Raw genomic sequence first — 57,374 nt, forward strand, 5'->3', positions numbered from 1 at the left:
AAAAGAACGCGCTTCATCTTCGGCAGCTGGATATAGCGGAACACGGCCCAGCGGGACGCGCCGTCGATCTTCGCTGCCTGATAGAAGGCATCCGGAATGGAAACGAGGCCGGCATAGCAGAGCAAGACGACCAGGCTCGTCCAGTGCCAGACATCCATGATGATGATCGTCACCCAGGCGTCGAGCGGATCCTGCACATAGTTGTAATCGATGCCGATGGCATTGAGGTAATAGCCGAACAAACCAATGTCGTTGCGGCCGAACACCTGCCAGATCGTGCCGACAACGTTCCACGGGACGAGCAGCGGCAGCGCCATCAGAACCAGGCACACCGGCACGCCGATGCCCGATTTCGGCATGTTGAGCGCAATGAAGATACCGAGCGGGATCTCAAGAGCGAGAATGATCAACGAAAAAATCAGGTTTCGCTGCAGGGCGGCCCAGAAACGGTCGGAATGCAGGATCTGGGTGAACCAGTCCGTTCCGTTCCAGAAGAACTGGTTGTTTCCGAACGTGTCCTGAACGGAATAGTTCACAACCGTCATCAAGGGAATGACGGCGGAGAATGCCACCAGCACGAGGACCGGCAGGACCAGAAACCACGCTTTGTTGTTCCAGGTTTTTTCCATGATCAAGCCTCCGGTCCGGCGCGCCAAGAGTCGGCATAGATGCTGATACCCGATGGCTCGAAGGTCACCCGGGGATCGGCCGGAATGTCCCCGTCCTCAGGGACGACGATCGCGATCGGCTGGCCGGCAAATTGCGCGCGGACGATCTTCTGCCGGCCGATATCTTCCACCTTGCTGACCGTCACAGGCATGCCCTCGCGGCCGACCCGGATAAACTCGGGCCGGATTCCCAGCTCTACCTTGGCCGCGGCGGAAGTCTTTGGTGCATAGTCGAGCGTCAGCGCATGCTCGCCGACCCGAACCGTGCGGCCGTCCACCTTGGCCGGCATGAAGTTCATGCCCGGCGAACCGATGAAGTAGCCGACGAAAGTATGGCTCGGACGCTCGAAGAGTTCGGCCGGCGTGCCGATCTGCACGATCTCGCCGTCGTACATCACCACGACCTTGTCGGCGAAGGTCAGCGCCTCCGTCTGGTCATGCGTGACATAGACCATCGTAAAACCGAACTGCTTATGCAGCCGCTTCAGCTGCGATCGCAGCACCCATTTCATATGCGGATCGATAACGGTGAGCGGCTCGTCGAAGAGAATCGCGTTCACATCCGAGCGCACGAGGCCGCGGCCGAGCGAAATCTTCTGCTTCTGGTCCGCCGTCAAACCGCGCGCGCGACGCTTGGCCCAGTCTGCAAGGTCGATCATCTCCAATATTTCGCGGACACGACGATCAACATCGGGCTCCGCGACGCCGCGGTTGCGCAAGGGGAAAGCCAGATTGTCATAGACGGTCATCGTGTCGTAGATGACCGGAAACTGGAAGACCTGGGCAATATTTCGCTGCTGCGTCGGCAGGTTCGTCACATCCTGCCCGTCGAAAAGAATTCGCCCTTCGGACGGCTGAATAAGGCCGGAAATGATATTGAGCAGCGAGGTCTTGCCGCAGCCTGAAGGTCCGAGCAGCGCATAGGCGCCGCCATCGTTCCACTCGTGGTGCACTTCCTTGAGAGCGTAGTCCTTCTCGCTCTTCGGGTTCGGCCCATAGGCATGTCTGATATGATCGAGGGTGATACGTGCCATGATCTTCTCCTAGCCCCTCTGCCCGGCGGTAATCGCCCGGCCGTCCGCACCGAACGCCATCAGGTGGCGCGTATCGATGAAAACGGAGAGGTCCGTGTCCGGCTCGATATTGTGGATGCCGTGCGCAAGCATCACCCAGCGGGTGTCGGCAAATTGCAGATGCACGAAACTTTCCGAGCCGGTGATCTCCGAAATCTGTGTCCGTGCTGTCAGCCGCGCCGAGCTAGCCGTCTGAGCGGTTGGGGCAAGGTGATGCGGGTGAAACGCGATCGTTGCCGGCCCGTCCGGCACGTTCTGAAGATGCGGCGGCACGGCAAAAATCACCGCGCCATCGCGCAGGAAATTGCCTGCCGATTTGACCAGATCAATAAAATTCAGCGGCGGGTCGGCAAAGGTTTTCGCCGTCGTCAGATCGAGCGGATTGCGATAGACCTCGATCGTCGGACCGAACTGCGTGACCCGGCCTTCGTTGAGCGCGGCCGTATTGCCACCCAGCAACAAGGCTTCGGAGGGTTCTGTCGTGGCATAGACGAAGATCGCGCCGGACTGGGCGAAGATGCGCGGCAATTCCTGCCGCAGCTCTTCACGCAGCTTGTAATCGAGATTGGCGAGCGGCTCGTCCATCAGCACCAGGCTGGCATTCTTGACGAGGGCGCGGGCAAGTGCCGTACGCTGCTGCTGACCGCCGGACAGATTGAGCGGCGTGCGGTCGAGATAGGGCGTGAGCTTCAGAAGCTCGGCAGCCTTGCGCACCTCGCGGTCTATCGTCGCGGCATCCTTGCCCGAGATGCGCATCGGCGAGGCGATGTTCTCGTAGACGGTCAGCGCCGGATAGTTGATGAACTGCTGGTAGACCATGGCAACGTTGCGCTTCTGCACCGGCATGCCGGTGACATCGACGCCGTTGAAATGAACGGAGCCGCCTGTGGGACGGTCGAGCCCGGCCATCAGCCGCATCAGCGATGTTTTGCCAGACAGCGTCGGCCCGAGCAGGACGTTCAGCGTGCCGCGCTCGAGGACCAGATCGGTCGGATAGATATGATAGTCCGCGCCCACCATCTTGGCGGCGTTTCGCAGTTCCAGCATTCCGATTCCCCTGCCTCCACGCAGCGGGGACCACACGCCGCCTCTATCCGGCCATCGCCGGTCTGGCAGCCATGTACTCCTCCAGTGACTGAGCCTGCTCCTTGGAAAGGCGCAGACCATCCTTTGTTCTCCTCCACAGCACGTCTTCACCGTGCCGGGCCCATTCATGTTCGACGAGATATTTGACTTCTGCCTCGTAGAGATCGCCGCCGAACAGCCGCCCGAGATCGTCGATCCCGCGGGCATCGCCAAGCAGCACCTCGGCCTTCGTGCCATAGCGGCGCACCAGCCTGCGGGCATGCGGATCCGCCAGGAACGGATAGCGCCGTTTCAGCTTGGCGACCTCGGCCTCATAACCCTTGACCGGAAAATCGCCGCCCGGCAGATGGCTCTTTGCTGTCCACGGCGCACCCTTGACGCCGATCGCAGCGCCGATCTTTTCCAGCGCATGTTCGGAAAGCCGGCGATAAGTGGTGAGCTTACCGCCGAAGACGTTGAGCAGCGGCGCTGCCTCACCTTCACCTTCCAGTTTCAGCACGTAATCGCGCGTTGCCTCCTGCGCCTTCGAGGCGCCGTCGTCAAAAAGCGGCCGGACCGCCGAATAGGTCCAGACGATATCCTCGGGCTTCACCGGCTCCTTGAAATATTCCGACGCCGCATTGCAGAGATAGACGGTCTCCTCCTCGGAGATCCGGACATCCTTGGGATCGGCCTTATAATCGCGGTCGGTGGTCCCGATCAGGGTGAATTCACCCTCATAGGGGATGGCGAAGATGATGCGGTTGTCGGGATTCTGAAAGAAATAGGCTCTAGGATCGTCGAACTTCTTCCTGACGACGATATGGCTGCCCTGCACGAGGCGCACATGGCGAGCCTCGTTCTGGCCGAAAGCGGCGCGGATGACATGGTCGACCCAGGGGCCGGCGGCATTGACCAGCATGCGGGCCTGATGACTGTCATTGCGGCCGGTGACCGTGTCGGTCGTCTCGATATGCCACAGGCCATTCTCGCGCCTTGCCGACACCACTTTGGTGCGCGGCATGATGGTCGCGCCCTTGTCGGCGGCATCGCGGGCATTCAGCACCACCATGCGGGCGTCGTCGACCCAGCCGTCGGAATATTCGAAAGCTTTGGCAAACAACGCCTTCAGCGGTTTGCCGGCCGGATCGCGGCGCATGTCGAGCACCGACGTCGCCGGCAGCAGCTTGCGGCCGCCGAGATGGTCGTAGAGGAAGAGGCCGAGCCGGATCAGCCAGGCCGGGCGGATGCCGCCCTTGTGATAGGGCAGGACGAAACGCAGCGGCCAGATGATGTGCGGCGCCATGGCCCACAGGATCTCGCGCTCCATCAGCGATTCACGCACCAGGCGGAACTCGTAATGCTCGAGATAACGCAGGCCGCCATGGATCAGCTTGGTGGCGCCCGACGACGTACCGGAGGCGAAATCGTTCATCTCTGCCAGAGCCACGGAATAACCGCGCCCAACGGCATCGCGCGCAATGCCGCAGCCGTTGATGCCGCCACCGATGACGAATATGTCGTAGATCTCCCGGCCCAATATCCCCTCCGAGCCCGCTGCCGATTTCGCATCGCACAAAACCTGCGCAATTGCGAAAGTGCCATCAGTTAAAACGAAAGCGATACGAATGTCAAACGAATGTTTTCGCAGGTCCGGCAAGCTCCGAACGGAATGTCAAATATTGACATCGCAACTCGAATACAGAACAATTCATCCAGCAATCTCGATCAGGAGGGCGCGCTTATGACCAGCAGCCTGCATGTTAGCTTACCCGATGAAATGCGCGCTTTCGTCGATATGCGCGCCAACGGGAAGAGCCAGTACGCGACACCGAGCGAATATGTGCGCGCGCTCATTCGCGAAGATATGGCACGCGAAGAAGATCGCCGATATGCCATCCGCTCGCTACTGCGGGCGGAAGAAGAATTCCGGCGCGGAGAAATGCTCCCCCTTTCTGCGCTGGACGCCGTCGATGCGGAACTGGATGAAGAGCTGCGTTAGTGGCTCCTCGCGTTCTCATCCTGCCGACTGCACTCGATAACTATCGTCTGGCAGTCCGCGAAACGGCGCGGAAATGGTCTAGCGAACAGGCAAAGGCATATGGCCGCCTGCTGAGAGCGGGATTTGAAGGCATCCCTGAAGCCCATGCTCGCGTGAAGGCAAGGAAAGATGAGCGCGTCGGGAAGTCACTCTTCCGGCTCCACAAGATCGAGCACCATTATGCCGTCTACATTGTCGTTGACGATGCAACCTTCGTCATTGCCGCGGTCTTGCACGAGCGAATGGACATTCCCGCACAGCTGCAAACAATCGAACAATTGACCGACAGAGAGTACAAGGCGCTGATGGGACATGCCCGGCCGAAGTCCTGATGCAGGTCGCCCCGGAGTACGCAAAACGAAAGACCTGAAGCGTGGGCCAAGCGGCTCTGAAAGTCACGACGCGCTTAGCGCGATCTACCGTTCGTTTCGATCAGTTTCACATTGTTTTCGAGGCAGAGATTGCGGATCGAGGCCACCGGACAGTGGTCGGTGATGAAAGTATGAACCTGCGACAGCTGGCCGATCCTGACCGGGGCGGTGCGTTCGAACTTCGTCGAATCGGCAACGAGAATGACGTGCCTTGCATTGGCGATGATCGCCTGGGCGACCTTCACCTCGCGAAAGTCATAGTCGAGAAGCGCGCCATCCATATCGATCGCCGAGGCGCCGATCACGGCATAGTCGACCTTGAACTGGCGGATGAAATCGACCGCCGCCTCACCGACGATGCCGCCGTCCGAACCGCGCACGACGCCACCGGCGATCACCACCTCGATCGCCGGAAAGGAACGCAACCTGTTGGCGACATTGATATTATTGGTAATCACCATCAACTCGTGATGATTGGCGAGCGCCTCGCCCACCGCCTCGGTCGTCGTTCCGATATTGATGAACAGCGAGGCGCCGCTCGGGATCAGCTCGACCGCGGCCATGCCGATCGCCTGTTTCTCGGACGCGGCGATCTGACGGCGTGCCTCGTATTTGACGTTCTCGGTGCCGCTCGGGAATGTGGCGCCGCCATGGATGCGCGTCAGCACCTGCGCATCGCAGAGATCGTTCAAGTCCTTGCGGATCGTCTGCGGCGTCACCGAAAAGCGGGAAGCGAGTTCCTCGACCAGGACCCTGCCGCTCGATTTCGCTATCGCCACGATTTCAGTTTGCCGGTCGGTCAAGAACATAAGCACGCACCTTTCGATCTGCTTTCGTTTTAAAGAAAGCGAACGCCTGCGCAATGCTTATCTGTTCTCTGATCCCGCCTTCCATTCGGTTTCGGGCTGACCGCTCGAACGAGGAGCGCTAAGCAAACATATTGGGACCGATCTCCTCGCTGACCTCGATGATGACATCGGCGGGGACATTGTTCCTCCGGGCCGCGGCGAGAATGGCTTGCGTATTCGGCGCCTCGTAAAGGCAGTAGGTCTTTTTTCTGTCCGCGCTGAGGAACGAAAAGATCCATTTCACTCCTTCCTGGTCGTTGATCAGGTTGATTTGCTCGACCCCCTCTTTCGATAGATCGAGTTGTTCCGCAAAGTTTCTTTCGATGATGTAGCGTGGCATGAGGAACCCTTCTTCCCACCAAAGCAGCGAATTGTTGGTTCTAATGAATCGTCGATTTCAGTCGCTGTTGCAGCCGGGCCATTCCCAGTTCGGCCGCGGTTGACCGAGCATTCTCGGATAGCGACATTGCTCTCTTTATCGCGGCCGGGCTACCTATTTTCATTAGCAAGTCCGCATAATCTGCCTGCGTGTGTGCGAGCCACGGCCGCGAGCCGATCGCCGCGTTCATCTCGAGCGCGTGCTCAAAGTGCTCCGACGCTCTGTCGAATTCGCCCAAAGCCGCTGCCAACACTCCCAGATAGCGGCTTGCCGCACCGAAGCAAACGGTTGCCATCCCTATCGTGACGGTCATCTCCTTGTAGTCGAGCATAAGCTCATAGAGGGTTCCGGCAGCATCCGCGTCACCGAGACCGGCGGCGACTTCTGTCAGGAACGAGAGGGACGCACTCCGCTTTCCGTCAAGCGGAAGGGCGAAGCGGGTGCGGGCAAGCTCGCTCAATCTCCGCTGGGCCGCATCCCGATAGCCCAAGTCAAAGGCAACCAACGCAAAACCCGGCAGCCAGGTGGTTTCCTCCGGATTTTCCTCGATCAACAGCTTCATCACCGGTGCGACCTCCGAGAGGCGGCTCTGCTCCCGTCGGATCGCGAACATCTGCATGCCGTAAACGCCCTCGGGCGCAGCGCCAAGGGTCCGCATGCCCAGCTTCAGCGCGTCTTCAGCAAGCTCCTCCGCGGCGGCGAACCTTCCATCGAGGATCGCCATCATCGCTCTTGCGATGCGAGCATAGAACTGGACGTTGAGATGCTGCCGCTTGGTACCAAGTTCATCCAGCGCATCAACCGCCCGATCGGCGCGTGCACGATCGCCGAGCTCCGTGGAGACATAGGCTTCAACTGAAAGCGCTCGGCTTTGTACATCGTCGTCATCGATGTCACCCGCGAGGCGTCTTATTTCATCCAGGCGAGCGATGCGGTCGTTTCTCTCCATGACGGACTTGGCCGGTGCCGGCGTGAGGAACGGCAGTGCGGAGAGCTCGACAAGCGCAGTCTTATCGCCAAGCCGCCGGGCCAGTTCGATACCTTCACCATGGCATTTTGCGGCATTCTTGCTGTCGCTCATGTAGGTGTATGCCCGCGCAAGACGGCTGAGAAGCTGGCACCGTGAACTCTGGTCCGCCGGTTCAACCATCTCGAGGGCCTCCTCGAGAAGCGGCACGGTTTCGACAAGCGAATTCGAGGAGACGAATTTGGAGCCGTCAAGACCGATCACCGCGCGAACAAAGGCTTGCGTGTCGGCCGCTTTGCGCGCCAATGGGGCGGCCAGCCTGTATTTCGCCAGCGAATCCGTCATGCGACCCGCAGCAAACAGGGCGTCGCCGAGCTTGAGGATCGCGGTGAGCAGGTCCCTTTGCCGCTCAGGCCCTTCAGACAACTGCTCTGCGATTGCCAAAGCATTCTGGAAATGGTCGACCGCCTCGTAGTTGGCTGATCGTGCAAGGGCGCGTTCTCCGGCCTTCACCCAGTAGGGAAGAGCGAGCTCGATCCGTTGCGCTTTCTCGTAGTGCTGGGCGATGAGCTCGGGCTGCGTGGTGGCGACATCGTCATACTGTTCGACGAGAGCCCTGGCGATCTTCTCGTGGAAATGGCGCCGACGCCGGTTGAGGAGCGATTGGTAGGCCGCATCCTGAATGAGCGCGTGTCGAAAAACGAGAGCATCGTGCAACACGCCGCCTGCGACGACGATCTGGCTCGACTCGAGCTGATGCAGCGCTTTCTCGAGCGCTCGGTCGTCGAGGCCTGCGATCTTCGAAAGAAGGCCGCGATCGAATTCCCTGCCTATGACGGCGGCAATTTGCGCGATCTCCTTGGCCGTCGTCGCTAATCGATCGAGACGTGTCATCAGCGAGCCCTGCAGACTGTCCGGGATTTCTGCGTCGAGCCCCGATGGTTTGCCGCTCTCCACGACCGAGCGGGTCAACTCCTCGGCAAACAGCGGCACCCCGTCGGTTCGCTCTGCAATCCTTTCGGCGAGCTGTTCGGGAATGTCGCAAGCCATGGATTCGATCAGCTCGCGCATCTGCGGCCTGGTCAGGCGCCCGACGGAGAGTGTCGTCGCCTGCGCCAGTCCGCTGGCCCAGTTCGCGCTCCATTCCGGTCGGTGGGTCACAACCACGAGGGCGGCGGCGCCGTGAAGCCGGCTGACGAGTTCTCTCAGCACTTCGCTGGTGGACGGATCCATCCAGTGCGCGTCTTCGAAAACCATGAGCACCGGAGCGATCCTGGCCGCAAGCAGCAAACGGTTCACCAATGTGCGGACGAGAAGCTCCTTGCGCTGGTGAGCGGAGAGATCCGGCGGCCTGAACTCGTCGCCGACGTCGAGCGAAAGCAGCTCGGCATAGATCGCGCCAACTTCGGAGGGATTTTCGCCGTAGCGGCGAACAAGGGTGCGAAACTTTTCGACGCGCGTGTCCCGGTCATCTGCCGGCGAAAACGACGCGACCCGCCTCAGTCGCTCGACGATCGGGTAAAAGGCCGATGTAAGGTGATAGGGTGAACACTGCAATCGGATGAGTTCATGCTGTGACGCTTGCAGATGTTCTTCGAAAGCCTCGATAAGGCGCGATTTCCCGATACCAGCCTCCCCCGACAGGAAGACTGCCTGGCCTTGCCCGGCCTTGGCCAACTCCCACCGTTCGAGCAGCAGGCCGATCTCACTGACGCGGCCGACAAATTTCGAAAGCCCGCTGGCATGCGCAGCTTCGAAACGGCTATCCACCTCTCGCTGACCGCGGACTTCGAACAGCGCAATGGGTGAGGTGAAGCCTTTGAGCTCCTGCGCGCCGAGGCTCTCGATTTCGAACGACTGCCCGGCCAGTCGGCGGGTGCTGTCGGAGATCACGATCTGGCCTGGGGCGGCAGCGGCCTGCAGGCGTGCGGCCAGGTTGGGAGTGTCGCCCGCGATCGACGCACGCTCCTTGGCGCTGGCGTCGGTGTTGCCAACCACCACGCGCCCGGATGCGATGCCGATGCGAGCCTTCAATCGCTGTGCGTCGGGCGACTGCAGGGCGTCGACGGCAGCCATCGCCTCAAGGCCGGCCCGGATTGAACGCTCGGCATGGTCCTCGTAGGCCATCGGCCATCCGAAATAGGCCAGCACGCCATCCCCGAGATATTTGGCGACGTAGCCGCCGAAGCGCGTGACTGCGCCAGCGACGCTATCCTGATAATGGCGGGTCAACTCGTGCATGTCTTCCGGGTCGAGCTGCGCGGACAGCGCTGTCGACCCGACCAGGTCGCAGAAGAGCACGCTGAGCAGTCGCCGGTCAGCCGCAGCTTCCGATCCAGCCTCGGCAGCGGCCGAACCGGGAGGCTGTTCATCCGGACCCCGATGCGCAAGCCCGTTGATAGCAGCGAGAAGAATCTTGCGGTGCCCAAGCGAGACGCCGAGCTCCTGGAGATCGGATTCGGCAAGATGAGGGAGCGCTCTCAGATCGACGTCATTCTCGGCGAAGGCGTCGGCGTACTTGCCGAGACCGAGTTGACCTAGCCAATCCTCAATCGTCTGCATCGACGTTGATCCTGCTCCACCGTTCTCAAAAAATACCACGAACGCCGGCGTCGTACCACGCTGTGGCGCAGGAGCCGTTCGTTTTGGCGAGGATCGAGGAGGTCAATCTATAAACGCGTCTATCGCTTCCGCATCACGTTGACGACGAGTACGCCGAGGATCGCCAGGAGGCCGCCGACCGCACCCAGCACCGTCGGCATCTCGCCGAGCCAGACGAAACCGATCAGCGTTGCGACCGGCGGAACGCCGTAGAGAAAATTCGACGCGCGCGCGGCCGTCAGCCGCTTCAATGCGATCGCCCAGGTCAGATAGCCGATCGCCGTGGGGAAGATGACGAGATAGGCGACACCCCAATTCACGTCGGCCGGTGCGGCGGCCAGTGCCTGGATCGTCGCCGGAATGGCCGGAAACAGCGGCACGGAACCGATCAGCAGGATCCAGGCGGTGACGGCAAGTGCCGGCAGCCGCCCGAGCAGCGGCTTCTGCAGCACGCTGGCGATTGCCGAGCAGAGCGCTGCGCCAAGGATCATGACGGCATTCGGATCGAGCTTGAAGCCGTCATCAGAGGCAACCGCAATCAGCGCCACGCCGCCGAAAGAAACCGCAGTCCCCACCCAGCCCCAGCGGCCGAAACGCTCGCCGAGCGCGAATGTCGCAATGAGGGCGGTGAAGACGGGCATGGTGTTGATGATGAAGCTTGCCGGACCTGCCGGGACGGTCTGTTCGCCGGTGTTCAACAGCACCGCATAGGCGGCGATGAACAGCACGGCGGCGACGGAGAGGCGGAAGACATCACGCTTTTCCGGCATCGGCCGGTAGATGACGAGGTAGACGAGGGCGATGGCGCCGGCTGCCACATAACGTGCCGTCGCCAGTTCGATCGGCGTCAGCGGCCCGAGACAGATGCGGATCACCACGAAGGAAGATGCCCAGAAAAGGATGGTGACGACGATCGCCGCAAAGGCCACCAGATCGAATTTGCCTTGCTCCTTCGCCGAAACCGCTGCGCTTGCCGCCATGCTCATTGCCACCTCCATCTGTGCTTGCGACCATGATTAGGCCCTCGATACGTGCTTGAAAAGCATCGCAATCGATGATCAAATGTGCCTATGGTTCACAGCTCGCCCGTGCTTCCGCCGCTCGACACGCTCGAGACCTTTGCCCGTGCCGCCCGGCTCGGCTCGTTTTCGGCGGCCGCCGAAGAAAGCGGCATTACCCATGGTGCGGTGTCGCGACAGGTCTCGCGCCTGGAGCGCTGGATGGGTGTGCGCCTGTTTGCGCGCGAGGCCCGCGGCGTTCGCCTGACGCCGGAGGGCATCCGGTTTTTCGCGCGGGCGGAGGAAGCGCTTGCCCTGCTCGGCAACACCGGCGAACGCTGGCTGCCCCGGCCAAACAAAGCGGTGGTACGTCTTTCGGTGACGCCGTCCGTCGCCTCCTTGTGGCTGTTTCCGCGCCTGGCGAAACTCGAAGGAAACGAGCTGCATGTCGAACTGACGCTGGAACACCGGCTGGCGGATTTCGGCGAAGGCACCGATCTCGCCATTCGCTGCGGCAAGGGGCCGTGGGCCGGCGTGCGCGCCTTGCCGCTGTGGCGGGAGAAGTCGTTTCCGATCGCCGCCCCGGCCCTGGCGGACCGGCTCGGGCAGCGCTCCGACGCCCTTTCGCTGCTCGACCTGCCGATCCTCCACGATTCGAATATCGAAGGCTGGCGCCGCTGGCTTTCCCGCGAGGGCGTCGATTATACGCCGCGCGGCCAGGACCGGCGCTTCGAGGACTATAATCTGGTAATCGATGCCTGTGCGCAGGGGCTCGGCATTGCGCTCGCCCGCCCGCCGCTCTCGGATGCCGCATTGGCAGCCGGGCGCGTCGTCGCCGTGTCGGAGCGGACGCTCGACTATCATGTGGCCTTTCACCTGATCCGGCCGGACGACGCGCTCAGAAGCCCGGCCATCGAATTTGCCGGCCGCTTTCTGCGCGAGGCCGGCCATGACGAGGCGACGATTGCCGCCTTCACCGCGCCCGGCCGGGCGAAAGCCTAGAGCGCCGTGCGTCCTTAGACGCGGTTCAGGTTTTCACGGAAGCGCCAAACCGCTCTAACGTCTTGTTTGGGCGATGCCGCGCCGGCGGAAGGGATGAGCTGACGCCCCCGCCGCGGCGCGGCAGGGCGCGTCGAACGACATGTCAATTGTCTGCCGTCAGTGTCATCGATGCGCTGCCAGCGGCAACGTTGAGGCCGAGCTGGCCGGTCAGGCTGACCGTCTGCAAATGGATCGAGCCCGAGGTGCCGCCGACGAGGAGATTGGCGCCGACGCCGGCACCCACTGTCGCTTCGGCGGTGGCGCCGACATAGAGGCCGGCGAGCGACCCGCGATGATAACCCGCCGTCGGCGCGAACACGGCCCAGATCAGTCGGCTGCGCGTGGTGAAGCCGAGGTCGATGCCGAGCTTCCTCACTTCGCCTGTATAGCGATCCGAAAGCTCATTGCCGACCGTCGACTGGAAGATGCAATCGGCCTCCTTGGACGAACCGAGCACATAACCCGTGCCGCCGCCGATATCGCAGGTGAGGTAACCGATCTTCACGCCGTTGCGCAGGTCCGGCTCTTCATAGGTCCTGGTGACCGGGTCGGCGGCATTGACCGCCCCCGCGCCGATGAGGCTCAACGAAACCGCGGCAAACGCCGTTGCAAAAGTCTTTTTCATAAGTGTCTCCTTCTCAAATCGTGACGGGAGCAAATACCCGGCTACTCGCCACCAGATTCGGCTACAGATGACGGATGGAACCCAAAACGATCCCGAACCGGCATCCTTTTCGCATCGCCTGTCGAAGCGCATAGGAAGGCACAAGCGACAAACATGCCTACGGTTCAGCCGCATTGGGACATTTCGAAGGCACTAATTCGCGTCATCCGGTTATTTCATAATCTTGTCAGGAATGGTTGCCAGAAAGGCACGGTCGCGATTGCCGTCGGCTTTCCCGACAAACGCTGGCGCCTTTCCTGCATACGCGATCGATGACCGTGCAGGTTGCCATGCTGTCTCTATAGCTGTACTATTTGGCAATAATTCCCCTCGCAAGACTGTAACGGAGGGGGAACGGCATGACTGCTTTGCATTGCCACAGAATTTCCGGGCGTTTTCCGGAATTCTCCTTCTGTTCGAACAGAAATAAAGTCTGAACTCGAGAAATATAATCAGGCGATATTTTCGCAAGCGCCGAGCAATCGTACGCCTACCGATCTCTATTGGAGATGGCTGGCCATTATCGGGAGGGAAAAATGCCATTACGCACGACAAACATCACACTGGCGGCATGCCTTGCCGTCTCCGCTTGCCAGTCCGGGCCGACATCGCAGAGCGTCTCGGATCACAATTCCGAATTCGGCTGCATTGCGGGAACCGTCGGCGGCGCGATTGTCGGCGGCCTGATCGGCAGCACGATCGGGGCTGGAACCGGACAAGTGCTTGCTGTCGCCGCCGGCATCGGCGGCGGCGGTTTCGTAGGCAATCGCTTGACTTGCCGATAATTGGAAGGAGATCGAGCGATGAAAATCCTGGCTTTAACGACGACACTTATCCTGTGCCAATGCTTTGGGGCAGCGGCGCAACAACAGCAGCCCGCATCGATGTATCAGGGCCAGATGGACCGGCTCGACGGCAATGGCAGCAAGACGGTCGATCGCTCCGAATACGAAACCTTCATGGGCACGGCCTTCGGAGGTCTCGACAAGAACAAGGACGGCAGCCTGCAGTCCGACGAGACGGTTCAGATTCTGACCGTCGAGCAATTCACGTTGACCGACGCCGACCACAACGGCCGCATCAGCCGAAGCGAATTCATGCAGCGGGTGATGGCGGATTTCGCGACCGCCGACCATGACCGCAACGGAAATCTTCAGTGATGGAGGGGATGCGGCCGTAAAGAAAACCCGGCGATATCTTGAACTGCCCCCGAAAATTGACGTCCAACGTTCGGAAGCCGGTTCGATGCCGCCGGGTTTATACTTGATCTCCGCGCACTATACTCTTCGCATCAGGCGCATGACGATCGATACCACGAAGAGCACCAGGAAAATGAAGAACAGAACCTGGGCGATGGAAGCTGAAGCCCCTGCTATACCGCCAAATCCGAGGACGCCGGCAATCAAGGCCACAACGAGAAACACCAGAGCGTAATAAAGCATCGCAATCTCCTTTTACGTTGCTGCGGAGATAACGGAAGCCGCCCGATTTGGTTCCCTGCCTGCCTCACGGCCGGCACATGCAGCGTCGCATCGGCTCAGCCGAAATGAAAGGCGCCGCTATAGGTTCGGTCACCTTCATTCGGCTCGGGAGGCTCGGCCGCATCGAGATAGGCCTTGAGCGGCCCGGTCAACACGAACCAGATGCTTGCCCCCAGCATGAAACAAGCCCCCACCGGGTCGTCGATGCGCGCGATGAAGGGAAGACAGGCGGAGGAAAACAGGACGATGATCCGCACCGACCACTCCGCCTCGCGTTTGGCGATGGCGCGTGCTCTCAGCGACTTGTATTCGCGGGCGCCGTAACCGCCGCCCGCCGCCCTCATCGCCGAAAGCAGTTTTCGCGCCGATGGCAGCGCCAGCATGATCAGCGCGGCAATACTCAGCGCCAAGGGTCGCCCGGCCATGACCTGCCCGCTGGCGATCAGGAGAACCGAGAGAACAACGAGATTCCATGTCGGCTCCAGCAGCTCCGGCGGCTGTCGCGTGCGGATGTGCCAGCCCCGCAGCAAGCCCGCCGCGCCGTGCAGCAGCGGCTGATCGATATAGCGATTGATCCAGTCCATGCCGATATGCGCGTCCCCGATTGCATGAAGAGGGCTCCGAACACCACGGAATTTGGTCATCATCGTGGCGACGAGCGCCGAATCCGTGCTTCGGATCGTCCGAAAAATATCGGTCAGCTCCGCAGGCCGGGCGCTTCCTGGCCGGTGCGCGCCACATATTCGGTATAGCCGCCGCCATATTGGTGAACACCTTCGGGCGTCAGTTCCAGCACGCGGTTGGAAAGTGCCGCCAGGAAATGCCGGTCGTGCGAGACGAACAGCATGGTGCCCTCATATTGCGAGAGCGCCTTGATCAGCATTTCCTTGGTGTCGAGGTCGAGATGGTTCGTCGGCTCGTCGAGGACCAGCAGGTTCGGTGGGTCGAACAGCATCATCGCCATGACCAGGCGCGCCTTCTCGCCGCCCGAAAGCACGCGGCACCGCTTTTCGACATCGTCGCCGGAAAAGCCGAAACATCCGGCGAGCGCCCGCAACGGCCCCTGCCCCGCCTGGGGAAACCGGTCTTCCAGCGATTGGAAGACGGTGTGCTCACCGTCCAGAATGTCCATGGCGTGCTGGGCGAAATAACCCATCTTGACGCTGGCGCCGAGCGCGACGCTGCCCTCGTCAGGTTCGGCGGTGCCGGTCACCAGCTTCAGCAGCGTCGACTTGCCGGCGCCGTTGATGCCCATGATGCACCAGCGCTCCCGGCGCCGGACCATGAAGTCCAGCCCTTCATAGATGCTTCGGCTGCCGTATTTCTTGTGCACATTCTTCAGGCTGACCACGTCCTCGCCGGAGCGCGGCGCCGGCTGGAATTCGAAGGCGACCGACTGCCGGCGCTTGGGCGGTTCCACCCGGTCGATCTTCTCCAGTTTCTTCACGCGGCTCTGCACCTGCGAGGCATGCGAGGCGCGCGCCTTGAACCGCTCGATGAACTTGATTTCCTTGGCAAGCATCGCCTGCTGGCGTTCGAACTGGGCCTGCTGCTGCTTGTCGTTCTGCGCCCGCTGCTGCTCGTAAAATTCATAGTCACCGGAATAGGCCGTCAGCGTGCCGGCGTCGATCTCGATGATCTTGTTGACGATGCGGTTCATGAATTCGCGGTCGTGCGAAGTCATCAGCAGCGCGCCTTCATAGCCCTTCAGGAAGTCCTCCAGCCAGATCAGGCTTTCGAGATCCAGATGGTTGCTCGGTTCGTCGAGCAGCATGACGTCGGGCCGCGCCAGCAGAATGCGGGCAAGCGCCACACGCATCTTCCAGCCGCCCGACAGCGCGCCGACATCGCCGTCCATCATCTCCTGGCTGAAGCTCAATCCGGCCAGCACTTCGCGGGCACGGCCTTCGAGCGCATAGCCGTCCAGCTCCTCGTAGCGCGCCTGCACCTCGCCGTAGCGCTCGATGATCTCCTCCATGTCGTCGGCCCTTTCGGGGTCGGCCATGGCGGCTTCGAGCTCCCGCAACTCAGCGGCAACGATGCTGACCGGGCCGGCGCCGTTCATCACCTCGGCAACGGCGCTGTGGCCCGCCATCTCGCCGACGTCCTGGTTGAAGTAGCCGATGGTGACGCCCTTTTCGCAGGAGACCTGGCCTTCATCGGGCTGTTCCTCGCCATTGATCATCCGGAAGATCGTCGTTTTGCCGGCGCCGTTCGGGCCGACGAGACCGATCTTCTCGCCTCGGTTCAGGGCCGCCGATGCCTCGATGAAGAGGATCCGGTGGCTGAGCTGTTTGCTGATATTCTCGATACGAATCATGATGTGCGCTGGGCCTGGAAAGAAATTTTGGCGCCCTTATGCCACGCGGGGCAACGGCAGGATAGCCCGTTCCCGACCCTGAAAATCATGATCGGTTTTCCGATGAGATCATGTTCGACTTCCTTGATTTTGATCCGGGTTGAATAATATCGTCGCTTACGCCACAGGGAATCCGTGCCAATGAGCGTTCGCCCGCCGCAGTCTTTCAGACAGTCCCAGCAGGATAGAAGCGGCTTCAACGTCCTCGAATACGAATTGATGTCGGAACGCGCCGATGCGCTCGGGCGTCATGGATTGAAGGTGGAGGCCGCCCTCGCCGCCTTGAAGGCCTGGTCTGCCGACCGCCAGAGCGCCGAAGAGCGCGAGAAGCTCCTCTACAATGCCTCCGACGCCGTCTGGGCATTCTTCATCCAGCGGGAGATCTGCGGATTGCGTAACAACCGCGACGCCATCCAGCGTTACGACATCCCGAACGAAGTGATCGCAAGGCTGGGCGCGGTGAGGAAATGACGGCCGGCATGCGTCTGCGTTCCTCCGTCCATCGATAGAAATCGCGGTGCGGGCGGGTATGCTCGCGCCGAACCAACGCGAAAGGGAATTGTGATGCCAGTCTCCATGCGGATCGGAAATCCGGATCTCACCGTCGACGTCTCCTCCCTCGGCGCCGAGATGCAGGCGCTTACATCAGGCGATGGACGCTCCTGGCTGTGGTCGGGCGATGCGGCCTTCTGGAGCGGGCGCTCGCCGATCCTGTTTCCGATCGTCGGCAAGGCGCCTGACGACAAGGTCGCGATCGACGGCACGGTCTATCCGATGGCCCAGCATGGTTTTGCCCGCCGCAGCGAATTTGTGCTTGCGGCATCCAGCACGACGATGTGCCGATACGAGCTGGCTGCCTCGGAAGCCACCCGGGCGGTCTACCCGTTCGATTTCCTGCTGGTGGTGGAGCACGCGGTCGAAGGCCGCGCGCTGACAGTCAGCGCAGAGGTGACCAATCGCGATCAAAAGACGATGCCCTTCGGGCTCGGATTCCACTCGGCTTTCGTCTGGCCGCTGCCCGGCGCTTCCGGGCGCGCTCATACCATCACGCTCGACAATCAGGGCGAACCGGAACTCGTGCGGCTGGCGGGTGGTCTCATCAATCCGACACCGTTACCCTCGCCGTTTCAGGCCGGGCGACTGGTGCTGGATCACACAATGTTCGAGCAGGACGCGATGATCTTTCCTCAGGGTGCTGGCGAAGGGCTGCGTTATAGCGCCGAAGGCGGTCCGACTCTCCAGTTTCGCTTCGAAAATCTGCCCAATCTCGCTCTGTGGACCAAGCCAGGCGCGCCCTTCCTCTGCGTCGAGCCATGGCACGGAACGGCTGCGCAAGCCGGGGCCTCGAGCGAGCTGTCGGAGCGGCCCTCGACCACCCTGCTGGCGCCAGGTGCCACGGTGCGCTTCGCTTTCACGGTCGAGATCGGGCAATAGCTTTCACAGTGAAACCCTCCTTCGCATGACGTGCAAAGGAGGGTTTTGTTGCGAGGATATTCCTGGGGCGTGCGCCGGCGTTCAATGGGCGCCGGCACCACCGCCGATCTGCGGCTTTTTGGTGAAAAGCAGGGCAATCGCCGCCAGTGCCAACACCACGCCGATGACGGCAAAGGTGTCGCTGAAGCCCAGGATCAATGCCTGACGCTTGACGATCTGACCAATCGCGACGATTGCCTTGTGCGATGCGACAGCCGGATCGGTGACCCCGTGCTGGATGAAGTAGCCGGTAAGCTTGCTCAGGCGATCACGAACTTCATCGCGGGTCAGCGTGACCGACTGGCCGATGATGTTGGAGTGGAACTGCTCGCGTTTGGTCAGCACCGTGCCGAGCGTCGCCGTGCCGACCGCACCGCCGAGATTGCGCAGCATGTTGGTCAGGCCCGAGGCGGCGGCCGCATCCGAAGGCGCGATGCCGGCTGTGGTGATGGCGGTGATCGGCGTCAGCACCAGCGCCTGGCCGATGGCGCGCACGATATTCGGGATCCAGAACTGGTCGCCGGCATTGTCGGCTGAAAGCATGATGTTCATGAAGCAGCTGATCGCAAAGATCGAGATGCCGAGGAAACCGATATAGCGGGCATCGAAGCGCTTCATCAAAACCGGGACGAGCGGGATGAGCAGCAGCTGCGGCAGGCCGGTCCAGGCCAGCACGTTTCCGATCTGCTCGGCATTGTAGCGCTGCACCTGGCCGAGATATTGCGGCAGGATATAGACCGTGCCGAAGAGTGCGACGCCGACCAGCACGTTGACCAGCACGCCGATGCCGAAATTGCGCTGCGTCAGCAGGCGAAGCTTGACCAATGGCTTCTTGACCGTCAGCTCGATCCAGATGAAGGCAGCGAGAAAGACGAAGGCAAGGATGCTGAGCTTGATGATGAAGGGCGAAGAGAACCAGTCGTCCTTGTTGCCTTCTTCCAGCACGGTCTGCAGTGCCGAGAGGCCGATCGCCATGGTAAAGATGCCGGCCCAGTCGCCTTCCTTCAGAAGGTGAAGCTGCATCGGCTGCTTCTCCAGCGTCAGCGCGAGAGCCGCCGCCATGATGAGGCTCGGGATCGTGTTGATGAAGAAGATCGTCTGCCAGCCGTAATTCTCGGTCAGGTAGCCGCCGATCGTCGGGCCGATGGCCGGAGCGAAGGTGACCGACAGCGCAAAGATGGCAAGACCAAGCGGCTGCTGGTTTTTCGGCAGCTTGGTCAGCACCATGGTGAAGGCCATGGGGATCAGCACGCCGCCGGCAAAGCCCTGCAGGCCGCGCAGCAGGATCATCGTGCCGAGATCATGGGCAAAGGCACAGGCCATCGAAAACAGCGGGAACAGGATGGAATTGACGAGGATATAGCGGCGGAACGAGAAGACGTTGCTGAAATAAGCGGTCAAGGGAATGACGACGATCTCGCCGATGAGATAGGAGGTGGAGATCCAGGCGCCGTTGTCGACGCCTGTGCCGATGCCGCCCTCGATGTCGAGAAGCGAGGCATTGGTGATCTGGATGTTGAGGATCGCCATGAAGGCGCCGATCATGCCGGCGAGAACGGCGATCCAGTCCCTGGTGCTGGCCCCGGCTCTTGGCTGCGGAACGGCGATGGCAGTTGCTGCTATGGTGGACATGACACGAACTCCTCGTCCCCGGCCTAGCTGCGATCGTTCTTGGTATCGATGCTCGGCTGGACGGACATGCCCGGGCGCAGGTCACCCTCTGCGGCGCCGTCACCGTCGAGCACGATCCTGACCGGAATGCGCTGGACGACCTTGGTGAAATTGCCGGTGGCATTGTCAGGCGGCAGCAGCGCGAATTCCTGGCCGCTCGCCGGCGCAAGGCTGTCGACATGGCCGTGATAAATGCGGCCGGGGAACATATCGACCTCGATATCGACCGGCTGGCCGGCTCGGACATCGGTCAGCTGCGTTTCCTTGTAGTTGGCGATGACATAGGCAGCCGTCGTCGGGACGACCGACATCAGCTGGGTGCCGGCCTGGACATATTGGCCGACGCGCAGCGTCCGGTTGCCGACGGTGCCATCGACAGGGGCCGATATCGTCGCATAGGAGAGGTTCAGCTCGGCTTGATGCCGAACGGCCTGGCTGCGGGCAAGCGCCGCCTTTGCCTGAGCAAGCTCGGCGTTCAGGAGATCGACCTGCTTGACGGCGGCGTCGAGCGCAGCGTTGTCGCGGACGATCGTGGCCTGGGCGGCAGCAATCTGCGAAGCGGCCTGCTGTGCCGTCTGGACCGGGGCATAGCCGCTGGTGGCGAGGTTCGAATAACGCTTGTTGTTCTGCTCGGCGAAAGTCTCGTTGGCGCGGTCGACGTCGACCGTCGCGCGGGCAGCGGCGATCGTCGATTGCTGGATATCGAGCGAAGCCTGCTTGGCATTGAGCGTCGCCTCTGCCGCAGCGACATCGGCCGTGGCCTGGTCGAACGCGGCCTTGAAGTCACGGTCGTCGATGCGAGCAAGCGGCTGACCAGCCTTGACGGTCTCATTGTCCATGACGAGGACCTCGGCGAGATAGCCGGAGACCTTCGGGGCTATCGTGCTGTTATCGGCTTTCACATAGGCATCGTCAGTCGAGATGTGGAAGCGTCCGACCGTCCAGTAGTCATGGCCGTAGTAGGCGCCAGCGGCGATCAGCGCGAGTGCTGTGGCGCCGAGAAGCAGGGAGCGCCCGCCACGCTTGCGGGCAGCAGGCTCCGATACGACGGCAGCCTCGGTGATGCGCGGCGTGTTGCCGGCGTCAAGGGTTGCGGGTGCGGCTTCCGCCGTGGTTTCCGAGGCAGGTGCGTTGTTGTTCAGAGCCTGCAGCGTTTTGATGGACATTGTCTCTCTCCTGGGAGTGGTCGCTGTCGCTATCGGCCGCGGCCTTTGAATTCAGGTGGAATGCACTTTAGGAAACTTGATGTTTTCCAAAATATGTATTAGAAAATGGATGTCAATCAGAATTTGGAAAATTGTTATGGTCCAAAATCACGAAATCGAGAAGAGGCCGCGAGGCCGACCGCAGGTCCGTTGCGATGACGATACGAAAAGCGTGATTATCGAGGCGGCCAACCGGCAATTTCACGAGAATGGCTACGCGGCGGCAAGCATTGCTGCAATCGCACAAGACGCAGGGGTTTCGACCAAGACGCTCTACCGGCTGTTTCCGACGAAGGCGGATCTCTTTTCCGAAATGATCACGGAGCGGACGGGACGCTTCCTCACAGCGCTCGACCCCGGCACACTTGCGGTGGCGGATCTGAGGCAAGGATTGGAACGCATGCTAACGGCCTATGGCATGCTGACGCTCTCGCTGGATACGATCACCGTCACCCGGCTCGTCATCAGCGAGTCGGACCGTTTTCCCGAAATCGCCAATAGCTTCTATGAGAAAGCCATCGTCAGAACCAACACCTTGATGGAAAACTGGCTTCGCAAGCAGATCGACCGCGGGCTGATAACCCTTGCGGATCCGCATGCCGCCTGCGGCATGCTGCGCGGCATGATGATTTTGGAGCCCCAGCGCGCCGCGATGCTGCGTCAGCAACAGCCGCCTGGGATTGAAGAGATCGCCGCAAGGGCGAAGATGTGCACGGATCTATTCTTGAAGGGTTGCGCGCTCTGAAGCACCGCTTGGGCTTCAGAGCGCAGCGCGACGATTTCCGCTGGCGCGGCGCGGCGATCCGGGCGCCCTCAGTTCGGCGGGGCGCCCAGCGCATGCAGGATGCCGCGCAGTTCGGCAAGGCCGCGCATGCGGCCGATCGCCGGGTAACCGGGCGTGACTGTCTTGTCGAGATCGTCGAGCATGCGATGGCCGTGGTCCGAGCGGAAGACGATCGTGTCCTGCGCGCTGCGGCGGCGGTCTTCCGCCACCAGTTCCCGGAGCACCGCGACCATATCGACGTCGCCTTCCAGGTGCGCGCTTTCGTGGAATGTCCGGCCGTCGCCCTCGCGCGTCGTGGCGCGCAGATGGGCAAAGTGGATGCGCGAGGCGAAGCGCCGGGCGATCGCCGGCAGGTCGTTGTCGGCGCGCACGCCGAGGCTGCCGGTGCAATAACACATGCCGTTCGCCGCCGACGGCACCGCATCGAAAAGAGCGGCATAATCATCGGCCGTCGAGGCGATGCGCGGCAGGCCGAACAGCGAACGCGGCGGATCGTCGGGATGCAGCGTCAGCTTGACGCCGCGCGCTTCGGCGGCCGGCGTTACCGCCTCCAGGAATTCGATCAGGTGGCGGCGCAACCTTGCAGCATCGATACCGCTATAGGCGACCAGCTTTTCCCGGAAGGCCGGAATGGTCAGAGGCTCGGTGGTCGAGCCGGGCAGAGCCGAGGTGATGATCCGGGTGATGTCGGCGATCTCGTCGTCCGACATGGCTTCGAAAACGATACGCGCCCGTTCGCGGTCTTGCGCGGAATAGTGCTGTGCCGCATCCGGCCGTTCCAGAATGAACAGGTCGAAGGCTGCGAAACGCTCATGATCGAAGCGCATGGCGGTCGCGCCTGTCGGCGTCACGAAATCGAGTTCGGTACGGGTCCAGTCCACCACCGGCATGAAATTATAGCAGACGATCGGGATGCCGCAGGCGGCGACCGCTTCGAGGCTGGCAATCCACGCCTCGATTTCGGCCTTCGCATCCCCACCCTTGCGCTTGACGGCATCGGGAATCGGAATGCTCTCGACCACCGACCAGACGAGGGCCGAACGGTCGCCGGGCGTCGTCTCGATCAGCGACTGGCGCTCGCGCACCTCCTTCTCGGTCCAGGCCCTGCCGATCGGCACCTGGTGCAGGGAAGAGACGATATTGGTCGCGCCCGTCTGACGGACATCATCCAGCGTCACCGGCGCTTCCGGCCCGAACCATCTCCAACCTTGCCGCATTCCTCTTCCTTCTCTTGCCTTTTCGTTTCGTGTCCGGTCCTGCCGTCAGCAGAAATAATCGGGATAGCGCGAGCGCAGTTCGTCGACATCGGGAATGACGGCGCTCAGGTGATGGATCATCGCGTTGCGGGCCGCCGTCGCATCATGGGCGGCGAGCGCATCGCGGATGATCGTATGTTCGTGCACCACATTGTCCATCCGCGCCAGCACCGGCAGCGTCAGCCGCCTCGCCCGGTCGATCTGCACCTTGACCGTTTTCAGAATCGTCCAGATGCCGGGATAACCCGATATTTGTGCGATCGCCTCGTGAAAGGTCTCGTCTTCCTCATGGAAGCTCGAGGTATTGCCGGTCGCCGCATGCGACCGCTGGCGGGCGATGATGGCGTCGAGACGGGCGATGTCCGCAGCGGTGGCAATCAGAGCCGCTGTCTCGACGGTCGTGCCTTCGAGCGCCTTGCGCACGACGACCGCCTCGGGAATGGCGGACACCGGCACGCGCGACACGACGGTACCCGACTGCGGGTAGATATCGACCAGTCCGCCTTCGGAAAGCCTGAGCAGCGCCTCGCGCACCGGCGTGCGGCTGACGCCGAAATCGTCGGCGATGCGTTTTTCCTGCAGCAACATGCCAGGCGGCATCCGCAGCGACACGATATCGGCATGCAGACGTTGATAGATGGCGCCGGCCGTGGTGATGCGACGCAGCCTGCCGGTTTCCGGCGACGACGGGACGGCCAAAACTTCGATTTCTGACGGCTGCCGCATGGAATACCGGGACGAGGAGATTTTCTGGCATACTAATATACCAGCTATCTCGTCTTGCCAACATATTCGCAGGGTCAATTCTCCCTCAAACACCTCAAAATGCCGGTGGTGCAAACCGGGGTTCTGGCCCGCCGCCGGATCCTCGAGCCAGCGGCGGGTCGGCGTCGCCGCTTCGTCGTGAATGTTTAAAAATTAGGCAATTGCTGCAGAGTGTACACAGTGTCAATCCGCCGAGGAGCCGAAGCTCGATAAATCAATGACTTATAACGTGGCACAGCTCTTGCTTCGAATTTCCCGAGTTGGTGGCTAGGGTTCCGGCGCTTTCCAGAAGCGCGGCTGGTCCGAGAGCCACCACCGGCGGGGGAGAAATCCCGCCGGGTGCACGGCGGGACAAAAGCCCGGGAGACCTCGTAAGCCAAGGGATTGGCGGCACGATGGTCTTTGCCGATCCCTTTTGAAGAAAAGCAGAAGGGGAATTTCAATGCAGACTTTTTCGAAGATTGTTTCCACCACAGCGCTGGCGGTATCGCTGATGCTCGGGCTTGCTTCCGTCGCAGAGGCCGAACAGAAGAGCGATTTCAAGGTCGCCTGGTCGATCTATGTCGGCTGGATGCCCTGGGGCTATGCGGCCGATCACGGCATCGTCAAGAAATGGGCCGACAAATACGGCATCAAGATCGAGGTCACCCAGTTCAACGACTATGTCGAGTCGATGAACCAGTACACGGCCGGCGCCTTCGATGCGGTGACGCTGACCAATATGGACGGGTTGTCGATCCCGGCCGCCGGCGGTGTCGATACGACTGCGGTGATCGTCGGTGACTTCTCGAACGGCAATGATGCCGTCATCCTGAAAGACAAGGCGAGCCTTGCCGATCTCAAGGGCCAGAACGTCAATCTCGTCGAGTTCTCCGTCTCGCACTATCTGCTCGCCCGTGCGCTCGAAAGCATCAAGCTGACGGAGCGCGACGTGAAGGTGGTCAACACGTCCGATGCCGACATGGTCGCAGCCTACAAGACGCCCGACGTCACCGCCGTCGTCACCTGGAACCCGCTGGTTTCCACCATCCTCGAAGATCCCTCCGCCAAGAAGGTTTTCGACAGCTCGCAGGTGCCGGGCGAGATCATCGACCTGATGGTCGCCAATAGCGGCGTGCTGAAGGACAATCCGAACTTCGGCAAGGCGCTTGCCGGCATCTGGTACGAGACCGCCGCCCTGCTGCGGGCCGATACCGCCGAGGGCAAGGCTGCCCGCGAGGCGATGGGTTCGGCTTCGGGCACCGATCTTGCCGGCTTCGAAGCCCAGCTTGCCGCCACCAAACTCTTCGACAAGCCGGCTGACGCCGTTGCCTTCACCGCTTCGTCAAGCCTGCAGAAGACCATGGATCTGGTGCGCAACTTCCTCTTCGAGAAGGGACTGCTCGGCAATGGCGCGCCGTCCGCCGACGTCATCGGCATCGAAATGCCGGATGGCAAGGTCCTGGGCGACACCGGCAATGTAAAGCTGCGCTTCACCGAGGCCTATATGAAGGCAGCCGCCGACGGTTCGCTCTGATCGCAACGGAGGCGCGGTTCATCCGAGCCTCCTCCCCTTCATCAGCGGAGCATTTCCCATGCGTTGGATCAACACGAGGCCGAGCCGGGGCGCGCAGTTCGCCTTGATGCTGCTGCCCTTCGTGCTGCTCGCCCTTGCCTATGCCGTCGGCTCGGCGGCGCGACTGGCTGAGAACGCCAATGACAAGCTTCTGCCGAGCCTTGCCGGCTTTGCCGATGCGATCAACCGCCTGGCCTTCGTCGCCGATCAGCGCACCGGCGAATTCCTGCTCTGGTCGGATACCGGCGCGAGCCTGGTCCGCCTGCTTTCCGGCCTCGGCATCTCGACGGCGATCGCGCTTGTTATCGGCATGCTGATCGGCATGCTGCCCTATCTCAGGGCGCTGCTCGCCCCCTTCATTGCCGTCATTTCCATGGTGCCGCCGCTGGCGCTGCTGCCGATCCTGTTCATTGTCATGGGGCTTGGCGAAACCTCGAAGATCGCCCTCATCGTCATCGGTGTGGCGCCGACGATGATCCGCGATCTGGCGCTGAAAGCGCTGGAATTGCCGCGTGAGCAGATCGTCAAGGCCGAGACGCTGGGCGGCTCCTCCTGGCAGATCGGCCTGCGGGTCGTGCTGCCGCAAATCCTGCCGCGGCTGATCACCTGCCTCAGGCTGCAGCTCGGCCCCGCCTGGCTGTTCCTGATCGCCGCCGAGGCGATCTCCTCGGACTCCGGCCTCGGCTACCGCATCTTCCTCGTCCGCCGCTATCTCTCGATGGATATCATCTTTCCCTATGTCGTCTGGATCACCTTGCTCGCGGTGGTCATGAACGCCCTGCTCGATCGCCTGCGCATCGCCGTCTTCCCCTGGTCGGAACTGGAGAAGCAGGCATGAGCGAGCTGAAGATCGAAAGGGTCTGGAAGGAATATGGCGACCAGATCGTGCTCGAAAACGTGTCCTTGACCGTCGCCTCGCGCGCCTTCGTCGCCCTTGTCGGCCCGTCGGGCTGCGGCAAGACCACCTTCCTGCGCATGCTGCTCGGCCAGGAACAGCCGACGAAGGGCAGGATCCTGCTCGACGGCGAGCCTCTGCCGCCGGAGCCGGGGCCGGACCGCGGCGTCGTCTTCCAGCGTTATTCCGTCTTTCCGCACCTGACGGTGCTTGGCAATGTGCTGCTCGGCAGGGAATTTTCCGCTGCGCGCTACAAGGCCAAGCTTTTCGGCGCCGCGCGCCGCAACGCCATCGAGGAGGCACGGCAGCTGATCGCCGAGGTCGGGCTCGGTGGGTCCGAGGGCAAATATCCGGCCCAGCTTTCCGGCGGCATGCAGCAGCGCCTGGCGCTTGCCCAGGCGCTGATCATGAAGCCGAAGGTGCTGCTGCTCGATGAACCGTTCGGCGCGCTCGATCCCGGCATTCGCGCCGAGATCCACACGCTGATGAAGCGGCTCTGGCACGAAACGCAGATGACCGTGGTCATGGTCACCCATGACATGCGCGAAGCCTTCACGCTGGCCAACCGCGTCGTCGCCTTCGAACGCCGCCGCGATCGGCCGGAGGAGAAGGAGCGCTACGGCGCCACCATCACCAAGGATATTTCCATCTGGCCGCCGCGCCTGGCCGGCCAGTCATCGATCTTCAGCCCCGACCGGGACGGCCCGGTCGCTTCCCTGGGGCATGGCCGGGACGACCTGGCATCGTCAGGAGAAATGCCATGATGCATGTGAGACGCGCCCCCGAAGAGATCGCCGCCAATCGCGCGCGCTATGAGGAGCACCAGAAAAAGGGCCTGGAATTCGCGCCCAAGGCCCTGCCCGGCCCAAGCCCGCTGCCGGCGCCGGCGATCAATGCCGCCGCGATCATCCACCAGGAAACCGTCCCGGGCGGCTGGTATTGGTCGACGAAGCTTCTGCGCGGCGAAGCAATCCGCATCGATCAGGTCGAGGGAAATTCCACCGTGGCGCTCGTCGCCTGGAATGCCGAGGATACGAGCGAGCGGATCAATCTCGTCGATACCGCCAAGGTTCAGTGGACGACGGCGCTCGGCAAGGGGCGCGTGATCTTTTCCGATATGGGCCGCGTCATGTTCTCGATGATCGAGGATAGTTCCGGCGCCCATGACTGCCTGATGGGCGGCTCGACGGCTGGCTCGAACGCCGCGAAATACCCCGGCGAAAAGACGCGCAACACGCGCGACAATCTGATCCTCGTCGCCGTCAAGCTCGGCCTCGACAGGCGCGATATTCCCGGCATCCTCAATCTCTTCGCGCCGGTGCGCCTGGGCGAGGCCGGCGGTTTCGGCTGGCAGGGCAAGCGCTCCAACAGCGGCGATTACGTCGAGCTGCGTGCCGAGATGGACATGCTGGTCGGGTTTTCCAACTGCCCGCATCCGCTCGATCCGGACCCCACTTACCAGCCGAAGCCTGTCGTCATCACCCGCTACAAGGCGGCAATCCCGGCGACCGATGATCTTTGCCGCACGGCGACGGCCGAAGCCGCGCGCGGTTTCGAAAACAACGCTCTGATGCAGGCCTGAGGAGAAAACGATGTCCGATTTCATCCAGACCTCTCCTGCCCGTAGCCTGCAGAATGCCGCGCAGGATCATTTCATCGCGGCCGAAGCCCCGTGGTCCGGCATCGTGCGCAAGGGCCAGACGATCCGCATCGAGGACAGTTTCGGCCAACAGGCGATCGACACGCTCTTCTATCGTGCCGACGATTTCTCCGAGCGCTATTCCAATCAGGATACGATGCGCCTGCAGGGTGCCGCCTATATCGGCATCGGCACCAACATCATGTCGAACGAAGGCAATGTCATGCTGACCATGACGGCCGACAGCTGCGGCCGTCATGATACCTCGGCCGGCGCCTGCTCCTGCGAGAGCAATACGGTGCGCTTCGGCCACGGCACGAAATACCTGCACGCCTGCCGCGACAACTTCGTGCTCGAAGTTTCGAAACACGGCATGGGCAAGCGCGACATCGTGCCGAACATCAATTTCTTCATGAACGTGCCGATCAAGCCGAATGGCGAGATGACCATCGTCGACGGCATTTCCGCGCCCGGCGACTATGTCGAGCTCATCGCGGAGATGGACGTGCTCTGCGTCATCTCCAATTGCCCGCAGATCAACAATCCCTGCAACGGCTTCGATCCGACGCCGATCCGGGTGCTGATCTGGGATGGCGAGGATTGAGCATGTTCAAGAAAGTCCTGATTGCCAACCGGGGCGAAATCGCTATCCGGGTCATCAAGACCCTGCGGCGGATGGGCATCGCCTCGGTCGCCGTCTGTTCCGATGCCGACCGTTTCGCGAGACCCGCCATGATGGCTGATGAAGCGGTGCGTCTCGGCCCGGCGCCAGCCAGCGAAAGCTATCTCAACGTCGATGCGGTCATCGCCGCCTGCAAGGCGACAGGCGCCGAGGCGGTGCATCCCGGCTACGGCTTCCTGTCGGAAAATATCGGCTTCGCCGAGCGCCTTGCCGCCGAAGGCATCGCCTTCATCGGCCCGCGGCCCGAGCATCTCTCGGCCTTCGGCCTCAAGCATACGGCGCGCGAACTTGCCAAGGCGAGCGGCGTGCCGCTTTTGCCCGGCACCGGCCTGCTTTCGAGCGCCGATGAAGCGCTGGTAGTGGCCGAAACAATCGGCTATCCCGTCATGCTGAAGAGCACGGCCGGCGGCGGCGGCATCGGCATGCAGCTCTGCGCCGATGCCGTAACCTTGAAAGCTTCCTTCGAAAGCGTGCAGCGCACCGCGCGGGCAAGTTTCGGCGATGCGCGCGTCTATATCGAGCGTTTCGTGGCCGAGGCGCGCCATGTCGAAGTGCAGATCTTCGGGGATGGCAAAGGCAAGGTCATCGCGCTCGGTGAGCGCGACTGCTCGCTGCAGCGACGGAACCAGAAGGTGGTCGAGGAGACCCCCGCCCCCGGCCTTTCCGCCGCAACCCGCGCCCGCCTGCACAAGGCGGCCGTCGACCTCGGCTCGGCCGTCTCCTATGAATCCGCCGGCACCGTCGAATTCATCTATGATCCCCAGCGCGAGGAATTCTATTTCCTCGAGGTCAACACCCGCCTGCAGGTCGAGCATCCCGTCACCGAAGCCGTCTTCGGCATCGACCTCGTCGAATGGATGATCCGCCAGGCGGCCGGCGAGGATGTGCTCTCGGGTGCTGAGGCCCTGCAGCCGAAGGGGGCGGCGGTCGAAGTGCGCGTCTATGCCGAGATGCCGCACGCCGATTTCCGCCCGAGCGCCGGCCTGCTGACCGAGGTCGCTTTCCCCGAGGACGCGCGTATCGACGGCTGGATCGAGACCGGCACGGAGGTGACGCCCTTCTACGACCCGATGCTCGCCAAGGTGATCGTGTCAGCCGAGGACCGGCCGGCGGCGATCGAAAAGCTGAAGGCGGCCCTTGCCGGCACATCGATATCGGGCATCGAGACCAATCTCGACTATCTCAGGGCCATCGCAAGCTCCGAGCTTCTGGCGAGCGGCAAAGTGGCGACGACCGCGCTGCGCGATTTTTCCTTCGTGCCCGACGTCATCGAGGTGATTATGCCGGGCGCGCAATCGAGCATTCAGGAACTGCCGGGACGACTTGGCCTCTGGCATGTCGGCGTGCCGCCGAGCGGCCCGATGGACGAGCGCTCCTTCCGCCACGCCAACCGTCTCGTCGGCAATGGCGACACGGTCGCAGCACTCGAGCTGACGGTCTCCGGTCCGGTGCTGAAATTCCATACCGATACCGTGGTGGCGCTTGCCGGCGCCAGGATGGCGATGAGTGTCGACGGGGAGAAACTGCCGCATGACGTGACCGTGACGATCCGCGCCGGACAGCTTCTCTCGATCGGCAGCATCGATGGACCGGGGCAGCGCGCCTATCTCGCCGTGGCGGGCGGTTTTGCCGCCCCCGTCGTGCTCGGCTCGCGCGCCACCTTCGGCCTCGGCCAGTTCGGCGGCAATGCCACCGGCACGCTGAAAACAGGTCATGTGCTGCATCTTGCCCGTCATGCCGCCGCCGAACCGGCGAAGCCGGCGAGCGAGCCGGCGGAACTGACCCGCGAATGGGAGGTGGGCGTCGTCTACGGTCCGCATGGCGCGCCCGATTTCTTCCAGGAAAGCGATATCGAGACGCTGCTTTCGACGAGCTACGAGGTGCATTTCAACAGTGCCCGCACCGGCGTGCGCCTGATCGGCCCGGCGCCGAAATGGGCGCGCAGCGATGGCGGCGAGGCTGGGCTTCATCCTTCCAACCTGCATGACAACGCCTATGCGATCGGCGCGATCGATTTCACCGGCGATATGCCGATCATCCTCGGACCCGACGGGCCAAGCCTCGGCGGCTTTGTCTGCCCGGCGGTCATCGCCCGCGACGAACAGTGGAAGATGGGCCAGTTCAAGCCCGGCGACCGCATCCGTTTTCACGCCGTGGCACGACCGGACGATCCGATTGCCGGCCCGGTCGTGCACAGGGCGAAGGAAGAGACGGGCTCGCCTGTTATCGGCAAGCGCGGCGACGGGCCTGTCTCTGTCGTCTACCGCCGACAAGGAGATGACAATCTGCTGGTCGAATATGGACCGATGACACTGGATATCGCCTTGCGGCTTCGAGTGCATCTTTTGATGCAGGCCGTCTCGCAGGCGCGCCTGCCCGGCATCGTCGATCTCACCCCCGGCATCCGATCGCTGCAGATTCACTATGACGGCACCGCCTTGACCCGCAACCGTCTGCTCGGCCTGCTGGCCGAGATCGAGGCGAGCCTGCCGGCAGCCCAGGACGTCAAGGTGCCGAGCCGCATCGTGCACCTGCCGCTTTCCTGGAATGACCCGGATGCGGAACTCGCCATGCGCAAGTATCAGGACCTCGTGCGGCCGAATGCGCCCTGGTGCCCTGACAACATCGAGTTCATCCGCCGCATCAATGGGCTGGCGGACGAACAGGCGGTGCGCGACGTCGTCTTCAATGCCAACTACCTCGTGCTCGGCCTCGGCGACGTCTATCTCGGCGCGCCGGTCGCGACCCCGGTCGATCCGCGCCATCGGCTGGTGACGACGAAGTACAATCCGGCCCGCACCTGGACGCCAGAAAATGCCGTCGGCATCGGCGGGGCCTATATGTGCATCTATGGCATGGAAGGCCCCGGCGGCTACCAGCTCTTCGGCCGGACCATCCAGATGTGGAACACCTGGCGGCAGACGCCGGTCTTCGCCAAGGACAAACCGTGGCTGCTCGATTTCTTCGACCAGATCCGTTTCTTCCCGGTCGACCATCAGGAATTGGCGGAAGCCCGCAGTGCCTTCCCACATGGCGGCTATCCCGTCAGGATCGAGGAGACGGAATTCTCCTATGCCGCCTATGAGCGGGAATTGCAGGCCAATGCCGCCTCGATCGGAAGCTTCAAGGCGCGCCAGCAGACGGCCTTCGAGGCCGAACGTCAACGCTGGAAGGAGGCGGGGCTCGACAGCTTCGTCACCGACGAAGGCACAGGCGAAAGTCCGGATGGGGACATCCCGGAAGGCTGCTTCGGCGTTGCCAGCGCCGTGCCCGGCAATATCTGGAAACTGCTGGTCGAGCCGGGCGCACCGGTTGCGGCCGGCGACACGCTTGCCATTATCGAATCCATGAAGATGGAAATCAACGTCACCGCACATGCGCCCGGCCGCGTCCGCGACCTGCGCGCCGGGCCCGGACGAAACGTCAAAGCGGGCGATATCATCGTTGTTCTGGAGGAATGCTGAACCATGCTGCCGACCATCCTCGACCTGACCAGCCTTCGCGCAGCCTATGAGGCCGGCAAAAGCCCACTCGACGTCGTCGAGACCGTCATTGCCCGCCGCGCCGCCTCCAAGGATCCCGCGATCTTCATCACGCCGACGCCGGATGAAGCGCTGCGGGCCGAAGCGCGCGCGCTGATGGAGCGCGCGCCGGAGCCGAACAGCCTGCCGCTCTGGGGCATTCCTTTCGCGGTGAAGGACAATATCGACGTGGCTGGCCTGCCGACAACGGCCGCCTGCCCCGCTTTCGCCTATGATCCCGAGAAGGACGCAACCGTCGTTGCAAGACTGAGGGCTGCCGGCGCGATCGTCATCGGCAAGACCAATCTCGACCAGTTTGCGACCGGGCTGAACGGCACGCGCTCGCCCTATGGGGCGCCACGCTCGGTCTTCGACGAGAACTATGTGTCGGGCGGCTCGAGTTCCGGCTCGGCGGTTGCCGTCGCCTCGGGCCTGGCGAGTTTCGCGCTCGGCACGGACACGGCGGGTTCCGGCCGCGTGCCGGCGGCCTTCAACAATCTCGTCGGCATCAAGCCGACTCCGGGACTGGTGCCGAATGTCGGCGTCGTGCCGGCCTGCCGCAGCGTCGATGTCGTCACCGTCTTTGCGCCAACGGTCGGCGATGGCGTCGCGATCCGCAAGGTGATGGACGGCTACGATGCCGCCGATCCGTTTTCGCGCAAGGCCATTCCATCCAGCCTCCCCGCCTCCGGTCTGCGGGTTGGCGTGCTCGACGGAGCCGAGCGGGAGTTCTTCGGCAACAGGCAGGTCGAGGCTCTTTATGACGCCGCAATCGAGAGAGCGCGCGCACTCGGCGCCATCATCGTTCCCTTCGACTACGCACCATTCCGCCAGGCAGCCGAACTGCTCTACAACGGCCCCTGGGTCGCCGAACGACTGGCGGCGGTGAAGGGTTTTCTTGCCACCAATGCCGCCGACTTCGATCCCACGGTTCGCACCATCATCGAGGGCGCAAAAGCCTATGACGCGGTCGCCGCTTTCGACGGCAGATACAAGCTCGAAGCGCTGCGTCAAAAGACCCGGAAGGAATGGGAAAAGGCCGATATACTGATGCTGCCGACCTCGCCGACCACCTATACGGTCGAAGAGATGATGGCCGATCCCATCGTGAAAAACGGCCATTTCGGCCGGTACACCAACTTCGCCAACCTACTCGATTGCGCGGCGATCGCCGTCCCAGCCGGCTTCGACGCCGACGGGCATCTTCCGGCTGGCGTGACGCTGATCGGCCCCGCCTTTACCGATGACGCCCTCGCTCCCTTCGCCGACGCCATGCACCGGACCTTGAATGCAGGAATGGGCAAGGATTGCATGGCCTCGATCCCGAAGGCAAGCCTTGTGCCTCAGGCCGAGGACGGCCTGGTGCCGATCGTCGTCGTCGGGGCCCATCTTGCCGGCATGCCTCTCAACCACGAACTCACCCGACCGGGCGGCAAACGCATCAAGTGCTGCCGCACTGCAGCCGATTACCGCCTCTTCATTCTGCCCGGTACCGTTCCACCGAAGCCAGGGCTGATCCGCGAACCCGGTTTTGACGGCAAAGGCCTCGAGGTCGAGGTCTGGAAAGTCACGCCGGAAGCTTTCGGGCGTTTTGTCCAGAACATCCCGGCCCCGCTTGGCATCGGTAAGGTCACGCTCGATGACGGTTCCCAGATTTCAGGGTTTCTCTGTGAGGCGCATGCAATCGAAGGCGCGCGCGAAATCACGGAACTGGGAGGCTGGCGCGCCTACATCGCAGATCAGATGAAAAGAGCGTGAAGCATCGTCTCAAAAAAATCCTGCTGGCGATACTTGCGGGCCTCGAGGCGCGAGCTGCCTCGAGGCGGTTCGACCGGTCGTCGATCGCGGGCCTGTCCTTTCGCCCGCGGTACAAAGGACTACCGCGGCTTCCGCCTTGTCGCAGATGACCGCGCATGACCTCAGCTGTTTCGCGCGCCTGGCTCGCCGGTTGTTGCAAACACGGCGCTCGCATCGCTGACGATCTCGACGTGGGAATAGGCTGCCTGTGCGGCAGCGCTGCCGTCCGCCCGCATGATCGCGATCACGATCCGGCCGTGTTCCTCGTAGGACTTTGCCAAGCGGCCGGGCAGCCGAAATTGCGCCCGTCGAAATGGAGCCAGCCGCGCCCGCGTCTGCGTCACCATCTCGAAGATATGATCATTATGCGCGCCGCGATAAAGACGGGTGTGAAATTCGGTATTGTGCGCCGCATATTCCTCTTCCGCGCCGGCATGCACGAGTCTCATCGATGCTTTATGCTCCAGCTCCATCGTGCGCCGCTCATCGACGGTCATGCGCTCGGCCGAGAGCCTGGCGCAGATCGCTTCGAGTTCCGCCATCGCTTCGAACATCGAATGCAGATAGGTCTCGCTCACATTGGTGACAATGGCGCTGCGGTTCGGCTCGCGCTCGACGAGACCCATCGCGCCGAGTTCACGCAGCGCCTCGCGCACCGGTGTCCGCGATACATCGAAGCGGGCGGCCAACGAGACTTCATCAAGCTTCTCGCCCGGCAGCATCTGTCCGGTCACGATCATATCGGCGATCGCCCGCACCATCTGCTCGACGGTCGTCCCTGCCCTGATGATTTCTCTGCGCCTGATCTGCTTCAAGGAATGATTCTGCATTGCTACGGTTGCATACACATGCCCGCTCGAGCGGGCAAAGTCAAACGTCAGTATATGTCATTGATCTTGTTATAGAAGATGTCTCATGCTGGATCGGTATTCATAACATTCTTAGTCCAAGACGCTGGCTTCCGATAAATTTATAGGCGATGCATAATTTTTCATCGGAATTCGAGGTGAAATTGCATGCACTTTTCGGAACCCAACTAGTGTCATGCAGATTTCTTCTATGAAAACAGCATAATAAAATCTGGCATGACCATTGCATACACTTTCCTGTAACCAATTCAAAACGGCAAAACCGCCGTCAGGGGAGCATTCCGATGACCAGACTCCTTTCCATGAAACGACGCCATTTTCTTCAGGCTTCCGCAGCCGTCACTCTCGTCGGCGCGGCGCCTGGTCTCCTCTCCTCACGCGCGCTTGCGCAGACGGCGCTGACCGTCGGCTTCATCTATGTCGGTCCCAAGGACGACTATGGCTACAACCAGGCGCACGCCGAGGGGGCCGCTGTCATCAAGGCGATGCCTGGGATCACCGTCGTCGAAGAGGAGAACGTGCCTGAAACGGTCGACGTGCAGAAGACGATGGAATCGATGATCAATCTCGACGGCGCCACGCTGCTCTTCCCGACCTCCTTCGGCTATTTCGATCCGCATATGCTGGCCATGGCCGCCAAGCATCCGGACATTCAATTCCGTCACTGCGGCGGCATGTGGCAGGAGGGCAAGCATCCGGCCAATACCGGCTCCTATTTCGGCTATATTTTCCAGGGCCAATATCTGAACGGCATCGCCGCCGGCCATGCGACGAAGAGCAAGAAGATCGGCTTCGTCGCCGCCAAGCCGATCCCGCAGGTGCTGCAGAACATCAACGCCTTCCTGCTCGGTGCGCGCAGCGTCGATCCTGCTATCACCTGCCAGGTGATCTTCACCGGCGAATGGTCGCTTGCCGTCAAGGAAGCCGAAGCCACCAACGCGCTGGTCGACCAGGGCGCCGACGTCATCACCTGCCATGTCGACAGCCCGAAGGTGGTCGTCGAAACCGCCGCCGGCCGCGGCGCCTTCGTCTGCGGCTACCACGCCAATCAGAGCCCGCTTGCGCCGGAGAAATACCTCACCGGCGCCGAATGGGCCTGGGGCAATGTCTATAGCGACTTCGCCAAGAAGGCCCAGGCCGGAGAAAAGCTCGGCAACTTCGTGCGCGGCGGCCTCAAGGACGGTTTCGTCAAGATGAGCGCGCTCGGCCCCGGCGTACCCGAGGCGGGCCACAAGGCATTCGAAGCCACACATGCCGAGATGATGAAGGGCGGCTTCTCGGTCTTCAAGGGGCCGCTGAAGGATAACAAGGGCAACACCGTCGTCACTGCCGACAAGAGCTATGCCGAAGATGCGATCGAGCTCGAAAGCATGAACTACCTGGTCGAGGGTGTCGTCGGGTCCACGGCCTAACCGCAACAGGGAGAAGCGCCATGAGCGTTCAGGCCGATGATCCCGCAATATCAGTCGCTTCCGGCAAATCAGCCTCGCTGCGTCCCCTGCTCGAATGGATGGCGCGCAAGGCCGAACCGATCATTATCGGCCTTGTGGCCATCCTGATCGGGCTCGGGCTCTTCTCCCTCTTCATCCTGGCGATCGGCAAATCGCCGGTCGTGCTCTTCCAACTCATGTACACCGGCGGCTTCGGCAGCTGGTTTTCGGTGCAAAACAGCTTAAGCCGCGCCGCACCCCTTCTCCTGACGGCGCTCTGCGTCGCCCTGCCCGCCCGCCTCGGCCTCGTCATCATCGGCGGGGAAGGAGCGGTCGTGCTGGGCGGCGTTGCTGCAGCAGCCATGGCCATGCCGCTCGTCGGCGCCGCGCCTGTTTCCCTCACCCTCATTCTCATGGGCATTGCTGCCATGGTGGTCGGCGGCGCCTGGATCGGCCTTGCCGGTTTCCTGCGCCACTACCGCGGCGTCAACGAGACCATTTCTTCGCTGCTGCTGTCCTATATCGCCATTGCGCTGATGAACCAGTTCGTCGAGGGGCCGTTGCGCGATCCCGCCAGTCTCAACAAACCCTCGACCAAACCGCTGCCAGCAGACTATATGCTCGGCAACATCCCCGGCATGGATGTGCATTGGGGCCTGGTGATCGGCATCCTCGCCTGCATCCTTTCCTTTATCCTGATCGAAGTGACGAGCTATGGTTTTGCGGCGCGGATCGCCGGCGGCAATGTGCGCGCCGCCCAGATCCAAGGTCTGCCGGTCGGCAGGCTGATCGCCGGCTTTACCGCGATCGCCGGCAGCTTTGCCGGGCTCGCCGGCATGATCGAGGTCGTCGCCGTCCAGGGCAGCGCCAATGCCTCGCTCGCCGCGGGTTATGGCTATACCGGCATTCTTGTCGCCTTCCTGGCCCGCCACAATCCGCTGGCGATCATCCCGGTCGCGATCCTGCTCGGGGGCATCGATGCTTCCGGTGGCCTCATCCAGCGCCGCATGGGCATGCCCGACGCTACGGTGCTGGTGCTGCAGGGCACGCTCTTCATCGTCATCCTCTTCTGCGAAACCTTCTACGGCCGCTTCAAGATCTTCAATCCCGACCTCTGGAAAAGGAGCCTCTGATGGTAGAGACGGGCATCGGCATCTGGGGCGTGCCGCTCGCGATCCTGGCGGGCGCCATCCGCGTTTCCACCCCCTTCATCTTCGTCAGTCTGGGCGAGACGATCACCGAGCGCTCCGGCCGCATCAATCTCGGCCTGGAAGGTACGCTCGTCTTCGGCGCGATGACGGCCTACGCCGTCGCCGTCATGACCAACTCGCCCTGGCTCGGCGTGCTTGCCGCCATGGCGACCGGCGCCATCTTCGGTCTCGTTCACGGCTGGATCTGCAAATGGCCGAAGGTGAACGATATCGCGATCGGCATTGCGATGATGCAGTTCGGCCTGGGCCTCGCCTTCTTCCTCGGCAAGTCCTTCATTCAGCCGGCCGCGCCGCATCTGCCGGCGATCCCCTTCGGTTTCTGGTCGAGCCTGCCGCAGCTCCAGGCGGCGCTGAACATCAACGTGCTCTTCATCCTCGGCGCCCTGCTGGCCTTCGCCCTGCGGTGGGCCTTCGGCAATACGCGCCTGGGTCTCATCCTGCGCGTCGTCGGCGACAGCACGGATGCGGCGCGCGCCATGGGCATCGATCCGGATCGGGTGCGCCTGCTTGCGACGGCCGCCGGCGGGTCGTTGGCGGCGATCGGCGGCGCCTATCTCTCGCTTTATTATCCCGGATCGTGGAACGAGGGCATATCTTCAGGCCAGGGCTTGATGGCCGTCGCACTCGTCATCTTCGCCCGCTGGAACCCGGTCGGCTGCTTCCTCGCCGCCCTGCTCTTCGGCGGGGCCGGCGCGCTGGGGCCGGCGCTGCAATCGGTCGGCGTGACCCAGGGCTACTATCTCTTCTATGCGGCCCCTTATGTGCTCACCCTCATCATCATGATCGCGACCTCGTCGCCGACACGCTCGCTCGCCGGCGCGCCGGGCGCGCTGTCGCTGACGAAATGAGGAGGCGGCAGCCGATTTCCAGCCTCGCACTGAAGCGCTCGAACCGACGGAACAATATTCAAACCCGCGGGTGAATAGGAGAAGAAGACGATGGACGCCGTGGTCGAAACCAAAGGACATTATATCGACGCCGACCCCTATGCCTGGCCTTACAACGGCGCCCTGCGGCCGGACAATACCGCTCTGATCATCATCGACATGCAGACGGATTTCTGCGGCAAGGGCGGCTATGTCGACCACATGGGATACGACCTGTCGCTGGTCCAGGCGCCTATCGAGCCGATCAAGAAGGTGTTGGCCGCCATGCGCGCCAAGGGTTATCACATCATCCACACGCGCGAGGGTCATCGGCCCGATCTTGCCGACCTGCCGGCCAACAAGCGCTGGCGTTCGCAGCGCATCGGCGCAGGCATCGGCGATCCCGGCCCCTGCGGGCGCATCCTCACACGCGGCGAACCCGGCTGGGACATCATCCCGGAACTCTATCCGATCGAGGGCGAGACCATCATCGACAAGCCCGGCAAGGGCTCGTTCTGCGCCACCGATCTGGAACTGATCCTCAACCAGAAGCGGATCGAAAACATCATCCTCACAGGCATCACGACTGATGTCTGCGTGTCCACCACGATGCGCGAGGCCAACGATCGCGGCTTCGAATGCCTGCTTCTGGAAGACTGCTGCGGCGCGACCGATTACGGCAACCATCTCGCTGCCATCAAGATGGTGAAAATGCAGGGCGGCGTCTTCGGTTCCGTTTCCAATTCCACAACGCTCGTGAGCCAGCTGCCATGAGCACGATCCGCGACACTCCGCTCCCGCAACCCGGCAAGGCCGTCGGCATCGACACGATCGACATGACGATGCGTTTCGGCAGTTTCACCGCCCTCGACCATGTCTCGATCAAGGTGCCCTCAGGCAGCTTCCACGCCCTGCTCGGCGAGAACGGCGCCGGCAAGTCGACGCTCGTCAAATGCATCATGGGCTTCTATCACGCGACGGCAGGTTCTCTTTCCGTCGATGGCCGCGAGGTGGCGATTGCCTCGCCCAAGGATGCGGCGAGCTACGGCCTCGGCATGGTCTATCAGCACTTCACGCTGGTCCCTTCGCTGACCGGTGCCGAAAACCTCGTCATCAGCCGGGCGGAAGTCCCCGCCATCATCAACTGGGCGAAAGAGCGGAAGGATCTTTCCGCCTTCATGGAGCGGATGCCCTTCAAGATCCCGCTCGACCGGCCGGTGAGCGAACTGGCCGCCGGCGAGAAACAGAAGCTTGAAATCGTCAAGCAGCTCTATCTCGGCCGCTCCTTTCTCGTCCTCGACGAACCAACCTCCGTGCTGACGCCGGCGGAAGCCGACGAGATGCTCGGCCTTGTGCGTGGGATGACCGAGCGCGGCGAACTGACCGTGCTGATGATCTCTCACAAGTTCCACGAGGTGACGAAATTCGCCGATGCCGTCTCGATCCTGCGGCGCGGCAAGCTGGTCGGTACGGGCAAGGTCGGCGAGCTCTCCACCGCAGATATGGCGGCGATGATGATCGGGGACGTCAAGCTCGCCGAGCTTGATACCCGTGTTCCGGTCTCCGAGAGCGCCGGCCCGGTGCTTGAGGTCGAACAGGTGACGGCGCCGGATCGTTCCGGTCTCAAGACCATCGAGATCGACAATCTCATGGTCCGTTCCGGCGAGATCGTCGGCATTGCCGGCATCTCCGGCAATGGCCAGAAGGAACTGACGGAAATCCTTGCCGGCCAGCGGCCGACCAATGCCGGCCGTGTCAGTGTCAAAGGCGAGGCCTACGGCGCGACACGCCGCGAGACGCGCAAGAACAATGTCCGCTTCATCCCCGAGGAGCCGCTGCAGAATGCCTGTGCCCCGCGCATGACGGTCAGCGAAAATCTCGCCTTCCGCACCTTCGATCTCAAGGCGGACGGCAAGGACGCGGTCTGGCTGAACAAGGGCAAGATGAGAAAGCGCGCCACGGCGCTGATTTCCGACTTCAAGGTGAAGACGGCCTCGTCTTCCTCGCCGATTGCCGCGCTTTCCGGCGGCAATGTGCAGCGCGCCGTGCTTGCCCGCGAACTCACAGGCAAGGTGGATCTGCTGATCGTCTCGAACCCGTGTTTCGGCCTCGATTTCTCCGCCGTTGCCGAGATCCGAGCCCGTATCATGAAGGCGCGCAATTCCGGCACTGCGGTTTTGCTGCTCTCCGAGGACCTCGACGAACTGCTTGAGATGTCCGATCGCATCATGGTCATTTCCGAAGGCAGGCTGGTCTACGAGACGCCGGCGCGCGCAGCCGATATCGGCGTGATCGGCGCCCATATGGCGGGGCATCACTGATGGCGGAGATCAAGGCAGAACCTTTCGCCTTTCCGGTGAAGCACGACCAGCTTGCCCTCATCGTCATCGACATGCAGCGGGATTTCGCCGAGCCCGGCGGCTTCGGCGCCAGCCTCGGCAATGATGTCAGCCGCATCACCAGAATCGTGCCCGATGTCAAACGCCTCATCCAGGGCTTCCGTTACGCCGGGCTGCCGGTCATCCACACGATGGAATGCCACAGGCCCGATCTTTCCGATCTGCCGCCGGCCAAACGCGACCGCGGCAATCCCTCGCTCCGGATCGGCGACGAAGGCCCGATGGGCCGCATTCTCATCTCCGGCGAACCCGGCACGGCGATCCTGCCGGAACTTGCGCCGCTTAAGGGCGAAGTGATTATCGAAAAACCCGGCAAGGGCGCCTTCTATGCGACCGAACTCGGCGACGTGCTGCAGCAAAAGGGCATCAAACAGCTGGTTTTCGCAGGTGTCACGACCGAAGTCTGCGTCCAGACCACCATGCGCGAGGCAAACGACCGCGGCTATGAGTGCCTGCTCGCCGAGGAGGCGACGGAAAGCTATTTTCCGGAGTTCAAGGCCGCCGCCATCGCGATGATCCGTGCCCAAGGCGCGATCGTCGGCTGGACGGCGCATGTCGACGACATATTGGAAAGCCTCGCCCATGCCTGAAACAACCCGCGAATTGCTGACCTCAGGCGGCTGGAAGGATCTGGAATTCGGGCCCTTCCGCGACGGAGTGACGATCCACTGGATCCGGCCCTTCGAGGGCGACCAGCCAGGCGTGGCGCTCCTGAAATACGAAGCCGGCGCCGGCGTTCCCCGCCATCGCCATGAGGGGCTGGAAACCATTCTCGTGCTCGACGGCGTGCAATCCGACGAGGCAGGCGACTACGGCCGCGGCAGCTATATCGTCAACGCAGCCGGCAGCGAGCATTCGGTCTGGAGCGATACCGGCTGCGTCGTGCTCATCCAGTGGGACCGGCCCGTGACGATGCTGGAGGAGAAATAACGTTAGCCGAGGCATATCGTCCTTCGATATGCCTCGTTGTGATCATGCCACGTCACGGCGTCAAATCAGGAACCGGCGCCACAGTTTCTCTCCACCCTCGTTTTCCGCGCTCACGCGCCGATAAATCCTGTTGCAGGAATACCACGACCAATAAAGCCATAGATTGCATCCAATCCCCGGTCGCTTGACAGCCGTGATCACGATCCTTAGCGAGACGGCATGGGCATGGTCAGGATCGGCAAGTGAGATACCTCAGACAACTGAAGATAGCAGTGCTCTATCCCGATAATGGGGCGGGAAGCGCACTCGATCGAAACAACCGCATAGCGGTCTTTCTCTTTGCAATCCTGCCCGGACTTTCGCCGAACTTTAACTCCTTCATCCTTCTGGCGTCGATGGTGTGGGGCATCTACTGTCTGGCGACGGGTCGGCTGGCCTTGAACCTCTCGAGATCGGACCGGCTGGTTGCCATTGGCATGTCGGTCTACCCGCTGGTGATGATCGCCAGCATATTCATCAATCCGCCCTACTCCGAAGAACTGAACTGGATATTCCGGCTGCTGCCTTTCTTTTCGGTCTGGCTGATATTGCCGCGGATGCGCCAGTCTCCCGATGGCAGCCTCTTGCCGCTGTTTATCCTCGGCGCCGGTATCGGTATGATCGTGACCTTTCTCTTCAGTCTGCTGCAGATCATGTTCCTGATGGAGAGGGCAGAGGCCGGCACTTCGAACGCTGCACTGCTCGGCGTGATCGGCGTTCTTTTCGGCGGTATTTCGCTTCTGAACGTTCAATCACCCAAGAGTGTCGAGCAAAGAATTGCCATACTGGGATATGCCGCCGGTCTGGGCTGCGTCCTGCTTTCCGGAACGCGCTCGGCCTGGCTGGTGATCCCCATCCATATCGTCATCTTTCTCTGGTATTTTCGCAAACACAGCTTCCATCTGAGTTTACGCAGCCTCGCCATCACCGGCTCTTTGCTGTTTGCGGGACTGATTGCTCTGGGCAGCGGCCAGATCCTCCATCGAATCGAGGCGCTGCAGGACAATATGGCATCGCTCGAACGCAGCGACGGCGAAGTCACGTCGCTGAGTGCACGGTTCGCTCTGTACAAGGGGGCAGTGTCAGCGATCAGCAAGGACCCGTTGACAGGTTACGGCCCGCAAAACCGGATGGCTTCGGTGCTGGCGGAACTGCCCGAGACGATAAGGCCGCAACTGACCTATTCGCATGTCCATAATGGTTTTCTCACCGCGGGGATCGACGCCGGCATTTTCGGCATTGCAGCGCTTTCGCTGATGCTCGCGACACCCGTGATCGGCGCGTGGCGAAAGGAATCCGGGCCGGGCCGGGACTTGGCTATTGCGCTCGCTCTTCTGCTCGTCAGCAGCTACGTCATAACCGGCAGCTTTGGCATCATGTTCAATCAGAAGGCCTTGGACCCGATCTTCGCCTATCTGGTCGCCCTGATTTGCGTGGATCGCGGCAGCACAGGTTTTGCGCCCGTCGTCCGCGACTGACGCCGATGGACTAAAGCACGTCGCGTCAATTTTGATTCATTCGACGTGCTTTAGGTTTTTGTTTTTACGCATGTCGTTGTCGCAAAACCGCCGCACACTTTTGCGCGACCTGCTCTAAGAGCAGGATGCTCGATTCTCAGGCGGCCGTCGTGGTTTCGGCGCCGGTGAACGCCAGATCCGAAACCTCACCCGTTGACGAATAGCCGGAAACAAGCTCCGCCAAGGTCGCCCGTGCGGCGATCATATCGTTGCGATCCAATGCCGCATTGAGGGCGTTGAGCTTTTTCAAAAGCTCCGGCCAGAACAGGAAATCCTCACGCGCTTTCATGATCCGCGGATGTTCGGTTGTTTCCGGATTGTCCCCGATCAGCAGCTCTTCATAGAGCTTCTCGCCGGGTCTGAGACCGGTAACGGAAAGCTCGATATCACCTTCGGGATTGTTCTCGTCGCGGACGGCCAACCCGGAAAGCTCCACCATCTTGCGGGCAAGATCTGCAATGCGAACCGGCTCTCCCATATCGAGCAGGAACACATCGCCGCCGTCAGCCATCGCGCCGGCCTGTATGACGAGCTGCGAGGCTTCCGAAATCGTCATGAAATAGCGGGTTATCTTGGGATGTGTCAGCGTAACGGGGCCGCCATCCTTGATCTGCTGCCGGAACAGCGGCACGACGGATCCGGAAGAGCCGAGGACGTTTCCAAAGCGGACCATGGAAAAATTCGTTCGCATTCTGTCGGTCGTCAGTTCTGCTGCGAGCGCCTGCAGAACCATCTCCGCCAGCCTCTTGCTGGCGCCCATCACATTGGTCGGCCGCACGGCCTTATCCGTGCTGATCAGCACGAAATTCGAGACGCCGCATTTATGCGCCGCGCGCGCGGTGACCAGCGTACCCATGACGTTGTTCTTGATGCCTTCCACGGCATTGTGTTCGACAAGCGGTACATGCTTGTAGGCGGCGGCATGGTAAAGCGTCTGCGGTCGCCAGCTCTGCATGATATGCTCCATGCGATCCTGATCGCGGACGGAACAGAGGATCGGGACGATCTGCAGATTTTCATGTTCGTACAGTTCGGCCAGCTTCAGCAACTCGGCATGGATGTTATAAAGCGCAAACTCGTTCTGATCGAGGAGGATCAGACTGGAAGGCTTGTTGCGCAGAATCTGGCGGCATAACTCGCCGCCGATCGAGCCGCCGGCGCCCGTGACCATCACCACCTTGTTGCGCATTGCCTTGTCGAGCAGCTCCTGGCGCGGCGCGACCGCTTCTCTGCCCAGCAGATCTTCGATCTCCAGCTCACGAATGTCGGAGACGGCGACGCGTCCCTGAGCGAGCGCCGTGAGGTCCGGCAATGTGCGCACATTCACCCTGGCTTTGCGGATATGCTCCAGGATTTCGTTGCGCCGCTGCCGTGATGCCGATGGAAGAGCAAGAAGCACATTGTGCACGCCAAGAGCTTCGGCAAGCACCGGAAGATCCGAAGGGTCGTAGATCGGCAAGCCCCCCATGACGCCGCCCTTGAGGCGCGGATCATCATCCAGATAGCCGACGACATTGAGTTCGGCGCTGTTCGTCAAGGCAGCGGCCAGTTGCCGGCCGGCCTTCCCTGCCCCATAGATCAGCACCTTCGCGAGGGTATTTTTGTGAAGGATCCGCTGGTAGGCATCCCCGAGCCAATAGCGGATACCTATTCTCGACAGACCGATCCCGATCAGCAGCAGGAAAGGTTGGAGAATACCGACGGTTCTCGGAACACCCGGGACGCTGAGCGCCGTAAATATCGTCATGAAGGCGAAGCCGTAGATCGCAATCGCCTTCAGAACAGTAATGAAAGCAGCCAGATTGGCATAACGGAAGATCGCCCGATACATGCCCATGACGATGAAGATCGGAAGGGCCATGCATAGCGACACGAGGACCGGCAGCCACTGCACGCCGGTCAGCACCGTCCATTCGTTCAGCCGGAAGCAATAGGCGAGCCAGATCGTCAGAACACAAAAGCTGGAATCCACCAGCAAAGCCAGCGCGCGTTTGGCAACCCGCGGCATCGCCAGCAAGGGGGCGACGAGCGCTTGCATCGGCACTAAGAACCATCTTGAGCGCGGTGTCTCAGAGGGAGAATGTTCGGACATTGCTTACCAGCGTCTCGCAGATCAACAGACAACCACCTTCTTGTCGCTTTCTGCAATGAGCGCAACTGAAATAATCGGAAATCAAGCCCTTCCGTCCCGCTTATCTATCAGAAGTAGGTAGGTTAATGCCTGATTCCCTTACGGCGTATGACCTTCTCTGCGGTCAGAAACAGGATGCGCATGTCGAAGCCGAATGAACGCCGCGCGAGATATTCGACGTCGAATTTCACCTTCTCCGGAATCGGCAACTCGTCACGGCCGTTGATCTGCGCCCACCCGGTCAATCCGGGCAGGAGCTTGTCGACGCCAAGGGCCGTCCGCAGCTCTATCAGGTCATCCTGATTGTAGAGCGCCGGCCGGGGGCCGACGAAACTCATTTTTCCCTCGAGGATGCACCACAGTTGCGGCAGTTCGTCGAGGCTGGATTTGCGCAGGAACGAGCCGATGGGGGTTAAAAACCGATCCGGATTTTCGAGCAGATGTGTGGCAACCGTTGGTGTGTCGACGCGCATGCTGCGGAATTTCGGCATCAGGAAGATCTGATTGAAACGGCCGACGCGTTTCGACCAATAGAGGATCGGTCCCGGCGAGGTAAGGCGAACACAAAGAGCGACGATAAGGATCGGAACGAGCAGGATCACCGATGCCGCCAAAGCCAGGAAAAAATCCACCGCCCGTTTCAAACCCATGCTCCGTAGCTCCCCGCCCCCAAGCGGCTCCGCCAATTGCGCTATCGCTTTGCCGTATCGTCAAAAACCATTTCGCGTCAACTGCAGGACATCGTGATTTCCCGATGGGCCGGCCTGGTCGATGATAGACTCGTTTTTCCTCGCCATTGAGTTTCTGGTTGGCGGACCTTCGCCAAGGACGTTCGGCTCGATCGATCTGGCCGACGTGCATTCATGGCATTCTGCCTTCTGCTGTCTTCCCCTCGACGATGGCAGCCAGGATTTCCTTCACCATGATATCCTTGCCCACGTTGCGGGAGAGAACCGTCAGATCCGCTTCCTCATAGATCGGATAACGCGCATTCATCAGGTTCTCGAGGGTCTGCTTCGGATTCTCGGTCTTGAGCAGCGGTCGTTCGTCATGTTTGTTGACGCGGTTCCACAGCACGTCAAGGTCGGCCTTCAGCCAGACGGAGAGGCTGCCGCTCTTGATGTGCTGGCGCGTGCTCGCGTTGATGAAGGCGCCGCCCCCCGTCGAGACCACACGTGGGGCACCCTCAAGAAGACGTTTGAGGACACGCGTTTCCAGCGCCCGGAACTCCAGCTCACCATAGGCGGCAAAGAGTTCGGTGATCGTCATGCGCGAAACACGCTCGATCTCGACATCGGTATCGACAAAGGGAATGCCGAGCTCCTGTGCAAGAGGCCGGCCAATCGAGGACTTCCCGACCCCCATGAGTCCGACCAGGACAAGATTGCGCTGACCCAGCGTAGCGCGCGCCCGGTCTCTAAGGCTTTCGGCAAGGCTCAAGACTTGTTCACTCATCGGCCCATTCACAACGTCTTAAAACAGATCATCAAATCGGTCCATAACATCAAGGCGCCGGCAGAGAATACGCAAGAAAAGCAATCGAATCTGCTCCAGTTGCCTTTTTCCCTCCGGTTTCATGGACCTGCGCAACCTCTAACTCCATGATCTTAAAGCGAGAAGCCTCCAATCAGAAGTTATATTCGCCTTCATTTCCGTCACATTTCATTAACCATAACAGTTACCCACAAGCCCGAAGCGAATCTTCATCCCACCTTCCCCCTCACCGGCGAATTCGTGCGGGCAAGGGCCATCAACATTGGACCGATGGCAAATTCCCCTCTCTCGGCGCGGCGTGTCAGATCGCGCAGGTAACCGCCGGCGGAGTTGATATGCCCTGCCCTCTCGAGGACGCAGGCCATGACGGTGGCGGCATTTTCCGCGCCCATGATTTCGCAGGCCTGCTCATAGGCCGACGGGCTGACGCCGAGCATCGAACGAACGACCACAGCGGCCGCCATCAGATCGCGCCAAGTGCCGACCGAGCCCCGGGGTCCATAGGCCGCAATTTCAGGGCAGGCCTGCAGCACCAGCCCCAGCGGGAAGGATTTGAGCGTACCGTGAGCAGCGGAGGCAGCGCGTGCGCCCGAGACATGCTCGTTTTTTCCCTCGACTGGCTGTATTTCAGCTATCGGTTCGGCCTGACCTGTCGATCGATCATCCGCCGTTGCGCCCTGCTTCGGTTCGAAGCTTGGTTCAAGTTCAGTAGTGGATTGTGGGTTTGAATTCTGTATGTGCCGCTCAGAATGTTGGGCATTGCCGCTTTGATTTTGAGTTTTAACCTGCATTTCCAACTGATTGCTGATCTCTTCGCGCAGCAGCTCCAATTCGTCGAGCGCGGCTGCGATCTGTTCGGCGGATGGCGACCGTGGCAGCTGTTCGACGACATCGCGAAAATGCAAATGAACGGCGCTCCAATCGCCGGCAGCCCCCTCCTCCAACGCCATCTCGATAAGCTTGGCGACGTCGCGTCGGCAGAGCGTCAGGCGCTCTCTGAGTCGGTGCAGGTGCAATCGATCCGCAACCACCTCCGCCGCCAGCCGCTCGATCTCCTCAGCGCGCGCAAGCAGCGGCGCCAGTGAGAAACCGAAAGCCTCGCGCAGTTCCCCGCCCTGCTCCTTGCGGGCATAACGCTTGCCGTTCGGGCTATCCTTGCGGATCAGCAATCCGGCCTCGATCAAGGCCGCCAGATGCCGACGGATCGTCTGCTCCGCCATTCCATGCGCACGCAGGGAGAGCTGTGCATTGGAAGGAAACACGACAAGCCCGTTGTCTTCGGAGAGCTCCCCCTTCGGATAAAAGCTCAGCAAGGCGTTCAAGATGGCGAGCGCCCGATCGGTGACGCCGAGCAGCGGCCTGGCTTCGCATAGGGCACGATAGAGCTTCCACTTATCAATCGATTGGCCGGGCTCGATTTTTCGAGCCGCCGCCTGGCTTGCCAACATGCCAAACGTCATCGGCCGCCGCCCGAAGGGCGTCGTCACACTTCCGCTTTCCATTTTCTTCGCCTTCTTCAAGGCAAAAGATCACGGCTCACCAAATTCGGTGCCAAAGACTCTTGACTATGATTCGCGGAAATGTGATTCTCTGGGTGTCTAGATCAGAGAGGGCTTCCGCGACGGCAACGTTCGGGGGCCTTTTCTTTTGCTTATTGATCTCCGTTCTTCGTCAAATCCTGTGTCTTCTCGAACGCCTCGTAGAGACGATCCAGATTGCTGGCGATATAGGCTCCAAAGGCAGACGCCTTTTCCGCCTTCAGCGCGATGGTGAACTGTTTCCCGTCATCCCTAATCTTTGCCTTGACCGCGCCGTCCTTGCGCTGCCAGGCGCGTGCCGTGGGCTGAAGCGCCGGGATGGACGGGGCCGCTTCCTGCCTCCTGCCGATGAAGGCAACAAGCATATCGAAGCGGGCATTCGGTTCCGCCGCCCTGAATTCCGCCGAGCTGCTGAACTCGATCGCCCGAGCGGAGATGTTTTCGGTTTCGAATTTGACCGACAGATCGTGCCAGCGGTCACGGCCGGTGGTCTTCGCCGCACCGATCGCGGTCAGCACTTCGGCTGGGATCCGCTTGGTGACGGACAGCATCTTGGAAACCGTCGTCTTGTCGGCGCTCAGCGCCGACATGATCGTTTCCCTGTCGAAACCAAGCGTGTCGAGCTTGTCGGCGAACATCGTCCTCTCGATGAAAGAGAGATCGGCACGCGCCGAATTCTCCTGCCCCTGCGCAATCACGTGATCGCGATCGTCAAGCTTCTTGACCACGGCGCGGACAGGTCTGCCGAGTTCCTTAGCGGCCCGGGCGCGACGGTGGCCGAAGGCGATCTGATACCGGCCGTCCTTTTCAGGATGCGGGCGAACGAGAATCGGCGAGTCCTGGCCACGCAGGCGGATCGCTTCGACCAATTCGCGAAACTGTTCGTCGGCGTGGGCCAGACGGTCCGTCACGAAGGAATCTTCGATGAGGGCAGGGTCGAGATCGATCACCGTCTCGCCGGTCGCCAGCTTCTCCTCGATCGCTTTGGCCGCATCGGCCTTGGCAGCCAGCGCATCGATACTGCGCGTGACGGCGCCGAGAGCGCCAATCCCCTTATAGGTGATCTGCTGTTTCTCGTCCCGATGGAGGGCTTCGTCCTCATTGTTTACCGCAGTAAACTTCTTGGAATCGTCCATCAGTCCGGAAAGGAGATTCTTACGCGCCATCCGCCCGCTCCTCGCCTCGGTTTACCGCAGTAAACTTCTCGGTCATTTCCGCCCCCAAGCCTTGTGAATGAGATCGCCGATCTCATTGTTGACGGCATCCATCGCCTCCATGGCGCGGTCATAGGTCGCCCGGGTAAACTGGCTCCGCTCGACCTCATATAGCGTCTGATTGGTCATCGCCGCATCGGAGATCGCGACGCTGCGCAACATCGGATTGGTCAGCACATGGTTCTTGAACATCGAACGCATGAAGGCGACCATCTGCGTTTGCGGCCCATCCTGCGGGTCGTAACGGGTAACGAGGTAACGCAGCCAATCGAGGTTCATGTCGCCGCCGGCGCCTTTCAGCGTATTCAGCACCTCGCCGAGCATCTGCAGGAATTGGCACATCGACATGACATCGAGCATTTGAGGATGGACGGTGATCAGAACCGCCGTTGCGCCGCAGATGGCGCTCATCGTCAAAAAGCCGAGCTGGGGAGGGCAGTCGATGATGACGACATCGTAGTCGTCGGCGACCGAGGACAGCGCCTCGTCCAGCCGGGCGAAGAAGACGCGCCCATAATCGCCCGCCTTGCCCTGAGCAAGCACGCGCGGCGTATCGTGCTCGAATTCCATCAGCTCGAGGTTACCCGGCACCAGATGCAGGTTCGGGAAATTCGTCGGCCGGATAATCTCCCGGAGCGGCCGCCGCTGATCGTCATAGCGGATGGCGGCGTAGAGCGTCTCATTCTCGTTGACGTCGAACTCAGGCTGAAAGCCGTGGATGGCCGAGAGCGATGCCTGCGGGTCGAGGTCGACGGCCAGGACACGGTGACCGGTCAGGGCAAGGTGCTGGGCAAGATGTGCTGCACTCGTCGTCTTGCCGCTGCCCCCCTTGAAATTGACGACGGCGACGACCTGCAGATGTTCGTTGCCGCGGCGACGAGGCACATAATGGGTTCCGGCGCGCGCGTTGTGCTCCAGGAAGGTGCGCATCTCTCCCATCTGCTCCGCCGTATAGGATCTGCGGCCTGACGGCGTGACCTGCGGAAGGGCACCCTTGCCTTCCAGGGACAGATTTCGAAGATAGCCGCTGGTCACGCCGAGAAAACGCGCCACTTCGGCAAGCTGAAATTCCCTAAGACCCTTCAGCGCGCGCGGCGGAAACATTTCGAGCCGATGCTGCTTCAGCTTGTCGGATAGTTCCTGCGCCTGACCAATGATCAGCTGGTCGACATCGGAAATTGCTTTGTCTATCTGCGGTGCCATATTCATGGAAATCTCGAAAATGCGATTTAAAAGCTCTGCTCGCTTTGAAACCGCATTTAGCGCCGATTCTGAAAGAGTGGCAAGGCAAATAGGGTTAACCAGACCCTACCGCTGGGTTGTCCAATCTTTTTCAAAGGCTTGGACATGCCGCCCGGTGGCACTGTCGCCACGACAACCGGGTATCGACGGGCCGAATCGGCGACACCGGGACCGCATCGGCATCATAGCCGATCGGAAAAAGTGGGAATCAAAATATCGGCGCGTGCGGCTCTGCGAGGCGAGGCCGGCAACGGCGAGGCGTCGACCGTAACGGCCGTTCAGTGCCGCGTGCCGAGCAGATAAGCGTCTTGGCCGCTTTCGTGGGAAAAGGACACGCCGCTTCTGTCGAGGTCCTGCAGCAGGGCGCCGAGCGCAAGGTCGAGACAATAGGCAGAGAATTCGGCGTTCAGGTCTCTGGCGTTTTCTCGGGCATAGGCAACGAGCCTGGCGAGCGATACCAGTTCCTTGAGCTCTTCTTCACTTTTCGGGGTGGGCGTTGCTTCGGCTGCGTCGTGCATCTGAGAATTCTCCTTCCCCTGCCAGGCGCATGCCGACAGAGCAAAGGCAGCTTAATCCTCTTGAACGAAAGACGCGCGTGACACAGGCGTGACAGGATTTGTCGGCTGAGACTTTTCGGTGTCAGACTTCAGAAACCGGCCCGGCGCAGAGCCTCGCGATACTGTTCCTTCTGCCATTGCTCCTTGAACGGAACGACGGACAGCCATTTGTCGACATCGAAATCCGGATAGATCTCGCGGACCTTGCGCATATAGATGCGCGCGTTTTTCATATCGCCGAGCATGGCCCAGCAAGCAGCCGAAAGGCGGTCGGCCGGCGTCCGGTCGTCCATCAGGGCGATCTGCTCGAGCGCCTCGGCATAATGGCCGAGGGCGAAATTCGCGCCGGCTGCCGTCCATAGATAGTCGGTCGGGCTCAGCGGGTTGAGCGAGATGGCCCGCTCGATCTTGGCCAATGCGTCGGCAGGGCGCGACGCATGAACGAGCGTATCGGCATAACTCGCAATGCCATCGGCATAATGCGGGCTCAGTTCCTCCGCGATCTTCAACGCCAGGACGCTTTCATCAAGGTCGCCGAGATAAAGTTTGGCAACGCCGAGCTCACGAAAGCCGGCGGCAAACGAAGGATCGGCGACGATCGCCCGGTTGGCATAATCCTCCGCAAGTCCGAGCAGCTCGCTGTCGCCGCGTGCCGTCAGCAGCCACTCGACGAGGAACGTCCGCGACAATCCGCTGAGCGCCGGGGCAAAATCTGCGCTGTGTTGAAGCGCCTCGCGGAAAGCCTTTCGGGAGCGACGCACGTCGGGAAGGGCGAGCCGCTTCACATCCCGCAGGCCGAGAAGGTAGCTGTGATAAGCGGCCGAATTACCCTCGAAGGAATCGCGCATGGTTTCATGCCGGCGGACCTGCCCGGCGAGCTCTCTGGCGATCTGCCGGGCAATGTCGCGCCGGTGGCTTATCAATTCGTATTTCGCGAGGCTGAAACGCTCGGCCCAGATGACCTCATCGCTGCCGGCGTGAATCAGCTGGACAAACAGCGCGCGCACGCCCGCATGATCGGTCAGCCGCGTGTCGAGAACATAAGAAATCGAATGACGCAAGATCAGCTCAGCCTTGTCGGCATTGCGTGCGATCCGATCGGCCGTATGAGGCGCCACCACCGAAACCGTATTCAGCGCGCAAAGGCCGATGGTCACGTCCTCGATCAGTGCCGCAGAGAGCATCGGCGGGGCACCGGCCGCTTCCGTACCTCCCGGCGGCAGCAGCACCAGACGGGGCAGGGGACCGGCAACGCGAACGCCGCCGTCGTTCAGCGGCACCGCAGGGCTTTGCGGTGGTTGGCCGCCGGCAAAGATTTTGCGAATCTCTCCCAAAGCCTGGACGTCGAGGCCGATATCGAATGCGCTTTCCAGCCCGTGCTTGTTCGTCTCGAAAAGCCGACGCGCTTTCTCCAGCTGTCCTTCGGATTCGTAGGCTCCGAGAAGGATACGACGAATGTTCTCGTCATCCGGTGCCTCGCGGAAAATCCTGAGCGCCGCCTCCTTGATCAGGCTGACATCTTCCCGCGACCTGGCCATCGGCAGCGCCGTCTTCAGCGCATCCACCAGAACTGCCATGTGCCTGTCACGCTGACCGGCGATCCATTGCCGCGTGCTGACGCTTTGGTCGGCGAGCCCGGCCAGGAAATCCTGGCGAAGGATCGCAACTAGCCGCCGCAGCTTGCCAACTGCGCCTTCGCCGCCGGGGTTGGCGAGTTCGGAGAGATCGTCGACCAATGCATCCGGCTTGACCCGAACACCGGTCGCCGTGAAGACCAGAAGTTCGGTGCCGAGCTCGGCCTGACGCGCCTGGATGCGCGATATGGTTTTGCGCAGATTGGCCATGATGTCGGAATTGTCATGGCTGTCCCACAAGAACCGCGCCAGCGCCGAGCGCGGATATTCGCTTCCCGCCCCATCTCGCAAATCACGGTCCAGCAAATAACAAATCGACAGCAGGCCCTTTTCCGGGAACGCCGCCGGCCGCCCGGCCGGGTCGATCAACCGCAACTCACCAAATGACTCGAGCCTGAGCTTCATGCGGATATTGCCTGCCGACTGCCTGACTATTCTCCGAGCGGAAGGGTGATATCCGCAACCGAGGCACCCAATATTACACCGCGGCTTTCCGCCTGCGCCATCGCATTCACCAGTGCGATGATCGTTTCACGGACATTCCGGTCGGCGATCTTCAGAAAGGCGCGATTGAGCACCAATCCCTCTTTCGTACGCAGGAATTCGGCGACCGGATCGGTATTTGCGGGCAGATCCAGCCCTTGCAACGTCAGCGGCTCGGAATTTTCCTGCTCGAAGAAGAAGCTCGGCGACGTGTGAAGCACCTCGGCGATTCGCTGCAGACGGCTTGCGCCGATGCGGTTGATGCCCTTTTCGTATTTCTGAACCTGCTGAAAGGTGACGCCGATTTGTTCGGCAAGCCGTTCCTGGCTCATTCCGAGCAACTGCCGGCGCATTCTTATGCGCGCTCCGACATAGCCGTCTATTGCATTCGGTGTCTTGACATTCATCGCGTGTTTTCAGCCTCGATCGCATTTCATTCAGCGCAGCTGTAGTATCCCCCGCCCCGGTTTTCCATGGTTGTTTTCAGATGTCATACTCTATGGGTAACGATCGCGGCTGACTGTGGTATGAAAGCCCGCGTTCGCGAAGCCGTCAAGCCAGGCAGGAATCGGCGGAAAAAGAGCAAATCGAACAAAAGCCGTACCGATCCGGATGAAACTGGGCTGTGATCGCCCTCCGGCTTAGGCTAAATGCATCTCAGCGACCGTCGCTATCATCTTCCCCAGCCCCGATCGCCCGAAATCCATCGAACAAAAGCGATGCGGCACGGCAACCAACCGGGCCGTCCAGGAGGAATGTCCATGGCAACCGTTGCCGAGCGCGCGCCCCGTTTCGAAAAAACAACGATGTCTATCCTGGTGGCGGTCAGCTTCTGCCACATGCTGAACGACATCATGCAGTCGCTGCTCGCCTCGCTCTATCCGCTGTTCAAGGCCAATTACGATCTTACTTTCGTGCAGATCGGCCTTCTCACCATGACGTTCCAGGTCACCGCCTCGCTGCTGCAGCCGCTGGTCGGCATTGTCACCGACCGCTGGCCGATGCCCTATTCACTGCCGGTCGGCATGGCGAGCACCTTCTGCGGCCTGATCCTGCTCGGCAATGCCGGCAGCTTCGAACTGCTGCTCTTTGCCGCCAGCCTGATCGGCTTCGGTTCGGCCGTCTTCCATCCGGAGTCCTCGCGCGTCGCCCGCCTTGCCTCCGGCGGCCGCCACGGGTTCGCCCAGTCGTTCTTCCAGGTGGGCGGCAATGCCGGCCAGGCGATCGGTCCGTTGCTCGCCGCCTTCATCGTGCTGCCGCTCGGCCAGCACAGCGTCTCCTGGTTCGCCGCCATCGCCATGGTCGGCATGGTCGTGCTGAGCTGGGTGGGCAACTGGTACATGAGCCACAGGCGGGAGAATGCCAGCAAGCCGGCAGTGAGCCGGGCTCTGCCGCTGCCACAGAACAGGGTCGTCTGGGCGCTCGCCATCCTCGTGCTGCTGACAGCGACGAAGAACGTCTACATGGCGAGCGTATCGAGCTACTTCACCTTCTATGTCATCGACAAGTTCGCGCTCGGCGTGCAGCAGGCGCAGCTGATGCTCTTCCTCTTTCTCGGTTCGGTCGCCGTCGGCACTTTCCTCGGCGGACCGATCGGCGATCGCTTCGGCGCCCGTTTCGTCATCTGGTTCTCGATCCTCGGCGTCATTCCTTTCGCGCTGCTGCTGCCCTATGCCAATCTTTTCTGGACGGGCGTGCTCAGCGTCGTCATCGGCCTGATCTTCGCTTCAGCCTTCTCGGCGATCGTCGTCTTCGCACAGGAACTGGTGCCCGGGCGCGTCGGGCTGATTGCCGGCGTCTTTTTCGGCTTTGCGTTCGGGGCAGGGGGGCTGGGTGCCGCGCTGCTCGGTGATTTCGCCGATACCCACGGCATCGATTTCGTCTATCGCATCTGCTCCTACCTGCCGCTGCTCGGCCTGCTGACGATCTTCCTGCCGCGTATCCCCAAGCCGAAATCGATCTAAATCGGTTGCCTGCAGATGATGCGTCGAGCCCGGAATATCCCTCGATAGTCCGGCGCGACGCATCATGCGGTTTCTCACGTCGCTATCGCGACAGGCCCGAACGTATTTTTCTCCCCATATGCGGAAGAGGGATCCCCATTCCTTTAATCCACTATTTTTATAGATAATATTCATTGGAGAATGGCATCGGTTTCGGCACGATTTTGGAAGGAAATGGCATGTCTGCTCAAAAACTGGTCGGCCTTGCGGGTAGCTTCAACCGCCCCTCGAAGACCTTCGCGCTCGTCGAAAACGTCGCCGGTCTCGCCGGCGAGAGATACGGCTTCGACAACACCATCTACGACCTGACCGATGTCGGCCCCTCGCTCGGCCAGGCGCTGCGCCGTGACGACCTCGACAGCCGCGCCAAGGCAGTCATCGACGACATCGTCAATGCCGATCTACTGGTCATCGGCGCGCCGACCTACAAGGGCAGCTATCCCGGCCTCTTCAAGCATCTGATCGACCTGATCGACCCGCATGAGCTGCGCGCCAAGCCGATCATCATCACCGCAACCGGCGGCGGTGATCGGCACGCGCTGATGGTCGAGCATCAGCTGCGTCCGCTCTTCGGCTTCTTCATGTCTCACACGCTGCCGACGGCCGTTTATGCTTCCGACCGCGACTTCACCGATTACCGCGTCTCGTCCGAACCGCTTTCGAAGCGGATCGGCGAGGTTATCGGTGAACTCTCAGCCTTCTTTCCTATCCGCCACCAAGTGCTTGTCGCTGCCGAATGAAGAGTGTCCAAGCGGCTTGGAACCGGCGCCCCAGAGGCGCCGTTTTCGCTTTTTAGAACATCCTCACGAGCCGTCATTAATCCATAAATTTGATGGAAATTTATCCTGCCGATATCAATGGCAGAGCAAGAGTTTTTCCGCCCCCTCCCGTACATCGGACGTTCGTACTTCGCTCCCGATACCGACGTTTGCCATGATCAGCCTGCTCGGGGCGCTTGGCCTCACTCAGTCAGACGGGATAACAAAATGACCAAGAACAGAAATCTTCACGGCTTCCACCTTTCGCGCCGCGCCGCTCTTGCCGCGGTCGCCGTTTCCGCTGCGACACTCTTTGCCTTCGCAGCACCTGCTCCTTCTTTTGCCGAGGACAAGTCGATCAAGGTCGGCATCATGGCCGGCGAGGAAGAGGACATCTGGCGCGTGGTCGCCAGCGAGGCGGCCAAAAAGGGTCTGAAGATCGAGACCGTTATTTTCAACGATTATACGCAGCCGAATGAAGCGTTGGAGCGCGGCGAGGTTGACGCCAATGCCTTCCAGCATCAGCCCTATCTCGACAATCAGATCAAGCAGCACGGCTACCATATCACCCGCGTCGGCTATACCGGCGTCTGGCCGATCGGCCTCTATACCAAGAAGTACAAGTCGGTCGCCGAGATACCGGACGGCGCTGTCATCGGCGTGCCCAACGATCCCTCGAATGAAGGGCGGGCGCTGCGTGTTCTGCAGAACGAAGGCTTGATCAAACTGAAGGACGGCACCGGCATTCTCGCAACCGTCGCCGACGTTACCGACAATCCGAAGAAGATCGAAATCAAGGAGCTCGATGCCGGCATCGTCGGCCGGTCGATCGACGATCTGGATGCCGGCGTCGTCAATACCGACTGGGCGCTGAAGAGCGGTCTTTCGCCGGCCGAGCGCATTGCGCAGGAGCCGATCGCCGACAATCCGTACCGCAACTTCATCGCCGTAAAGGACGACAACAAGGACGCCGACTGGGTCAAGACGCTGGTGTCTTCCTATCAGAACGACATCGTCAAGGCCGAGTTCGACAAGGTCTACAAGGGCACCGGTCTCAGCGCCTATTGATCCGAACAGGCTGGGGTTAGAGCCTCTCCGGGTTAGATTGCAGCATTCTGCCGGAGCAGGTTTTCGTCAGGGCAAAGGCGATTGGCGAAGGGCATACCCCAAGGTACGTCCGAGACGATCGCCTTTGATCCTGGCGGAAAGATGCCCGGCCCTTCGGGTTGGCTGAAACGGGCCGGCTGATCGACCGGCCGG

General features: G+C 61.4%; 52 protein-coding genes and 1 riboswitch (1 of these 53 only partly in view). Of the genes, 26 read left to right on the plus strand and 26 right to left on the minus strand.

Annotated features, from left to right (window positions below; all coding sequences use genetic code 11):
* The 4 genes in view from CO666_RS23890 to glpD are tightly spaced (at most 43 nt apart) and all read right to left on the minus strand, a layout consistent with a single transcriptional unit that may run on beyond the window.
* Positions 1-629 carry the 5' portion of a carbohydrate ABC transporter permease gene (locus CO666_RS23890; protein WP_008536407.1) on the minus strand. Its footprint begins 238 nt before the window's first position, so 629 of the gene's 867 nt are visible here — the first part of the coding sequence; its start codon is at positions 627-629; the stop codon falls past the left edge of the window.
* Between the two features lie 2 nt (positions 630-631).
* Complete coding sequence (locus CO666_RS23895; protein ID WP_097614633.1) at positions 632-1,702, minus strand: ABC transporter ATP-binding protein; 1,071 nt, start codon at positions 1,700-1,702, stop codon at positions 632-634.
* A gap of 9 nt (positions 1,703-1,711) precedes the next feature.
* A complete protein-coding gene (locus CO666_RS23900; protein ID WP_097614634.1) occupies positions 1,712-2,788 on the minus strand; it encodes an ABC transporter ATP-binding protein in 1,077 nt (358 codons plus the stop codon).
* A 43-nt stretch (positions 2,789-2,831) separates the two neighbouring features.
* A complete protein-coding gene (glpD, locus tag CO666_RS23905) occupies positions 2,832-4,346 on the minus strand; it encodes a glycerol-3-phosphate dehydrogenase (RefSeq protein ID WP_097614635.1) in 1,515 nt (504 codons plus the stop codon).
* A 204-nt stretch (positions 4,347-4,550) separates the two neighbouring features.
* On the opposite strand from glpD, the gene CO666_RS23910 reads away from it, so the two are divergent.
* A complete protein-coding gene (locus tag CO666_RS23910) occupies positions 4,551-4,808 on the plus strand; it encodes a ribbon-helix-helix domain-containing protein (RefSeq protein WP_097614684.1) in 258 nt (85 codons plus the stop codon).
* Entirely contained in the window at positions 4,808-5,179 is a 372-nt protein-coding gene (locus tag CO666_RS23915; RefSeq protein WP_097614636.1) for a type II toxin-antitoxin system RelE/ParE family toxin, read from the plus strand. The genes CO666_RS23910 and CO666_RS23915 overlap by 1 nt, the downstream gene beginning before the upstream one ends.
* A gap of 74 nt (positions 5,180-5,253) precedes the next feature.
* Here CO666_RS23915 and CO666_RS23920 read toward each other — a convergent pair whose 3' ends face one another.
* From CO666_RS23920 to CO666_RS23935, 4 genes are all read right to left on the minus strand, one after another.
* Positions 5,254-6,027 (minus strand): DeoR/GlpR family DNA-binding transcription regulator, encoded by a 774-nt coding sequence (locus CO666_RS23920; RefSeq protein ID WP_097614637.1) that lies wholly within the window; start codon positions 6,025-6,027, stop codon positions 5,254-5,256.
* Positions 6,028-6,145: 118 nt separating this feature from the next.
* A complete protein-coding gene (locus CO666_RS23925) occupies positions 6,146-6,406 on the minus strand; it encodes a DUF4242 domain-containing protein (RefSeq protein ID WP_097614638.1) in 261 nt (86 codons plus the stop codon).
* Positions 6,407-6,446: 40 nt separating this feature from the next.
* Complete coding sequence (locus CO666_RS23930; protein WP_097614639.1) at positions 6,447-9,974, minus strand: ATP-binding protein; 3,528 nt, start codon at positions 9,972-9,974, stop codon at positions 6,447-6,449.
* A 119-nt stretch (positions 9,975-10,093) separates the two neighbouring features.
* Positions 10,094-11,011: a DMT family transporter gene (locus CO666_RS23935; protein WP_097614640.1), complete on the minus strand. Its 918-nt coding sequence runs from the start codon at positions 11,009-11,011 to the stop codon at positions 10,094-10,096.
* Positions 11,012-11,083: 72 nt separating this feature from the next.
* Between CO666_RS23935 and CO666_RS23940 the strand changes: the two genes are divergently transcribed.
* Positions 11,084-12,013 carry a LysR substrate-binding domain-containing protein gene (locus tag CO666_RS23940; RefSeq protein WP_097614641.1) on the plus strand — a complete coding sequence of 310 codons (930 nt, stop codon included), beginning with the start codon at positions 11,084-11,086 and terminating at the stop codon, positions 12,011-12,013.
* A 142-nt stretch (positions 12,014-12,155) separates the two neighbouring features.
* On the opposite strand, the gene CO666_RS23945 is transcribed toward CO666_RS23940, so the two are convergent.
* Entirely contained in the window at positions 12,156-12,677 is a 522-nt protein-coding gene (locus CO666_RS23945) for a DUF992 domain-containing protein (RefSeq protein ID WP_097614642.1), read from the minus strand.
* Between the two features lie 575 nt (positions 12,678-13,252).
* Between CO666_RS23945 and CO666_RS23950 the strand changes: the two genes are divergently transcribed.
* Positions 13,253-13,501 (plus strand): glycine zipper 2TM domain-containing protein, encoded by a 249-nt coding sequence (locus CO666_RS23950; RefSeq protein ID WP_097614643.1) that lies wholly within the window; start codon positions 13,253-13,255, stop codon positions 13,499-13,501.
* Between the two features lie 18 nt (positions 13,502-13,519).
* Complete coding sequence (locus CO666_RS23955; RefSeq protein ID WP_097614644.1) at positions 13,520-13,876, plus strand: EF-hand domain-containing protein; 357 nt, start codon at positions 13,520-13,522, stop codon at positions 13,874-13,876.
* 117 nt (positions 13,877-13,993) lie between these two features.
* Here the strand turns inward: CO666_RS23955 and CO666_RS23960 are convergent, their stop codons facing one another.
* The 3 genes from CO666_RS23960 to CO666_RS23970 form a co-directional block, all read right to left on the minus strand.
* Positions 13,994-14,158, minus strand: a complete 165-nt coding sequence (locus CO666_RS23960; protein ID WP_085739096.1) for a DUF1328 domain-containing protein — start codon at positions 14,156-14,158, stop codon at positions 13,994-13,996.
* A 95-nt stretch (positions 14,159-14,253) separates the two neighbouring features.
* Positions 14,254-14,844: a hypothetical protein gene (locus CO666_RS23965; protein ID WP_097614645.1), complete on the minus strand. Its 591-nt coding sequence runs from the start codon at positions 14,842-14,844 to the stop codon at positions 14,254-14,256.
* Between the two features lie 50 nt (positions 14,845-14,894).
* Positions 14,895-16,517, minus strand: a complete 1,623-nt coding sequence (locus CO666_RS23970; protein WP_097614646.1) for an ABC-F family ATP-binding cassette domain-containing protein — start codon at positions 16,515-16,517, stop codon at positions 14,895-14,897.
* A 180-nt stretch (positions 16,518-16,697) separates the two neighbouring features.
* Between CO666_RS23970 and CO666_RS23975 the strand changes: the two genes are divergently transcribed.
* Positions 16,698-17,027, plus strand: a complete 330-nt coding sequence (locus CO666_RS23975; RefSeq protein WP_097614647.1) for a DUF6665 family protein — start codon at positions 16,698-16,700, stop codon at positions 17,025-17,027.
* Between the two features lie 93 nt (positions 17,028-17,120).
* On the plus strand, positions 17,121-17,990 hold the full coding sequence (locus CO666_RS23980) for an aldose 1-epimerase family protein (protein ID WP_097614648.1): 870 nt from the start codon (positions 17,121-17,123) through the stop codon (positions 17,988-17,990).
* 81 nt (positions 17,991-18,071) lie between these two features.
* On the opposite strand, the gene CO666_RS23985 is transcribed toward CO666_RS23980, so the two are convergent.
* Positions 18,072-19,661 carry a DHA2 family efflux MFS transporter permease subunit gene (locus CO666_RS23985; RefSeq protein WP_097614649.1) on the minus strand — a complete coding sequence of 530 codons (1,590 nt, stop codon included), beginning with the start codon at positions 19,659-19,661 and terminating at the stop codon, positions 18,072-18,074.
* A 23-nt stretch (positions 19,662-19,684) separates the two neighbouring features.
* Entirely contained in the window at positions 19,685-20,866 is a 1,182-nt protein-coding gene (locus tag CO666_RS23990; RefSeq protein ID WP_097614650.1) for an HlyD family secretion protein, read from the minus strand.
* Between the two features lie 136 nt (positions 20,867-21,002).
* Between CO666_RS23990 and CO666_RS23995 the strand changes: the two genes are divergently transcribed.
* Positions 21,003-21,650, plus strand: coding sequence for a TetR/AcrR family transcriptional regulator (locus tag CO666_RS23995; RefSeq protein WP_097614651.1), 648 nt, complete (start codon positions 21,003-21,005; stop codon positions 21,648-21,650).
* A gap of 68 nt (positions 21,651-21,718) precedes the next feature.
* On the opposite strand, the gene uxuA is transcribed toward CO666_RS23995, so the two are convergent.
* Positions 21,719-22,906, minus strand: coding sequence for a mannonate dehydratase (uxuA, locus tag CO666_RS24000; RefSeq protein ID WP_097614652.1), 1,188 nt, complete (start codon positions 22,904-22,906; stop codon positions 21,719-21,721).
* 45 nt (positions 22,907-22,951) lie between these two features.
* Positions 22,952-23,671 (minus strand): GntR family transcriptional regulator, encoded by a 720-nt coding sequence (locus CO666_RS24005; protein WP_097614653.1) that lies wholly within the window; start codon positions 23,669-23,671, stop codon positions 22,952-22,954.
* Positions 23,672-23,966: 295 nt separating this feature from the next.
* Positions 23,967-24,078: riboswitch (guanidine-I (ykkC/yxkD leader) on the plus strand.
* A 74-nt stretch (positions 24,079-24,152) separates the two neighbouring features.
* Here CO666_RS24005 and CO666_RS24010 point away from each other — a divergent pair.
* The 7 genes from CO666_RS24010 to atzF are packed head-to-tail and all read left to right on the plus strand — an operon-like array spanning position 24,153 to position 33,760.
* On the plus strand, positions 24,153-25,226 hold the full coding sequence (locus CO666_RS24010) for a putative urea ABC transporter substrate-binding protein (protein ID WP_097614654.1): 1,074 nt from the start codon (positions 24,153-24,155) through the stop codon (positions 25,224-25,226).
* Between the two features lie 58 nt (positions 25,227-25,284).
* Positions 25,285-26,103 carry an ABC transporter permease gene (locus CO666_RS24015; RefSeq protein ID WP_097614655.1) on the plus strand — a complete coding sequence of 273 codons (819 nt, stop codon included), beginning with the start codon at positions 25,285-25,287 and terminating at the stop codon, positions 26,101-26,103.
* Positions 26,100-26,924 carry an ABC transporter ATP-binding protein gene (locus tag CO666_RS24020; protein WP_097614656.1) on the plus strand — a complete coding sequence of 275 codons (825 nt, stop codon included), beginning with the start codon at positions 26,100-26,102 and terminating at the stop codon, positions 26,922-26,924. Before CO666_RS24015 ends, CO666_RS24020 begins: the two co-directional genes overlap by 4 nt.
* A complete protein-coding gene (locus CO666_RS24025) occupies positions 26,921-27,742 on the plus strand; it encodes an urea amidolyase associated protein UAAP1 (RefSeq protein ID WP_097614657.1) in 822 nt (273 codons plus the stop codon). Before CO666_RS24020 ends, CO666_RS24025 begins: the two co-directional genes overlap by 4 nt.
* 10 nt (positions 27,743-27,752) lie before the next feature.
* Positions 27,753-28,403: an urea amidolyase associated protein UAAP2 gene (locus tag CO666_RS24030; RefSeq protein WP_097614658.1), complete on the plus strand. Its 651-nt coding sequence runs from the start codon at positions 27,753-27,755 to the stop codon at positions 28,401-28,403.
* A gap of 2 nt (positions 28,404-28,405) precedes the next feature.
* The gene (gene uca / locus CO666_RS24035; RefSeq protein WP_097614659.1) at positions 28,406-31,945 is read left to right on the plus strand and encodes an urea carboxylase; all 3,540 of its coding nucleotides are present in this window, start codon (positions 28,406-28,408) and stop codon (positions 31,943-31,945) included.
* Between the two features lie 3 nt (positions 31,946-31,948).
* Entirely contained in the window at positions 31,949-33,760 is a 1,812-nt protein-coding gene (gene atzF / locus CO666_RS24040) for an allophanate hydrolase (protein ID WP_097614660.1), read from the plus strand.
* A 161-nt stretch (positions 33,761-33,921) separates the two neighbouring features.
* On the opposite strand, the gene CO666_RS24045 is transcribed toward atzF, so the two are convergent.
* A complete protein-coding gene (locus CO666_RS24045) occupies positions 33,922-34,614 on the minus strand; it encodes a GntR family transcriptional regulator (RefSeq protein ID WP_097614685.1) in 693 nt (230 codons plus the stop codon).
* A 338-nt stretch (positions 34,615-34,952) separates the two neighbouring features.
* Here CO666_RS24045 and CO666_RS24050 point away from each other — a divergent pair, with 338 nt between their 5' ends.
* From CO666_RS24050 to CO666_RS24085, 8 genes are all read left to right on the plus strand, one after another.
* Positions 34,953-36,080 (plus strand): BMP family ABC transporter substrate-binding protein, encoded by a 1,128-nt coding sequence (locus CO666_RS24050; RefSeq protein WP_097614661.1) that lies wholly within the window; start codon positions 34,953-34,955, stop codon positions 36,078-36,080.
* Between the two features lie 20 nt (positions 36,081-36,100).
* On the plus strand, positions 36,101-37,231 hold the full coding sequence (locus CO666_RS24055) for an ABC transporter permease (protein WP_097614662.1): 1,131 nt from the start codon (positions 36,101-36,103) through the stop codon (positions 37,229-37,231).
* Positions 37,231-38,157, plus strand: a complete 927-nt coding sequence (locus tag CO666_RS24060; protein ID WP_097614663.1) for an ABC transporter permease — start codon at positions 37,231-37,233, stop codon at positions 38,155-38,157. Before CO666_RS24055 ends, CO666_RS24060 begins: the two co-directional genes overlap by 1 nt.
* A 90-nt stretch (positions 38,158-38,247) precedes the next feature.
* The gene (gene biuH / locus CO666_RS24065) at positions 38,248-38,949 is read left to right on the plus strand and encodes a biuret amidohydrolase (protein WP_097614664.1); all 702 of its coding nucleotides are present in this window, start codon (positions 38,248-38,250) and stop codon (positions 38,947-38,949) included.
* On the plus strand, positions 38,946-40,496 hold the full coding sequence (locus CO666_RS24070) for an ABC transporter ATP-binding protein (protein WP_097614665.1): 1,551 nt from the start codon (positions 38,946-38,948) through the stop codon (positions 40,494-40,496). Before biuH ends, CO666_RS24070 begins: the two co-directional genes overlap by 4 nt.
* The gene (locus CO666_RS24075; RefSeq protein WP_097614666.1) at positions 40,496-41,164 is read left to right on the plus strand and encodes a cysteine hydrolase family protein; all 669 of its coding nucleotides are present in this window, start codon (positions 40,496-40,498) and stop codon (positions 41,162-41,164) included. Before CO666_RS24070 ends, CO666_RS24075 begins: the two co-directional genes overlap by 1 nt.
* Positions 41,157-41,504, plus strand: a complete 348-nt coding sequence (locus tag CO666_RS24080) for a cupin domain-containing protein (protein WP_097614667.1) — start codon at positions 41,157-41,159, stop codon at positions 41,502-41,504. Before CO666_RS24075 ends, CO666_RS24080 begins: the two co-directional genes overlap by 8 nt.
* Positions 41,505-41,746: 242 nt before the next feature.
* Positions 41,747-43,021 (plus strand): O-antigen ligase family protein, encoded by a 1,275-nt coding sequence (locus tag CO666_RS24085; protein WP_097614668.1) that lies wholly within the window; start codon positions 41,747-41,749, stop codon positions 43,019-43,021.
* Positions 43,022-43,157: 136 nt separating this feature from the next.
* Here the strand turns inward: CO666_RS24085 and CO666_RS24090 are convergent, their stop codons facing one another.
* The 9 genes from CO666_RS24090 to CO666_RS24130 all read right to left on the minus strand — a co-directional run bounded on the left by CO666_RS24090 (position 43,158) and on the right by CO666_RS24130 (position 53,760).
* Positions 43,158-45,152 carry a polysaccharide biosynthesis protein gene (locus tag CO666_RS24090; RefSeq protein ID WP_097614669.1) on the minus strand — a complete coding sequence of 665 codons (1,995 nt, stop codon included), beginning with the start codon at positions 45,150-45,152 and terminating at the stop codon, positions 43,158-43,160.
* A 122-nt stretch (positions 45,153-45,274) separates the two neighbouring features.
* Complete coding sequence (locus CO666_RS24095; protein ID WP_097614670.1) at positions 45,275-45,841, minus strand: sugar transferase; 567 nt, start codon at positions 45,839-45,841, stop codon at positions 45,275-45,277.
* A gap of 211 nt (positions 45,842-46,052) precedes the next feature.
* The gene (locus CO666_RS24100; RefSeq protein WP_097614671.1) at positions 46,053-46,646 is read right to left on the minus strand and encodes a shikimate kinase; all 594 of its coding nucleotides are present in this window, start codon (positions 46,644-46,646) and stop codon (positions 46,053-46,055) included.
* Between the two features lie 248 nt (positions 46,647-46,894).
* Entirely contained in the window at positions 46,895-48,187 is a 1,293-nt protein-coding gene (repC, locus tag CO666_RS24105) for a plasmid replication protein RepC (RefSeq protein WP_097614672.1), read from the minus strand.
* 149 nt (positions 48,188-48,336) lie between these two features.
* Positions 48,337-49,389: a plasmid partitioning protein RepB gene (gene repB, locus CO666_RS24110; protein ID WP_097614673.1), complete on the minus strand. Its 1,053-nt coding sequence runs from the start codon at positions 49,387-49,389 to the stop codon at positions 48,337-48,339.
* A gap of 42 nt (positions 49,390-49,431) precedes the next feature.
* The gene (gene repA / locus CO666_RS24115; RefSeq protein WP_097614674.1) at positions 49,432-50,646 is read right to left on the minus strand and encodes a plasmid partitioning protein RepA; all 1,215 of its coding nucleotides are present in this window, start codon (positions 50,644-50,646) and stop codon (positions 49,432-49,434) included.
* A 311-nt stretch (positions 50,647-50,957) separates the two neighbouring features.
* A complete protein-coding gene (locus CO666_RS24120) occupies positions 50,958-51,197 on the minus strand; it encodes a hypothetical protein (protein ID WP_097614675.1) in 240 nt (79 codons plus the stop codon).
* 128 nt (positions 51,198-51,325) lie between these two features.
* The gene (locus CO666_RS24125; RefSeq protein WP_097614676.1) at positions 51,326-53,275 is read right to left on the minus strand and encodes an AfsR/SARP family transcriptional regulator; all 1,950 of its coding nucleotides are present in this window, start codon (positions 53,273-53,275) and stop codon (positions 51,326-51,328) included.
* A 26-nt stretch (positions 53,276-53,301) separates the two neighbouring features.
* Complete coding sequence (locus CO666_RS24130; RefSeq protein ID WP_097614677.1) at positions 53,302-53,760, minus strand: helix-turn-helix domain-containing protein; 459 nt, start codon at positions 53,758-53,760, stop codon at positions 53,302-53,304.
* A gap of 354 nt (positions 53,761-54,114) precedes the next feature.
* Here CO666_RS24130 and CO666_RS24135 point away from each other — a divergent pair, with 354 nt between their 5' ends.
* The 3 genes from CO666_RS24135 (at position 54,115) to CO666_RS24145 (ending at position 57,182) form a co-directional block, all read left to right on the plus strand.
* A complete protein-coding gene (locus tag CO666_RS24135; protein WP_097614678.1) occupies positions 54,115-55,317 on the plus strand; it encodes an MFS transporter in 1,203 nt (400 codons plus the stop codon).
* A gap of 218 nt (positions 55,318-55,535) precedes the next feature.
* Positions 55,536-56,096 carry an FMN reductase gene (gene msuE / locus CO666_RS24140; protein ID WP_097614686.1) on the plus strand — a complete coding sequence of 187 codons (561 nt, stop codon included), beginning with the start codon at positions 55,536-55,538 and terminating at the stop codon, positions 56,094-56,096.
* A 246-nt stretch (positions 56,097-56,342) separates the two neighbouring features.
* Positions 56,343-57,182 carry a MetQ/NlpA family lipoprotein gene (locus tag CO666_RS24145; RefSeq protein WP_097614679.1) on the plus strand — a complete coding sequence of 280 codons (840 nt, stop codon included), beginning with the start codon at positions 56,343-56,345 and terminating at the stop codon, positions 57,180-57,182.
* Positions 57,183-57,374 lie beyond the last annotated feature (192 nt).

Source organism: Rhizobium chutanense (genome assembly GCF_002531935.1).
In the GTDB taxonomy this organism is placed as follows: Bacteria; Pseudomonadota; Alphaproteobacteria; order Rhizobiales; family Rhizobiaceae; genus Rhizobium; species Rhizobium chutanense.

Coding starts and splice junctions, on each gene's coding strand:
- CO666_RS23895 (WP_097614633.1), bottom strand. CDS start 1,702: ATGGCACGTATCACCCTCGATCATATCAGACATGCCTATGGGCCGAAC.
- CO666_RS23900 (WP_097614634.1), bottom strand. CDS start 2,788: ATGCTGGAACTGCGAAACGCCGCCAAGATGGTGGGCGCGGACTATCAT.
- CO666_RS23910 (WP_097614684.1), top strand. CDS start 4,551: ATGACCAGCAGCCTGCATGTTAGCTTACCCGATGAAATGCGCGCTTTC.
- CO666_RS23920 (WP_097614637.1), bottom strand. CDS start 6,027: ATGTTCTTGACCGACCGGCAAACTGAAATCGTGGCGATAGCGAAATCG.
- CO666_RS23925 (WP_097614638.1), bottom strand. CDS start 6,406: ATGCCACGCTACATCATCGAAAGAAACTTTGCGGAACAACTCGATCTA.
- CO666_RS23930 (WP_097614639.1), bottom strand. CDS start 9,974: ATGCAGACGATTGAGGATTGGCTAGGTCAACTCGGTCTCGGCAAGTAC.
- CO666_RS23935 (WP_097614640.1), bottom strand. CDS start 11,011: ATGGAGGTGGCAATGAGCATGGCGGCAAGCGCAGCGGTTTCGGCGAAG.
- CO666_RS23940 (WP_097614641.1), top strand. CDS start 11,084: ATGGTTCACAGCTCGCCCGTGCTTCCGCCGCTCGACACGCTCGAGACC.
- CO666_RS23945 (WP_097614642.1), bottom strand. CDS start 12,677: ATGAAAAAGACTTTTGCAACGGCGTTTGCCGCGGTTTCGTTGAGCCTC.
- CO666_RS23950 (WP_097614643.1), top strand. CDS start 13,253: ATGCCATTACGCACGACAAACATCACACTGGCGGCATGCCTTGCCGTC.
- CO666_RS23955 (WP_097614644.1), top strand. CDS start 13,520: ATGAAAATCCTGGCTTTAACGACGACACTTATCCTGTGCCAATGCTTT.
- CO666_RS23960 (WP_085739096.1), bottom strand. CDS start 14,158: ATGCTTTATTACGCTCTGGTGTTTCTCGTTGTGGCCTTGATTGCCGGC.
- CO666_RS23965 (WP_097614645.1), bottom strand. CDS start 14,844: ATGATGACCAAATTCCGTGGTGTTCGGAGCCCTCTTCATGCAATCGGG.
- CO666_RS23970 (WP_097614646.1), bottom strand. CDS start 16,517: ATGATTCGTATCGAGAATATCAGCAAACAGCTCAGCCACCGGATCCTC.
- CO666_RS23975 (WP_097614647.1), top strand. CDS start 16,698: ATGAGCGTTCGCCCGCCGCAGTCTTTCAGACAGTCCCAGCAGGATAGA.
- CO666_RS23980 (WP_097614648.1), top strand. CDS start 17,121: ATGCCAGTCTCCATGCGGATCGGAAATCCGGATCTCACCGTCGACGTC.
- CO666_RS23985 (WP_097614649.1), bottom strand. CDS start 19,661: ATGTCCACCATAGCAGCAACTGCCATCGCCGTTCCGCAGCCAAGAGCC.
- CO666_RS23990 (WP_097614650.1), bottom strand. CDS start 20,866: ATGTCCATCAAAACGCTGCAGGCTCTGAACAACAACGCACCTGCCTCG.
- CO666_RS23995 (WP_097614651.1), top strand. CDS start 21,003: ATGGTCCAAAATCACGAAATCGAGAAGAGGCCGCGAGGCCGACCGCAG.
- uxuA (WP_097614652.1), bottom strand. CDS start 22,906: ATGCGGCAAGGTTGGAGATGGTTCGGGCCGGAAGCGCCGGTGACGCTG.
- CO666_RS24005 (WP_097614653.1), bottom strand. CDS start 23,671: ATGCGGCAGCCGTCAGAAATCGAAGTTTTGGCCGTCCCGTCGTCGCCG.
- CO666_RS24010 (WP_097614654.1), top strand. CDS start 24,153: ATGCAGACTTTTTCGAAGATTGTTTCCACCACAGCGCTGGCGGTATCG.
- CO666_RS24015 (WP_097614655.1), top strand. CDS start 25,285: ATGCGTTGGATCAACACGAGGCCGAGCCGGGGCGCGCAGTTCGCCTTG.
- CO666_RS24020 (WP_097614656.1), top strand. CDS start 26,100: ATGAGCGAGCTGAAGATCGAAAGGGTCTGGAAGGAATATGGCGACCAG.
- CO666_RS24025 (WP_097614657.1), top strand. CDS start 26,921: ATGATGCATGTGAGACGCGCCCCCGAAGAGATCGCCGCCAATCGCGCG.
- CO666_RS24030 (WP_097614658.1), top strand. CDS start 27,753: ATGTCCGATTTCATCCAGACCTCTCCTGCCCGTAGCCTGCAGAATGCC.
- uca (WP_097614659.1), top strand. CDS start 28,406: ATGTTCAAGAAAGTCCTGATTGCCAACCGGGGCGAAATCGCTATCCGG.
- atzF (WP_097614660.1), top strand. CDS start 31,949: ATGCTGCCGACCATCCTCGACCTGACCAGCCTTCGCGCAGCCTATGAG.
- CO666_RS24050 (WP_097614661.1), top strand. CDS start 34,953: ATGACCAGACTCCTTTCCATGAAACGACGCCATTTTCTTCAGGCTTCC.
- CO666_RS24055 (WP_097614662.1), top strand. CDS start 36,101: ATGAGCGTTCAGGCCGATGATCCCGCAATATCAGTCGCTTCCGGCAAA.
- CO666_RS24060 (WP_097614663.1), top strand. CDS start 37,231: ATGGTAGAGACGGGCATCGGCATCTGGGGCGTGCCGCTCGCGATCCTG.
- biuH (WP_097614664.1), top strand. CDS start 38,248: ATGGACGCCGTGGTCGAAACCAAAGGACATTATATCGACGCCGACCCC.
- CO666_RS24070 (WP_097614665.1), top strand. CDS start 38,946: ATGAGCACGATCCGCGACACTCCGCTCCCGCAACCCGGCAAGGCCGTC.
- CO666_RS24075 (WP_097614666.1), top strand. CDS start 40,496: ATGGCGGAGATCAAGGCAGAACCTTTCGCCTTTCCGGTGAAGCACGAC.
- CO666_RS24080 (WP_097614667.1), top strand. CDS start 41,157: ATGCCTGAAACAACCCGCGAATTGCTGACCTCAGGCGGCTGGAAGGAT.
- CO666_RS24090 (WP_097614669.1), bottom strand. CDS start 45,152: ATGTCCGAACATTCTCCCTCTGAGACACCGCGCTCAAGATGGTTCTTA.
- CO666_RS24095 (WP_097614670.1), bottom strand. CDS start 45,841: ATGGGTTTGAAACGGGCGGTGGATTTTTTCCTGGCTTTGGCGGCATCG.
- CO666_RS24100 (WP_097614671.1), bottom strand. CDS start 46,646: ATGAGTGAACAAGTCTTGAGCCTTGCCGAAAGCCTTAGAGACCGGGCG.
- repC (WP_097614672.1), bottom strand. CDS start 48,187: ATGGAAAGCGGAAGTGTGACGACGCCCTTCGGGCGGCGGCCGATGACG.
- repB (WP_097614673.1), bottom strand. CDS start 49,389: ATGGCGCGTAAGAATCTCCTTTCCGGACTGATGGACGATTCCAAGAAG.
- repA (WP_097614674.1), bottom strand. CDS start 50,646: ATGAATATGGCACCGCAGATAGACAAAGCAATTTCCGATGTCGACCAG.
- CO666_RS24120 (WP_097614675.1), bottom strand. CDS start 51,197: ATGCACGACGCAGCCGAAGCAACGCCCACCCCGAAAAGTGAAGAAGAG.
- CO666_RS24125 (WP_097614676.1), bottom strand. CDS start 53,275: ATGAAGCTCAGGCTCGAGTCATTTGGTGAGTTGCGGTTGATCGACCCG.
- CO666_RS24130 (WP_097614677.1), bottom strand. CDS start 53,760: ATGAATGTCAAGACACCGAATGCAATAGACGGCTATGTCGGAGCGCGC.
- CO666_RS24135 (WP_097614678.1), top strand. CDS start 54,115: ATGGCAACCGTTGCCGAGCGCGCGCCCCGTTTCGAAAAAACAACGATG.
- msuE (WP_097614686.1), top strand. CDS start 55,536: ATGTCTGCTCAAAAACTGGTCGGCCTTGCGGGTAGCTTCAACCGCCCC.
- CO666_RS24145 (WP_097614679.1), top strand. CDS start 56,343: ATGACCAAGAACAGAAATCTTCACGGCTTCCACCTTTCGCGCCGCGCC.